Here is a 57,671-nt window from a genome sequence, read left to right on the forward strand (position 1 = left end):
ATTTTTTTACAACCTACTCGTTGGTTGTGGCAAACCGATATTAACCAGGTCTACCTCGCTAACACCACTGGTTTTCGCATTTATCGTGAAACGCTTTCGCGTTTTTCGTGCGCCGCTTCATTTTACGTATCTATAAATCTTCTATGCAAAATAAAGTAATTACAATTGGCGAAATACTCTGGGATGTTTTCCCGGAGGGAAAAAAAGCTGGCGGCTCAAGCATGAACGTAGCACTCAACTTACACAAACAAAGTATAGAAAGTCAGTTTTATCAGTGCTATTGGAAACGAAGAAAATGGTAGAGAACTGTTTAATTTTTTAGCCAACAACCACTTTGCAACCGATTTAATCCAGGTAAATGCGGAACTGCCAACCAGTACGGTTGTGGTGCAGCTGGATGAAAACCATCAGGCTACCTATACCATTAAACAGCCGGTGGCCTGGGATGATATTAAATTAACAGATGAAAATATTGCAGCAGTTAAAGCGGCGGATGCTTTGGTATATTGCAGCTTAACCTGTAGGGAAGAAAAATCAAGAAAGACCATTCTTGCACTTTTAGATGATGCAAAAATTAAAATATTCGATATTAACCTTCGGGCGCCCTTTTATACTAAAGATTTAATAGCAAAACTTTTAGCAAAAGCTGATATATTAAAAATAAACGAGGATGAAATTTTATGGGTTAAAGAATCGTTCGGTTTAACTGGCAATACCGACGAACAGCTTTTAAAACAACTTTCTACTCAATTTAATATCGAAACCATTTGCCTTACACTTGGTGATAAAGGTGCTTGTGTGTTAAAAGATGGCAAATTGTTTAAACACAAGGGCTATAAAGTACAAGTGGCCGATACGGTTGGTGCCGGTGATGCTTTTTTAGCCACGTTTATAGCCTGTTATTTGCAAGGTTACCCAATGGAAACCACTTTAGATAATGCCTGCAAAGTTGGCGCTTTTGTAGCCTCACAAGCTGGTGCCAACCCTGATTATAACAAAAAGATCTACCATATGGCGCTTGGGTAAGCTTTTGCCTTTTTGCCACGGATGGACGGATTAACACGGAAAGTTTAACCTAATAGGCAGCAGTTAAAACGGTGGGGTTTGCGTTAGGGATTGGAAGGGTTCAGTACCGATCCTTCATCGGTACCGGAGCGAAGCGCAGCCCTGAAAAGCCCGACCCTTGCGCAGCTTGGGAAACGCCCGGATCAGTTTGACAGCTTTTAGTTGACAGTTTATAGTTTCAATTTAACCATGCTTTGGTCTTTCGGCTTTTACCTTTCTGCTTGGCACCAAATATGACACCGCGCTTAAATTAATGCAAATCGAAACTTTTATCTTCGATAAATCGTTAATACAAGCACATGAGAGGTTTTCGTTTTTCTGATTATAAGCCTGGCGATACGCCAAAAGGTGGGTTTGATGAGTTGCTTAAATTATTTAGCGAATTGCTAAATTATACAGCTGGAGATGCAGCAGAGGCTTTAAGCTGGCTGAAACGAACTCGACAAACAATATAAATTAACCAATAATGATTACGGAATCGGTAATTTTATTGATGACCTGAAAGATAAGGGCTACCTTACGGAAGACAACCAATCGGGAGAATTTAAAATTACCGCTAAAACGGAACAAACGATCCGTAAATCGGCATTGGATGAAATTTTCGGGAAACTGAAAAAATCTGGTCGCGGGAACCACAACAGTAACCAATCGGGCATTGGTGAAGAAAAAATGCCGACAGGCGGGAGTATAGTTTTGGTGATAGTTTAGACCAGATCGATATGACTGCTTCGATTCAAAATGCACAAATTAACCATGGTATTGGTGATTTTACGTTAACCGACCGAGATTTGGAAGTGGAGGAAAAAGATTTTAAAACCTTAACCTCTACTGTGCTGATGATTGATATTTCGCACTCGATGATTTTGTACGGTGAAGACCGGATTACACCTGCAAAAAAAGTGGCAATGGCTTTAGCTGAGCTGATTAAAACGAAATATCCTAAAGATACACTGGATATTGTGGTATTTGGAAATGATGCCTGGCCGATCAGCGTTAAAGACCTGCCTTATTTACAGGTTGGCCCTTACCACACCAATACTTATGCTGGGCTGGAATTGGCTGCCGATTTATTGCGCCGCCGTAAAACGCATAACAAACAGATTTTCATGATAACAGACGGTAAACCAACCTGTTTGAAGGAAAATGGCAAATATTATAAAAATAGTATGGGGCTTGATAGAAAGGTAATTAACAAAACCTTAAATATGGCGGCACAATGTAAACGGTTAAAAATTCCGATTACTACATTTATGATTGCCAAAGACCCTTACCTGCAACAATTTGTAAGGCAATTTACCGAAATAAATGGCGGAAGGGCTTTCTACAGCTCATTAAATGGTTTGGGCGAATATATTTTTGAAGATTATATTAAAAACAGACGTAAAACGGTGAAATAGTTGGGAGCCGGCATTCGGAGTATAGCGTAGGTTTATATGAAGTATTAATTAACATGGCAAAACGCACAAATAGATATAAGTTAACATTGGAAGAAATATCTTTAGCAAAAGAGGAGGATGCAAAAAATGCCCCTTTAACGCTTGAATTTGATAACCATGATAATATATTCAACATTATCAATACCATTAAAAACAAAAATATTTTTGAGGATGAAAATCAGAGTATTGAGTTTGCCATTGGTTTAAAAATGTTTACTGAAGTAATTTTAAAAAATAGAGGGCAAGAACTTTTCAAAGAACTACAACCTGCAATTGGTGAGTTTATGAAAAAACTGAAAAGTAAATAACGAATCGTACAGATTATATATATGCAAAACACAACATTAGGCCAGTTAAAGGCTACAAATTATACATCAAGAAGCGTTAAGGAAGAACTTAGAGAGAACCTTATTAAAGTGCTCCGTGATAAAAAAACTGAATTTGAAGGGATTATCGGCTATGATGAAACTGTAATTCCTGAATTGCAAACTGCTATTTTATCGCGCCATAACATTCTGCTTTTGGGTTTACGCGGGCAGGCAAAAACGCGGATTGCCCGTTTAATGGTAAACCTGCTTGATGAGTATGTGCCTTATGTGGCCGGAAGTGAAATTTTCGACGATCCGCTGAACCCGATTTCGTGGTACGCCAAAAATGAAATTGCTACAAAAGGTGATGATACCGAAATTGCATGGTTACACCGCAGCGAAAGGTATACTGAAAAACTAGCCACTCCTGATGTTACCGTTGCAGATTTAATTGGCGATGTTGACCCGATAAAGGCAGCTACGCTTAAATTAACTTACAACGATGAGCGTGTAATTCATTTTGGCTTAATACCCCGTGCCCACCGCAGTATATTTGTAATTAATGAGCTTCCAGACTTGCAGGCGCGGATCCAGGTGGCATTGTTTAACATGTTACAGGAAAAAGATATTCAGATTCGTGGTTTTAAATTGCGTTTGCCTTTAGATATTCAATTTGTATTTACGGCAAATCCTGAAGATTATACCAATCGTGGTAGCATTGTTACGCCATTAAAAGATAGGATTGAAAGTCAGATTTTAACCCACTATCCTAAAACTGTCGAAATTTCGCGTAAAATTACTTTTCAGGAAGCAAAACTTACGGCCGATCAAAAAGCAAACATTGAAGCTGATGGTTTGGTAAAAGATTTAATTGAGCAGATTGCTTTCGAAGCGCGTAAAAGTGAATATATCGATCAAAAATCTGGTGTTTCGGCCAGGTTAACCATATCTGCGTACGAAAATCTAATCAGCACTGCCGAAAGAAGAATGCTGATTGCTGGCGAAAAAAACACCTTCGTCCGCTTATCTGATTTAGCTGGAATTATTCCTGCAATTACAGGTAAAATTGAGCTGGTTTACGAAGGAGAGCTTGAAGGCCCGGCCCATGTGGCAACAACTTTAATTGGTAAAGCGGTAAAAACGCTGTTTGCAAAATATTTTCCCGATCCTGAAAAAGCAAAAAAAACCAAAACAGCCAACCCCTATACTGAAGTAACCGAATGGTTTACAGATGGCAATAATGTAGATGTTACCGATGGTTTAACTAATGCGCAGTATAAAAAAGCGTTAATGCTCGTACCAGGCTTGTACGATATTGTTAAAAAATTCCACCCGAAACTGAGTGAAAATCAAACTTTACTTTTAATGGAATTTGTATTACATGGTTTGGCCGAATACTCGCAACTAAGCAAAAACTTTTTAAATGGAGGCTTCGGTTTTTCTGATATGTTTGGCAGTTTATTTAATGCCGAATTTGATGAGGAAGAGGATGAAGATGATTTTAGATAACCATATTTGATGGAGTTTAACGGATATCTTTTATCGATAAGGCTTACTCAAGAACGCCTTCCTGATGGATATCCGTTTAACATTCCATGTTTAAAATCTTTTAAAGAACTCTCTTTCCATCCCAATGTTACATTTTTTACAGGTGAAAATGGAATGGGAAAATCTACCTTGATTGAAGCCATTGCCGTTCATCTCGGTTTCAATGCAGAGGGCGGAGGTAAAAATTTCAACTTCAAAACCTCAGAAACGCATTCTGTTCTGCATCATTATCTAACCATAACCAAAAGTTTTAGGAAGCCAAAAGATGGTTATTTTTTGCGCGGAGAAAGTTTTTATAATGTGGCCAGCGAAATAGATAAATTAGATGAGGAACCGGGCGGACCAAAAATTATAGATTCTTATGGTGGCATATCCTTGCACGAGCAATCGCATGGCCAATCGTTTTGGTCGCTATTTATGAACCGTTTTGGGGGAAGTGGTGTTTACATACTTGATGAGCCCGAATCTGCACTCTCTGCTACGAAGCAAATCGCAATGCTTTCTAAAATGAATAGCCTGGTAAATAAAAATGCTCAATTTGTTATTGCTACGCATTCTCCAATTTTATTATCCTACCCGAATGCTACCATATATGAAATGACGGCAAACCAGATTGAGAAAGTAAAATATGAGGAATCGGAAGTTTACAGGGTTTATAAATCCTTTTTAGATCACCCTAAACGGATTTTAGATAATTTATTCAATTCTGATCATTAAACTGAAAAATGAAACAAATATTTATTTGTGACAGAAATAATTGTGACAAAAAATTCTGTCACATAAAATTTGGTCACAAACGTGTGAGCAAATTTTAAATCATATAAAAAGTTGTCACAAAATTATTGGCAAAACAGCTATTTATTAACAGCTGCAAAATTATTATTGAATATAAATTAAACAGTTTGTTAATTTAGACACATTAAACCTACCTTATTTAATATTTAAATCGAATAACCCGACCATATGGGAAGATTACCTTTTATTATTGCTGCCTGCATTTTCATAATTGCATTTGATATTTATTGCTTTAAAGCCATTGTTGCCGTTTTTAAAAAGTGGAAACCCAATACCCGGAAGGTATTTTCTATTTTATACTGGAGTTATAGTCTGCTTTTAATTTTTGGTGTTTTCTGCGGAATTTACCTTAACCTTTTCCTCACTTTAAGGGCCATAATTTTAGTGGCTTTCTTTTTAACGGTAGCTTGTAAACTTGCCATGCTGCCATTTCTGGTACTGGATGATTTACGCCGGTTATTTATTAAAATTTTTAGAAAAAGTAAAAAAGCAGAAGTTCAAAACAGTACAGATACTGTAGAAGAACCTATATCCCGTTCTCAGTTTTTGGTTAAAGCTGGCCTGGTAGCGGCGGCTGTTCCTTTAACCTCATTAAGTTGGGGAATTATTTCAGGCGCATATGATTATCAGGTGCGACGGGTAAATTTAATTCTTCCTAACCTGCCAAAGGCTTTTGATGGCATAACAATGGGTCAAATTTCAGACATTCACTCGGGAAGCTTTTACAACAAAACCGCTGTAAAAGGTGGCGTGGAAATGCTATTGGGCGAAAAACCAGATTTTATCTTTTTTACAGGCGATTTGGTGAACAACCTCACCAATGAAGTAAGAGATTACCAGGATATTTTTGCTAAAGTGAAGGCTCCATTAGGCGTATTTTCATCACTTGGTAACCATGATTATGGTGATTATTATTTTGGAAAAGAATCATCGCCTGCTAAGGTAAAAAACCTGAAGGATATGGTTGATGTGCATAAAATAATGGGTTATGATTTGTTAATGAACGAAAACCGCAGGTTAAAAGTTGATGGCGAAGAGATTGGTATTTTAGGAATTGAAAACTGGGGCATGGGCCGTTTTCCTAAATATGGAAAGATGGAGCTGGCGGTTAAAGATACCGATGATTTACCTGTTAAACTTTTGCTAAGTCATGATCCTTCGCATTGGCGTGGAGAAGTTTTGCAAAAATATCCTCAGATAGATGCCATGTTCAGCGGGCACACGCACGGAATGCAGTTTGGAGTTCGCTTAAAAGAATTTCAATGGAGCCCAGTGCAATATATTTATAAAGAATGGGCGGGTTTGTATCAAGAGCAGAAACAACAGCTTTATGTTAATGTGGGCTATGGCTTTTTAGGTTATCCGGGCAGGGTTGGTATTTTACCTGAAATCACAATTTTCACATTGAAAAGGGCATAATTGTAAATACCTTAAGTAAATGTCACATTGAGCCTGTCGAAATGCTTTAATGGTTCTTCAACAGGCTACCATTTACAGGCTTCAGTAAAGCTATCGCCATTGATGCGAGTACGAAGCAATCCTAAAGCACATGCTAGTAGCGATTGTTGTAAGATTGCTTCGTCGGCTCAAAACGCCTGTACCATTTGATGGCACATTGTAATTATCCCGCGTTAAAACGGTACCCTACGCCCCTAACAGTTTGCAACAACTGTGGATTATCCGGATTCAACTCTATCTTCTTACGTAAGCGCACAATATGCATATCGAGCGTTCTGGTGTTTACATCAGAGTTATAGCCCCAAACAACCAGCATCAGTTCATCACGGTTAATTACTTTACCCGGATTACGTAAGAAATAAAGCAGGATACGGTTTTCCAGTATCGTTAATTCGATTTTCTTTCCATCTCTAAATAAGGTATGGATATTTGGATGGTGTTCCATGTTGCCAAAACGGTGAATTTCGGCAGTATCTTTATTTACAATAAATTTCACCTTACTCTCTAACATGGCCACTAAAACATCCATGTTAAATGGTTTGGTGATGTAATCAGATGCACCAAAATTATAAGCATCAATTTTATCTACATCCTGTGCCTTGGCAGTCATCATAATGATCAGGTTTTCGAAACCCTGTTTGCGCACATTTTCACAAACTTCGGCACCCTGTTTACCTGGCATCATCCAATCCAATAAAACAATATCAGGCTGATCGGCAACAATCATTCTTTCACCAGCTTCGCCATCATTTGCTTCAAGCACGATATATCCTTCTGCTTTTAAACGGTGAGCTACAAGAAAGCGAAGATTTTCATCATCTTCTACAATTAATATTTTTACTTCTTTAGACATTTGTATGTGTGTTATATGCAGGTTGTAATGTTGGAAATTTAACTTACCGTATTAAAACCTTTCAATTTTTTATATTTTTCAACTGTTATACGGCAATACAATTTTAAATTCAGTGCCACTTCCTACTTTGCTTTTTACCGAGATTTCTCCCTCCATAAAGTTAACCAGTTCTTTGCAGAATGCCAAACCTAAGCCCACGCTTCCCATTTGATTATATTCATTCTGAATTCTGAAAAACTTCTTAAATATATTGTTTAATTCTGACGCTGCGATACCTATTCCCTTATCCGTAAAACGGAAAACGAGTACACCTTTAATCAGTTTTGCACTAATGTGCAGCTTCTTCTGTTCAGGCTTGGAATATTTGTAAGCATTCTCTGCCAGGTTATCAAACAAACTTCCCATTAACACCGGATCGGTAATAAAGGTTTTAAAACCCACCACCTCATAAGTCATCTTAAAATCGGGATGTTTAAGCGTATGCGATTCAATGGTGCTTTCTATAAAATCAACAATATTAACTTCTTCCTGATTAAGCTTAATTGCCTTATTTTCAATTTGTGTAAAAGCCAGCAACTTATTCATCAAACCATTCAGCTTGTCGGCTTCTTCATCCAGTATTTTACCATAAAGCTGTTGCTCTTTCTGGCTTAATGCGGTAGCACTTTTAATGTTGTTCCCTGCAATTTTAATTACGCTAACAGGTGTTTTAAACTCATGGGTAAGGTTATTCACAAAATCGTACTGCAACTTAAACATTTTACTATTGATGTTCAGGTTCCGGTAAATTAAAAAAGCCACCAGTAAAAGCACGCCATACACTAAAAGAAGCACCAGGGCAATTGGCATGAAGTAAATAAAAATTTCCTTTTTGATGTAAGATTTCGAGGATATAAGGTACAGCTTAAAATCAGAAAATGCACCTGGCAGCGCAATTTCGGTGTTTATATTTTCGTCGGAGGTATCAATCGGATCGTAAGTTAATGGCTCTATCCTGATGGTTTGATACAATAAAGGCCTGGTATTTATAATTTTAATTTTATATGCATCAAGATTAAATACCATTACATCCTGCTGATAAACAGGGCTTGGATTTAATTTATGCCTGATCATATCTTTATATACCCTTAAATCTTCACGACTGGGAATATTGAGGTAGGTAATTTTATTTTCATTGGAATTAACGATTGAAAAATTTGTAAATAATTTTTCCTGTGTGGGTACTGATGCGGTATCTAAATCCTCAACAAATGTTGCGAGTTTGATGGCGATTGCGTTAAAATCACTCCCTACATTAAAAGATCGGGTATCATCTTCTGAGTAAAGTTTTACAGAATCGGGCTTTACCCCTTTTCCAAACTGGAAAATTGATTTCGGGCCAATACCCAGGTGGTTTGCATTTATCCCATCTTTAACGGGCATATTTTTCACTTCTGTATCGTAAAAAGTAACCTTTGAGATAAACGGATATTTTAACATTACTGTATCTACAAACTTCGATGCTGTGGAAGAATCGAGGTAGCCACTATAGTAAGAAATTTCAGGCATTTTATTCTGAAAAAAGTCGTTATAGGGCTTTATACTTTGCTCCAGTACATTTACTTTTTCGGATACAAAATCATTCTCAATCGATTTTTTACTGTAGTTGAAGGCCAGGAAAAGCGAAAGGATAAAAAGGATGGAAATGAGTACAATAAAGGTTACACCAAGAGAGAAATTTTTGCGGTAACCACTTTTTTTATCTAAGGCCATACCCTATTTCTTACCTAGGTTTTCTTGTAAAAATTCTTCTAAAGCTTTGTACAAAGCAGTTCGCCCTTGTTGACGCATTACCGGGTTGGGTCCTTCTTCTTTTTCGATATAAGTAACCTGAACATTACGTTTTTTTAACTCTTTAATAAACTGAACGCCTTCTGCTACATTTACACGGGGATCTTTTGGGTTTTGTGCAATAAAAACAGGAGATTTAAACCGATCGGCATGAAAAACGGGTGATGCAAAACGCATATAATCGGTATCAGTTACCGGGTTGCCCACAATTTCGTAATACATCTGCAAATTCGCCTTTAAAAACGGAGGAATGGTTTTAAGGTAACTAAACAGGTTAATTACACCAGAATTTGATCCACCGCATTTATAAAGATCGGGATTTTTATACAAACAATTTAATGCAATGTAACCGCCAAAACCATTACCATAAATGGCAATTTTTTTAGGGTTTGCAATTTTTTGCGCAATTAACCATTTTACACCATCATTAACGTCATCTTGTATTTTATCACTCCATTGTTTAAAGCCAGCGGCGTAAAAAGATTTTCCATAACCGGTAGAACCCCGGTAATTTACTTGTAAAACGGCATAACCACGGTTAGCTAAAAATTGTACCTCGGCATTGTAACCCCAGCTATTTCTTCCGCCGGGCCCGTTATGTGGCAATACCACAACAGGTAAATTGACTGATTTTCTATTTTTTGGCAGCGTTAAATAACCATTAATATTTATACTATCGCGGCTTTTGAAAGAAATGGGTTTCATGCTGCTCATGTCTTCCTGATTAATGGAAGGACTAATATCAGTAAGCTTTTTTAATTTGTTTTCGCTGGCGGTATATAAATAATAAGATCCCGGATTTTTATCGGTAAATGTTCTTACCACAAAAAACTTATCCATCTTATCCTTATCCATAATTTTCCATTCTGTGCCGGGCAGAAGCTGATTTATTTTAGAATAAGTAAGCCTGGTACTGTCATCCAGGTAATACTTTTCTTTTTTCCAGGTTTCGCAGGTTACAAAAAGCATTTTCCTTTGTGGACGGGAATATTTAGCATCAACTACATTTAGGGTATCATTGGCAAAAAGAACCTGTTTTTCCATCCCGGTTTTTAAATCGAGTGCAACCAGTGCATTCTTATCGCGGTTAACATTGGAAATGGCATAAAGTATATTCGGTTGATCCTCTGAAAACGCGATGGGCTGTAAAGTGGTTTCAAAATTATTGGTAATAACGGGCGCAAAGGGCTGGTTTTCGTTTTCGCGGTACATCAGCGTTTCATTTACACCATCGCTTGCAACAGCAATTTTTAACACTCCCCTGTTATCCGTCATCCATTCGGTAATATTTCCTGGATTTTTTGCTGCAATATCCATCTTACCATTCCGCACGTTGAGGCGATAAACATCAAAAACGGTCGAATCACGTTTATTAGAGGCCACAATAATGTATTTATCATCAATAAGCTGATCTTCAATAACCCTTAAACGGCTTTTTTCATTAGCACTTAACTGCACCTGTTTGCTTCCATCTTTATTGATCACAAAAATATCCGACTTACGTTCTTTAGATTCATCTTCGGTATAATAAATGAGTTCGTTATTGCTTGTCCAGAAATGAAAACTGATACTTTTTCCGTTTAAATGAGTAAGCTGCACACTGTTTCCGGTTGCCAGGTCTTCAACAAAAAGATCGAGTTTTTTATCCTGAAGTTTTAAGTAAGAAAGGCTTTTGCCATCTGGCGAGATGCGGTAATAGGCTTTATCCTGCGTTTTAAAAAAATCATCTACAGGAATAATCTCATTGTTGGAACCTTTACAAGCCCAGATCAATGCAACCATTAACAATAGAAAAACTCTTTTAAGCATAAATAAATCCTTTACGGGACGACAAAAATAAGTATCATAACAACTTAACTGCGATTTACACCAACAATGTTACTTATGCATACAATAATAAGTTGTGGGTCAATTTAGTATTTATAAAATAGCTACAAAATAAAATACAGGTAACATTTAAAATACGTTTAATATCAATTGGTGCTTTAGCTAAAGATGTATTAAAATGTTACATTTAAAACTTATAATTTAGGGTTTATGAACCGTTTGCTTTTCATCCTATTCTTATTGTTAACACTTGGGGCAAATGCACAGATTTTCCGTCCCAACCAACAGGTTGCACCCGATGAAAGTACCTTAGCCATTCAATACTATCAGGATGGAGATTATGAAAAAGCGGTTGTTTTACTCGAAAAATTATATGCCATTCCAAATAATGAAGCTTATTTTGATATTTATTTCAATACCCTAGTAAAATTGAAGCGTTATGACGTGGCCGAAAAACTCGTAAAAAAAGAGATTAAAAAAAATCAGCAGAGTGAACTTTATCCCATAGCATTGGGCAAGCTTTACCAGGAAAAGGGAGATGTACAGGCGGCAAATAAAATTTTTACCGAAGTAATTGGCAAGCTTACCAAAGATGAGTTTAAGATCAGGAATTTAGCCAATAGCTTTTACCGTTTTGAAAATTATGATTTTGCCATCCAAACCTTTAAACAGGGCAGAAAACTGATGGGAAATGATCAGCTTTTTACTTTTGAGCTGCTGAATATTTATCGTTTCAAAAAGGATAAGCCCATGCTCATGCAGGAATATCTTGATGCATTGAGCACCATGCCGCAGCTTTTACCACAGGCAGAAGCTGTTCTTTCTTCTATTTTTGAAGATAAAAACGATTATCAGACTTTCCAGTCGGCGATTTTAAAAAAAATCCAGAAAGAGCCGGATGCCGAAATTTATATTCAGCTCCTTACCTGGAATTATATTCAGCAACAGGAATTTGATATGGCACTTCGCCAGTTGATTGCTTTTGATAAACGCACCAAAGCCGACGGTGGTACATTATTTAATGCCATTTATACTTTTGTTGATAATGGTGCTTATGAAACAGCCATTAAAGCTTACGATTACCTGTTAACGAAAGGAAAGGATAGCCAATATTATCTGCCATCGAAAATTGAAATGCTGAATACCAGGTACAACCTGCGCACAAATGGGAAATATACCGTGGCCGAGCTTGACCTGCTTGCAAAAGATTACCAGGCTTTATTGGATGAGAATGGGAAGAACAGGAACACACTTTTTGCGATTAAAAAACTGGCCAACCTGCAAGCATATTATTTAAACCAACCCGGCAAGGCAGAGAAAGAACTGGAAGAAGCAATAAAAATGCCCGGGATAAATGATCAGGAACTTGGCCAGTTGAAGTTGGATCTTGGCGACATTTACATTTTAACCAACCAGCCCTGGGAAGCCTTTTTGGTGTACGAACAAGTAAGTAAACAGTTTGAAGGACAAACGGTAGGCAACGAAGCACGTTTTAGAAGTGCAAAGCTTTCTTTTTATCAAGGTAATTTTGAATACAGCAATGGCCAATGCCTGGTTTTAAAAGCCGCTACCTCGCAACTGATTGCAAATGATGCCCTGAACCTGAGTTTATTGATTAACGATAACATTCAAACACCTGCGGATAGCAATGCACTAAAAATGTACGCCGATGCAGAAATGCTTTTATTTAGGAACCTGCCTGTAGCGGGCGGTAAAAAAAATGGACAGCATAGCAATTGCCTATCCTCAGAACAGTTTGGCTGATGCCATTTTAATGAGCAAAGCAAGGATTTTTATTAAGGCAAATGATTTTCAAAAAGCAGCCGACATCCTAAAAAAAGTTACTGAAGATTTTAAAGACGGCATTTGGACGGATGATGCACTTTTTACGCTGGGCGATATTTACGAAAAGAAACTTAACGATGTTGCTCAGGCAAAAATCTATTTTCAGAAACTGATCACTGATTATCCGGGAAGCATGTTTAGCGCAGAAGCCAGAAAAAGATTTAGAAATTTACGCGGTGATGGGGTATAGTGCCTTGGTTCATTAGCCACTAGTTGATTGGTGGTTTTTATGCGGCTAATTGTTTATAACAAATTAAATTACGCCATACGCCCACCGCAAAACCAATTACTTCCTCCAATCCCAAACTACAACATTCCATTCTACTTCGCTATTATCGGTATAGGTATGAATTACTTTAAAGCCGATGCGTTTGTGGGCATTCATCGATCGTAAATTTATGCTGGCAATTTCAGTTATCGCAAAATCGTATTTTGGCTTAAAATAATCTTTGTAAGCATTATAACATTGATCAAACAATCCCTTTCCCCGGTAGGCCTGCCCTACACAAACCTGGCCAACTACGATATATTGATATGCTGCTACGGATTTTTCCTCATATAAAATATGATCAAAGCTTTCGTACATTTCAACCAGTCTTGGGATATCGTTTTTTGATTGTTCCGTCATTCCAAGTACATAAGCAGCAACCAAATCTCCATCTTTTGCAATGATATTAGGCTCGTATTTATGCATTTTCTCCAGATCATCAATTGAATGCGAAACGGTAACAAAACCTTGTTCCTTTATTTGATCAGCGGTTAAATCTTGTTTTAGATTTTGTTTTTGAAGTTTAAGAATTCCTTCAAGGTCATTTATTGTGGATGATGTGGTAATGGTTATCATTTAGATACAAATGTTAACTATGCATCTAATGCGATAATAGTTAGTGTTAACAACAAAATGAAGCAGATTCCGGCCAAAATCAATATCCTGGCACCATGTTGCCGATCGGATAGCGAATAAGAGAAAACTTTTTCTCTGGTACTTACCGTCCTTTTCTTTTTCATCAGATCCCAGCCAATAACAAGGCCAAGAATCCCACCAAAAATTGCCGTTAGGTAACCTGTGTAAATGTAATTTCGCGTCGAATTATCAATTTTTTGAGAGTCGTTACTTCGTATCATGCTTCAACAATTGGGCCTGCAAATTTAGTTGATTATTAGCACTTAAAAGAATAAAAACAACTAACATTGATTTTTAAACGGTTATTTATTAATTATCTTTGCATATGTTTTTATATAATGTTACGCTGATACTTGATGAAGCAGCTGCTGAAGATTGGTTACAATGGATGCAGGATATTCATATCCCGAAGGTTATGGCTACAGAATTGTTTGTTTCTCACCGTTTATTAAAGGTGGTAGATTCACCAAACGAAGGGGTAACTTATTGTGCACAATACGTTGCAGAAACACTTGATAATTACAACCAATACCAGGAAATATTTGCTCCGGCTTTGCAGGCAGAGTTAAACGAAAGATACAAAAACCGCTTTGTAGCTTATCGTACCTTAATGGAATTTGTGCCTCCAACCTCCTAAAAAGGGCCTCAACCACAAAAATATAAAGTCACCTTAGGTAATTTAGGGGTTTATCTTCTTGTTATTCTTATGCCGGTCAGCATCGCGGATACTTTTTTTCTCTAAATTTTTTTCCAGCGCATCCGTTAAGTTGATACCGGTTTGGTTGGCCAAACAGATTAGAACAAACATTACATCGGCCATTTCATCGGCAAGGTTCACTTCTTCATCACTTTTCTTAAAAGATTGTTCGCCATATTTCCGGGCCATAATGCGGGCTACTTCCCCTACTTCTTCCATAAGGATTGCGGTATTAGTAAGTTCGTTAAAATAACGGATTCCTGTGGTTTTAATCCAACGGTCTACTGTTTCCTGTGCTTCGTTAATGGTCATTTTTTTCTTCTTCTATTTCTGCTTTTATTCTGCTGTTAATATCAATATTGGCATCTTCGAGTAAAAAAACGCTTGCGCCTTTTTCTCTGGCATAGGGTGTACTTACCTCTCCAATTTTGGTAATCTTACCAAAAAAGGGCTGCTCTTTTTTACGTTGCGGGTCCTCTTCATTTGGTTCTCTGATTAAAATCAAATATTTAACCGGTTTTTCCATTTTAAACCAGTACAGGTAATCGGCATTATAGGCAACAGCATTGATGTTTTTAAACTTCGAATAATAATTAATGGCTCCGGCCTCTCCGTAATTATCTGCACGAACCAACACAGCCGATTTATCTTTAACCCTTGCATAAGCAATATCGGTTAGGGCAGCCATTTCTTTCCAGCCTTGCATATCGGCAAAATCCTGAGGCAGATCGTGCTGTAAACCATCTTCCCAACGCAGCATGCCGATTTTGGCAAATTTATCATGTTGGGCTATAATCTGTTGTGGGCTTAATACCGGATAAGCAAATTTCATGGTGAGGCTAAACAGTATAATGGGTAAAACGACAATTAATGCTTTAAGATATTTTTTCCAGCCATTGTTAAAAATAAAGCCGAAACAAGTACAGCCAGCCGCAATAATTACAGGATACAATCCCGCAGCATAATACCCTTTTGCCCTAAACCAGGTAAACAAGAAAATTGAAATTATAAAGCTAAAAATTAGCCAACGGTAAGCAGCAAAAGGTTTATAAAACAATAGCGCAATTATTCCGCTCAAAACAATAAAAATAACATTGAAATAGTAGAGTAGCTGCTCTTTCAAAAAATCAATCCGGTTAATTTTATCCAATTGGGTTGCCGCCAATTCTTTCATGTGTCCCACAACCGGAAAATGATGTGAATATTGCCAAATAAGATTGGGTAGCATTATTAGTAAAGCCAGCACAGTAGCCAAATAGAGGTTTTTATTGCTGAAAACCTGCCTTTGTTTCGAAATTAACAAAGTGGGAATTAAACCTGCAACTAAAAATAGAATACTATATTTATTTAAAAAGCCAAGCCCAAGTGCAATGCCTGTAAAATAGAGGAATTTGTTTTCTTTTGTATTAAAAAACCTGATTAAAAAGTAATAAACAGCCGTCCAGCTTAAAATATCGAAAGCATTTGGTTGAAAAAGTAAATCTAACCGTCCAATTGCACTGCATATTAAAGCAATTGCAAGCAACACTTTCGCATATAAATTACCGTTTAGCGCATCTACAATTTTCCAGCTGAATACCAGGGTTGCCGCTCCGATACTGGCAGAAACCAAACGGACGGCCACCTCGCTCCCACCCAAAAATTTAATAATCAACGCAAATATGGAGGTTACCGGAGGTACACTCTGAAAACCCCAAGCCAAATGCTTTGCCTGATCTAAATGCAAAAACTCATCGCGATGCAAACTGTACGCCGCATTAACAAGGAGAAAGGGTAAAACCAGTTTTAAAATAACAAAGAACACAAGTACACCTAAATCCAAAGCGTTGGATTTTAACTTTCCAAAATTCATATTATTTTTCATAACTGTATTATCTACAAGCAATTGGGTTGTTAAAATAAATAATGCGCTACTCTTTGTTTTTCGTATCAATGATAATTGTAACCGGGCCATCATTTAGTAACGCAATTTTCATATCTGCACCAAAAACACCTGTTTTAATTTGCTTGCCCAACAAATCAGAAAGTTTTGCGATCATTTTTTCATAAAGTGGAATGGCCACGTCTGGTTTGGCCGCCTTTGTAAAACCTGGTCGGTTTCCTTTTTTGGTTGCGGCGAATAATGTAAACTGAGAGATGAGTAAAATATCACCACCTACATCGGCAAGGGCCTTGTTCATTAATCCGTTTTCATCGCCAAAAACACGCATACCGATAATTTTCTGTGCCAGCCAATCCAGATCTTCTAAGGTATCGGCATCTTCAATACCCAACAATACCAAAAACCCGGTTCCAATTGCCCCTGTTATCTGGTCGTCAACCGTGCAACTTGCATGTGTAACTCTTTGTAAAACTGCTCGCATTTTATACTACTTTTGCCTCAATAAAATTGATATGCGCAAGATAAGTATTTTAGTGATTTCTGTATTTTTCATCTTTGGATGTAAGCAAAAATCAACAGTGCACCCTACATTTTATTATTGGAAAACAGATTATCATAACAGAAAAGCAGAAACCGCCTATCTCGATCATTTTAAAGCACAATCTTTATATGTGCGGATTATGGATGTAGATTTTAATCCTGATTTACAATTGCCGGTACCCGTTTCGCCAATTAAATTTTCTGATCCGCTACCCAAAACGGTTAATATTATACCTGTTGTTTTTATTGTTAACAACGTTTTTAATAAGATTGATACGATACAAACTGCTGTAATGGCCGATCGGATTGCAAAATTTGTAGCTGTTAAAGTAAATCAGGCAGGTAAACAAAACTACCAGGAACTGCAGATTGATTGCGACTGGACAAAAGGCACAAGAAACCGGTATTTTAAATTTCTTGAGCAGTTAAAGGCCAATGCGCTGCTAAAAGATAAAAACATTTCGGTTACCCTTCGCTTGCATCAGGTTAAAAATTTGGTATCAAGTGGCGTACCTCCAGTAGAAAAAGCCATTTTAATGTGCTACAACATGGGTAATCTACGTAAGTATGGCGAACAAAATTCGATATTGGATCAGCATGAAATGGATCTTTACCTAAAAGATTTTCTTGAGCATTATCCTTTGCCGCTTGATGTTGCCCTACCGGTTTTTGAGTGGGCAGTAGTATTTAGGAAAGAGCAGTACGCTGGTATCTCCAAAAGGATAGGCAAAACACAAATTGAAGATAAAGAACTTTTTAAGCAAAGAGGAAATTCCATTCTTTATGATTTATTGGTTGATTATCCAACAGCCGGATTAAAACAGGGAGATGTAGTAAGATGGGAACAAATTTCTGCGGAAGATTTACTTGTTACCTCCAAATTTTTATCCCGATATTTAAGCCCTAAAGACTGGAATCTTGTTTTCTACCATTTAGACACCGACCTATTAAAACATTTTACCAATGAAAACCTTCAAAAAATTATCGCTAATTTTTAGTATCTTCCTGCTTGCATTTTTCGGCGAAATTGCCGTAAATCTTGCCTGTGGTGGCGAGATAGATCCTTATGATTATTACATTACTTACTTTCACAATAATGTTGAAGGTGATGAATATGCTCCATTTGCTTATAACCAAATGGTTTACCTGAACAGTGAAACGGATGTAGAAAGTGAGTCAGATATTAACAGCCGCGAATGGGCCAGATACCTGAGTGTAAAAAAAGATGATGTGCTAAAAGTTATGTATAAAACAGATAGCGCAACCAATGTAAAATTGATCAGCTTTAATGGTAATGTTTCGCAACTACCAGATAGTTTACAACAAAACAGTTTTATCCAGGCCCTAGGCAAACGTAAAGAATCTTTAAAGTATTACCTGTTTGCCAAAAGCTGTGAGCCTTTGGCCGATGTTGAATTTAGCCTTTGGGATGCTAAACCACGTGATACCATTACAATGGAATCGAAGGCTAAAGAAGGACTAAAATTGACAGAAGATGAAAAAGACGATTTCCTGAAATTACGTTATGCCTACCAGGCTGAGCGAATGTTTCATTTTGCTGGTTATCATACTGAAAGTAAATCTACATACGATAAATACATTAAAACCAGTAAGGTTAATAGTGCGGTTAAAGGCTGGGCACTGGCACTTTACGCAGGATCTACCCGAAGATTGGGAAATCCTGAAGAATCTGCATTTTTATTCTCAAAGGTTTTTGCAAGCAATCCGGAACGCACAGGGTACAGGCTTATAAAAATTATTATTATACCAGTTCGCCAGTTAATGGTGCATTAAAATATGCCAAAACCAATAATGAAAAAGCCAATATTTGGGCCATAAACGGATTTGGTAATACCGATTCGGGTTTGGAAAGTTTAAATAAGGTTTATCAGTACGAACCAAAAAGTATATTAAACGGCACTTTGCTGGTACGCGAGGTAAATAAACTGGAGCAAGATTTAATTGAGGCGAACGATATTGCCAAGGTTGGTTACAACTATTATTTTTCGGATAATGGCAATCCTAAATATAAAGACAGTTTAAAAACGGTAAACTTAAAGCGGCTGAATGAAATCAGAAACTTTGCAGTAAAACTGGCCACCGAAAAAAAATATCCGCAACCAGAACTGGGTACATTAACTGCAGCATATTTATCATGGATGGAGAATAAAGATTTTATGGCTTCAAATTATCTTGCCATTTTAAAACCGGATAAATTACCAGAAAGATTACGCGATCAATACCGCATTACAGATTTACTGATTAAGGCTAAAAACATCAAAAAAGGAAATCCCTTTAACGAGAATGATTTATTGCCAACATTGAAATGGCTTGATGAAAAGCGTTTTGCAGAAAACAATACCCAGCCTAAAGGCCAGTACGATTATGATACCGATGAGGCAGAAAAGCGTTTTAGCAGAACAACCAGAAATTTTTACCAACAAATACTAGCACCAGCCTATTTAAACATGGGCGATACGGCTAAAGCGGCCCTGGCTATGGTTAAAGGTGATTTAGTATATAAAACATTGAAAGAGAATTCGCTTTTTCAGAATATGAGTTACCAAAGCATAGCTTTCTGGCAGAAAAACTTAAGTCCGAAAAGTATGCAGGGATTGGCCGTGTATAAAACCAAATCAGCCGGAAATGATGTAACGGCTTTATTGGCCTCGGCCTTAAACCAGCTTAAAAATGACGATTTTTACGAATTATTTGGCACTACATATCTGCGTACACACCAATATGACAAGGCCGTTCAAATGTTTGCAAAAGTTTCGCCAGCCTACAAATATTTCAGCCCTGAGAATTGGTATGGATCTGAATCAAATTCAAAATTGTATGCCAATCCTTTTATCGAAACGATAAACGATTACCCTAAAAAATACGTAACCGCCAAGGCTTCTGTTAGCAAAAAGACTTTTGCTGCAGAAATGCTCCGTTTACAGAAATTAGCCGTTAGCGACAAAAAAAATGCTGCGCTTTATTATTATAAAATGGCCAATGCTGTATATCAAACAGGATATTTCGGCAACAGTTGGTTTTTAATCAGTTATGATTGGTCATCTTACGACAATGGTAACCCGGCCAGGTATGTATATGACGGAGATTATAAAAAAGCTCAAACTGCAAAAGCCTGGTATTTAAAAGCGAGGGCTTTAAGCACAAATGCCGATTTTAAAGCAAAATGCACGTTTATGTTGGCCAAATGTTTGCAAAAACAGATTATTATGAATGCTAATCCACTATCATTTTACTATTACGATAAAAAAGATGTGAAATGGAGAAATTTTATTAAGGCGAATTATAATAATCCTTACCTAAAAGAGCTAAGGTTTAATTATGCCAAAACCCCTTACTATGCTGTTGCAGCAGGAGAGTGCAGTTACCTGGCTGATTTTATTAAGCCAAAAACGCAAAACTAGGGGCTTCCAATACGCTCAAGTAAACAAACATCAGAATAGAATATGTCGTCATTTCCGCGCAGGCGGGAATGACGATTTCTTGCAGCCCATCAATTCTTAAGAACCTTTAACACGAAAAGTTTACACAATAAATGATCGAAATCACGAATCGATATTAATTCTCAACTTCGTGGTACTTCGCCCTAAATAACGAACCTATGGTTACCACCTAATTAATGCACTGGCCCAGGTAAAGCCCGAACCAAAAGCAGCTAGACAAACCAAATCGCCATCTTTAATTTTTCCTGCTTCCCAAGCCTCGCATAAAGCAATTGGAACAGATGCCGCTGTGGTATTGCCGTATTTTTGAATATTATTAAATACCTGATCATCATTTAAGCCCAACAACTGCTGTACATACTGGCTAATACGCAAATTTGCCTGATGCGGCACAAGCAAATCTATATCTTTTTCTGTTAAATTGTTAGCCGCTAAGGCCTCTTTAATTACTTCAGGAAATTTTACAACTGCTTTTTTAAAAACTGATGGCCCATCCATATAAGGTAAAGCGGCGCCACTTTCTAAAATCTCTTGTGTCATAAATAATCCACCCAATTCTTGCTCCGGATAAGCTGGTTTATCTTTGAGCCATTTATTGGCATGAGAACCTGGGTAATACATGGCCAAAATTTCGGCATCAGCACCATCGCTATGGAGATGTGTACTTAAAATTCCTTTTCCAGCTTCATTAGTAGGTTGTAGCACCACAGCCCCGGCACCATCACCAAAAATTACTGATACATTCCGGCTTCTTGTTTCAAAATCCATTGCAAACGAATGTTTCTCGCTCCCCACTACCAAAACATTCTTGTACATACCCGTTTTAACAAACTGATCGGCTACCGAAAGTGCATAAACAAAGCCCGAACATTGGTTTCTGATATCCAAAGCACCAATCTCACCCATCCCCATTTCGCGTTGCAACAATACCCCACATCCAGGAAAATAATAATCAGGACTTAAGGTAGCAAAAACTATAAAATCGACATCTTTTGCGGTAATTCCAGCCCTTTCAATGGCAATTTTAGCAGCCTCGATGCCCATTGTTGTGGTGGTTTCTTCATTGCGGTCGGCAAAACGACGTTCTTTTATACCGGTACGCTCCTGGATCCACGCATCGTTGGTATCCATAAAACGGCTTAAATCATCATTGGTATATACATTTTTCGGAACATAGTAACCTATTCCGGCAATTTTAGACTGGTGCATGTTGAGTATTTATATTTTGGTTAAACAAAGTTAGTTAATTAAAAAAGATATGAGCGGCGAGATTTGAGAGATGAGATCCAATATAATATCCTAAAATCTAATATCCAATAGGTCAAATCTTATAAATTATTGTTTATTTTTGCACCATGTCTACAGAAACCAAAGAAGAGACCTTTACGCTCGAAGAAATTTTAACTTCCCTAAAAACTGTACATCGCCTTATTTTGTGGAATGATGATATCAATACTTTCGATCATGTGATTTATTGTATGATGAAATATTTGGATTATAACGAATCAGCAGGCCGAAAAAATTGCATGGAAAGTGCATAATGATGGGAAATGCCCCGTTTTAGAAGGATCATTTACAGAAATGGAAGTTTACCGCAAAATTTTACAGCAAGAAGGATTAACTGTTTCTGTTGATTAAACATGAATTTTTGTTGAAATAAATCGCTATCTTTAGATAAGTAATTAAAGCTATGCAAGTTACATTAGAAATAAAAGATGATAATGCTTTTTCAATTTTGGAAACATTGAAGAACATTAAGGGAATTAAAATTAAGAACATTGAGCAATCAAATGATGAATACCTCAATGATTTAGCAAATGCTTATAAAGAAACAGAATTAGCTGAACAAGGAAAGATTAAATTAAAAAGGTTTGAGGATTTAATAAATGAAATTTGATGTATTTACATCATCCCTGTTCAATAAAGAATTCAAGAAACTCTGTAAAAAACATAAGTCGGCCAAAAGTGATGTCATTGCTTTTGTAGAAAGTCTAAAGTTAAACCCAATACAGGGCAGTCCTATCGGTAGCGATTGTTATAAAATTAGAATAGCCATTTCCAGTAAAGGAAAAGGCAAATCCGGTGGCGCTAGGTTAATCACTAAAATACGTATCGTTAATAAAAGAATTTATCTTTTATCTATTTATGATAAATCAGACCAGGATTCTATCTCAGAGAAAGAACTTGAAGCTGTTTTAAAATCAATTGAAGATTAATTAAATCTCAAGCCCTTTTAAAAGCTCGTTTACTGCGGTTTGTGTAGTTTGCGTTTTATCTTTTGCATACCAGCCATGAAGTTTTTCTGCCAAAATAGGCATATCAGTACTTTCTTTTCTCCACTCTTTTAAAAGCTCCTGCAAAATTTGTGGCCGTGGACCCCAAGTTGCCAAAACTTGATCTGCCGATTCATTTAATACAATTAAAACCGGAATAGCCCTTCCTCCATTTGTTAAATGCGCATCAATTAATGGAAGGTTTTTATCGCGTAAAACAAATTTCAAATCTATTTTACCCAATGATGCAGTAGCAATTTTATTAAAAATTGGAATAATCTGCGCAGCATCGCCGCACCAACCCTCTGTAATCACTAAAAATTTATATTTTTCTTTAAGCTGATTAACTGTTGATGTTAGTTCATCATTTAAGCTAATCGTTTTATCCACGCGGCTCATCCTTTGCACATTCATTTTAGTGTAGTGCAAATCGTAACTTACTTCTCCAGTTGCCTTTCCTTCCAACAAAAGTTGATCGACCAATGCACGATAGGTTTGATAATCCATTCCCTGCTCGCTGAAAATTTCGCTGTAATTAACCATGACGTTTAAAATATGTCGCAAAGGAAGGTAGAAATTCAATGAAAATAATCACGGATTTGCAAGAAAACACGGGCGAGAAAATTGGTTGTAATTCCCCCTAAAATGGAACTTTAAGTTTATTGTATTACGAATCCATTGAGTTGGAAGTAACGATTTGCCCAAACCTGTTATACTAACTTATTTGTTTTTTTAACCTATTTCTGAGGATGACGATTACAATATTATACAGCCATCAACTTACTCACATGCTGCGACAAGGCTACAAAATCAGCCACGGTTAATTGCTCAGCACGTTTCTCGAAGTAAATATGATCGTCCATTTTGTCTTTTGGCATCACTGCCGAAACCGCATTTCGCAAAGTTTTTCTTCGTTGGTTAAAACCTGCCTTAACCACACGCCAGAATAATTTTTCATCGCAATCTAAAGTCTCCACTTCATTTCTGGTTAAACGGATTACGGCCGAATGTACCTTTGGTGGTGGATTAAATGTACCCGGTTTAACCGTAAAAAGATATTCGATTTTATAATAAGCCTGGAGAAATACGCTCAAAATGCCATACTCTTTATTGCCCGCAGGTGCCGCGCAACGTTGTGCAACCTCTTTTTGAAACATCCCAACCATTTCTACCACCTTGTTGCGGTTATCTAAAATCTTAAATAGAATTTGAGAAGATATGTTGTATGGAAAATTACCTATAATGGCAAACTGACCAGGGAATATAGCATCAAAATCGAACTTTAAAAAATCACCGTTAATCAGGCGATCGCCCAACTGAGGATATTTTTCATTCAGAAAATGGAAAGATTCTGTATCAATATCGATTAAATAAGTTTCTAAATCTTTACGTTGCAGCAAAAAATCAGATAGGATTCCCATACCAGGGCCAACTTCTAAAACCTGGTTATATTTATCCGAGTTCACCAGAGCCTCTACAATACGGTTGGCAATGCCTTTATCGGTTAAAAAATGTTGACCTAAATGTTTTTTCGCTTTAACTAAACTCATCTTTACGCTTTATTTTGCCACTGAGGCACAGAAAAAATGCAATGAAAGATAGGATAACCCTATTTTCTTTACGTGTAAACGGTGTTTCCGTGGCTACTCTATTTTATACAAAATAACTAATTTTTATCCGGTAAGCACCTGTTTAATCGAAAATCAGTAATTTGCGCTAAAATTTTCCAGTAATTATGAGCGATAAACTTAAAATTGGCATTAGTATAGGCGATGTGAACGGCATTGGTTTAGAAGTAATCATTAAAACATTATCCAACCCTGCTATTTTAAATTATTGCACACCAATTGTTTATGGCCACACCAAGGTTTCATCTTTCCATAGAAAAGCAAACAATCTGGGCGATTTTACTTTTAATGTAATCAATCAGGCCAACCAGGCGCAGCCTAAAAAAGCCAATATGATAAATTGTTGGGAAGAAGATGTTAAAATTGAGTTGGGGCAGATTACGCCAACAGGAGGTAAATATGCACTGTTATCGTTAGAGCGTGCAACTGCCGATCTGGTAAACGGAGATATTGATGCCCTGGTTACCGCTCCTATTAATAAACATAACATTCAATCAGATACTTTTGCTTTTCCGGGCCACACCGAATATTTACAGGAAAAAAGTGGCAGTAAAGATGTGCTGATGTTCCTCATTAGTGAAAATTTAAGAGTTGGTGTAGTTACCGGACATATCCCTGTAAAAGATGTTCCAACAGCCATTACAAAAGATAAAATCATCAGTAAATTAAAGCTGATAAATGAAAGTTTGAAAAAAGATTTCTGGATTGAAAAACCAAAAATTGCTGTACTGGGTTTAAATCCTCATGCCAGCGATAACGGATTATTAGGCACAGAAGAAGCTGAAATTATAACTCCCGCCATACAGGAGGCTTACGATAAAGGGATTGTATGTTTCGGGCCATACCCTGCTGATGGATTTTTTGGCAATGGCAGCTACAAACAATTCGATGCGGTTTTGGCCATGTACCACGATCAGGGATTAATTCCTTTTAAAACTTTGGCTTTTCATAATGGTGTAAATTATACTGCAGGCCTAAACTTTGTGCGTACCTCTCCCGATCATGGAACAGGTTACGATATTGCAGGTAAAGACCTCGCTGATTCAACTTCATTTACAGAGGCGTTATTTGCTGCCATCCACATTGTAAAAAACCGTAGAGAGCAGGAAGAAATGTTGGCCAATCAGTTGCGTTCGGGCGGTAAGGTTGTAGAAACTCAGTTCGATATTAAAGATGATGCTTCTTAAGGTAGAAGGTTTGTAAAGAGTAGAAAGATTAGGCTGAAAGACCAAAGGAGATGGACGATAGGATGCAATAACCACGTCCGACTTCATACACCCCACCACAGCCCCAATAAACTAAAGGATTTAGGTGGGTGAACTCTTTTTTTGTAAAGCAAGTTTTTGTGTTCCATCGGTTCTGAAAGTCCTCCTATCGTTTCAGTCTTTTTATGCTGGGCATGTTAAAGCACCATATCAAAAAGTATTTCCACTACTATCAGTTTTATTTTAGTTAAAATTGTGCATCAAATCAAAATGAGCAGCACTAAAAAAAACAACCACATTCTCCCAACAATAGTTATCGCGCAGTTTCTGTGTACATCTTTGTGGTTTGCTGGAAATGCAGTACTACCCGATATCATTAAAAATTTTCCTGCAGAAACTAACCTGTTGGCCAATCTTACCAGCATGGTACAATTTGGCTTTATTAGTGGAACCTTAGTTTTTGCAATTTTTGCCATATCCGATCAGTTTTCACCCTCAAAAGTGTTCTTCATCTGTGGAATTGCAGCAGCATTGTTTAACCTGGGTATCTGTTTTGAATTAGCAGATGTACGCTTACTATTGCTTTTCCGATTTTTAACAGGATTTATGCTTGCAGGCATTTACCCGGTTGGGATGAAAATTGCTTCAGATTATTATAAAGACGGATTAGGAAAATCACTAGGCTTTTTAGTTGGCGCCTTAGTTTTCGGAACCGCTTTTCCACACCTGCTGAAAACTTTTACCGCAAGTTTCCCTTGGCACTATGTTATTTTTGCTACTTCAGCCCTATCAGTAACCGGTGCATTAGCGATATTCATTTTGGTTCCTAATGGCCCTTTCAGAACGGTTGGACAAAAATTTAATTTCCGCTCCTGCTTTGATGGTTTCAAAAATCAAGGTTTCCGCTCGGCAGCTTTTGGTTATTTTGGGCACATGTGGGAACTGTATACCTTTTGGGCTTTTTTACCAGGTATGTTGTTACTTTTTAATAGCAAACACCCAAATACTACACTAAATATTCCGCTTTTTTCATTTTTGGTTATTGCTTCAGGCGGTTTATCATGCATGATTGGCGGCTTACTATCCCAAAAATTCGGCGCTAAACGCATCGCCACCATTGCTTTGGCAATATCCGGATTATGCTGCCTGCTTACGCCTGTTTTACTTTTCAGCAGCACTTTATACCCTTTCATTATTTTTTTATTTTGCTGGGGCTTAGCGGGCACAGCAGATTCTCCTTTGTTTTCTTCGTTGATTGCGAAACATGCACCGGCAAGTTTAAGAGGAACTTCATTAACATTGGTAAACTGTATCGGTTTTGCCATCACGATTATTAGCATCCAGGTAATTAATCTTTTGGCAAAAGAAATGAATCCGCATTATCTTTATATGGTTTTGGCTGTTGGACCAGTTTTGGGGCTATGGGCACTATTAAGAGATGTTAAAAGGAATTGATAACCTTCAATTATTAGCTAGCTGTACTTTATTTAACCTTAACTTCAAATTTATTTATCTTTGATTTAAAGATTCAAGAATGAAATTATCACCTATCATAAAACCAGAAGAATTAACCTGGTTAAATCAAGACGATGAAATCGTGATTATAGATGCAAGCGCAGGCTCTAAAATGAGATATGACCAACAACATTTGGCGGGTGCACTTTTTGCCGATGTAAATGAAGATTTAGCAAATATTGGTGATTATGCTTCTGGTGGCAGACACCCTTTACCAACTTTCGAGCAATTTTCTACTGTTTTACAGCAGCTGGGTATTACGAAAGGCAGTCGTGTAATTGTTTACGACGATAAAAATGGTGGCAATGCAGCTGCAAGGCTCTGGTGGATGCTAAAATCTATTGGTCATGAAAAAGTGCAGGTAATTGACGGAGGCTTCCAGGCGGCTGTTAAAGCTGGTTTTCCGACTACAGATAAAGTGGAAATTCCAAAATCTGTCGATAAATATGAAATCACATCCTGGAACTTACCATTATCAGATATAGAAGAAGTTGAAAGAGTGGCTAAAACCGACGATTACATTGTAATTGATGTGCGCGATGCAAACCGTTTTGCAGGGCTTACAGAGCCTATCGATATAATTGCAGGGCATATCCCAGGCGCAGCTAACATTCCTTACACCGAAAATTTAGATGCTAATGGCGCTTTCCTTGAGCCTGAAATTTTGAAAGAGAAATACACTGAGGCTTTGGCTCTGGTTAAACCAGAAAATGTAATTGTACATTGTGGCTACAGGCATTACAGCCTGCCATACGCTATTGGCTATGGATTACGCAGGCTTACCAATTCCTAAGCTTTATGTTGGCTCATGGAGCGAATGGAGCAGAAATAACAAGGAAATGGTATTGGCTGATCAATAATTTTTGTTGGTTGGGTTTACAATTTCGCTTCAATAAACTGTTGATTTTACATTCCACTAAATGAATAAAATTTTTTATTCTGAGTCGGGGATTACAAATCATGACTAAGAAGATTACCAATAAATGTATTGAAACTCATTTTCAAAAAATTACCAATTCAATTAACATTCTGAAAACCTGTCCGATTAACGCGAACAATTTTTAAAAAACATTTTTAATCTAATTATTTTATCCCTACATTTGCAGGCTAAAATTTTACAGTACTTTGAACCCACTAAAACAATTTTCATTACCGTTTACCGGATTAAAATTGGGAACTCATCAGTTTGATTATGAGCTTGATGATACCTTTTTTAATGCATTTGAGTATTCGTTAATCAAAAGCGGAAATTTGAAGGTAGACCTGGAACTTGAGAAACAAGAGACCATGTTACTGCTAAAATTCAAAGTTATTGGTACAGTTAATTTGGATTGCGATAAATGTTTATCTGAGTTTTCTTTACCTATAAATCTTTACGAACGTCAGATTGTAAAGTTTGCTGAAGATGAACTGGAAAGTGATGATGAAGAAATTATCTCGCTTAGCCGCAAAGATACCGAGATTGATATATCGGGCCCTTTATACGAAATGATTAACGTAGCGGTACCTTATATCAAAAACTGCGAGCAGGCAGATCAGGATTGCGATCAGGAAATGATTGATCGTTTAAACCAATTATCGATCGAGAAGCAGGCAGAAGAAAATGAACAAACAAGCGACCCACGTTGGGAAGCCCTTAATAAGTTAAAAAAATAATTAGATTATACACCAATGGCACATCCAAAACGGAAAATCTCGAAACAGAGAAAAAATAAAAGAAGAACACACTATAAAGCTGTTACTCCTTCTTTAGCAACATGCTCGGCAACAGGTGCTATCCACGTACCTCACCGTGCTTACAACGTTGATGGTAACTTATACTACAACGGCAAACTGGTTATCGAAAATACTCAGATTGGGTAATTTTCTTAAAAAATTGTTTGTGTTTTCAGCGGCTTTAGTCATACCTTAGTCAACTGAAAAATTCAGGATTACACCTGACTTAACACAAACAGATTTTTTCTATGAAAATAGGCCTCGACATAATGGGCGGAGACTATGCTCCCAAAGCAATTGTTTTGGGAGCAATAGCTGCTCATCAATCGCTTAACGCTGGAGAGCATTTAGTTCTTATTGGCGATACCGAACAGATTAAACCCATTCTTGCAGAAGAGGGCTTTAATCCAGATCACTTTGAATACGTTCATACTGATGAAGTAATTGGTATGGGCGAACATCCCACCAAAGCAATCGTTCAGAAACCGAATTCGAGCATAGCAGTTGGATTTAACCTTTTAAAAGAAGGGAAACTCGATTCATTTGCAAGTGCAGGTAACTCTGGAGCAATGTTGGTTGGCGCTGTTTTTAGCGTTAAAACCATTCCGGGCATTATCCGCCCTTGTTTATGTACAATTCTTCCAAAAATTAAAGGCGGCACTGGCTTATTATTAGATGTAGGTGCAAATGCCGATTGCAAACCCGATATTTTATTACAATTTGGCGTTTTGGGCAGTTTATATGCAGAAAATTTATTGCAGATAAACGAGCCAAAAGTTGCGCTGATGAATATTGGCGAAGAAGATGAAAAAGGTAATATGCTTAGCATGGCTACTTTCCCGTTGATGAAAGATACCAACCTATTTAACTTTGTAGGCAATGTTGAAGGAAGAGATTTGTTCAATGATAAGGCTGATGTGATTGTTTGCGATGGTTTTACCGGAAATGTAATGCTAAAACTAGCAGAATCATTTTATGTGCTTACCATCAAAAAAGGACTTAAAGATGAGTTCTTCGATCGTTTTAATTACGAACAGTACGGTGGAAGTCCGGTTTTAGGCGTTAACGCTCCTGTTGTTATCGGACATGGAATTTCAAGTCCTTTAGCGGTTAAAAATATGGTTCTACAATCAAGAGAAATGATTACCACTGGATTGGTAGAAAAAATTAGAATTGCATTTAAATAATTTATTAAAATTCTTAAAATGAGTAAAATTCACGCTGCTATTACAGCAGTAAATGGTTACGTTCCCGATTATGTGCTTACAAACGCAGAATTAGAAACCATTGTTGACACTTCGGATGAATGGATAACCAGCAGAACGGGAATTAAAGAACGCAGAATTTTAAAAGGAGAAGGTTTAGGCACATCTGATATGGCTGTACATGCTGTAAATGGTTTGCTTAAAAAAAGAGGTATTGATGCAAAAGAAATTGAATTGATTATCTTTTGCACCACTACACCAGATTTTACTTTCCCCGCAACTGCAAACGTTTTAGCAGATAAAATTGGTGCTACAAATGCTTGGGGTTATGATTTACAGGCCGCTTGTTCTGGCTTTATATTCGGCCTTTCAACTGGTGCATCATTTGTAGAATCAGGAAGGCACAAAAAAGTTTTAGTAGTTGGTGGCGATAAAATGTCATCGATCATTAATTATGAAGACCGCACCACTTGTATTATTTTTGGTGACGGCTGTGGCTGTGCTTTGTTAGAGCCAAACGAAGAAGGTTTAGGAATACAGGATTCTATTTTAAGAACAGATGGTTCTGGAAGAGATTTCTTAGGCATGAAAGCAGGTGGATCGGTTATGCCGGCAACCCACGAAACCATTGATGCAAGGTTACATTTCGCGCATCAGGAAGGCCCTACAGTGTTTAAATTTGCGGTAACCAATATGGCTGATGTAGCTGCTGAAATTATGGAACGTAACAGCTTAACTGCTGATGATGTTGCGTGGTTAGTGCCTCACCAAGCCAATAAACGCATTATTGATGCTACTGCAAACCGCATGGGCGTTACTACAGACAAGGTAATGATCAACATTGAACGTTTCGGAAATACAACCAACGGAACCATACCTTTATGTTTATGGGAATGGGAAAGCAGATTAAAAAAAGGCGATAACATCGTTTTAGCTGCATTCGGCGGTGGTTTTACCTGGGGTTCGATTTACCTTAAATGGGCTTACGATACCAAGTAATGAGTTGAGAGCTTGGAGTTTGGAGTTAATTAGCTGCTTGATAAAGCATCATAGCCATTAACTATCAACTATTAAACCGTCAACCTTAAGTGGTTGCAGATAAAAATAAAACAAAAAAAGTATAACTTAGTTAATTCAATAAACACTATTTTTTACATAACTAGCCTAAAAAATGGATATCAAACAAATACAGGAACTGATTAAATTTGTTTCTCGTTCTGGAGTAAATGAAGTTGCTATTGAGCAGGAAAACTTCAAAATCACGATCAAAACAAACCAAGCACCAACAGTTGTGCATGCTACCGTACCACAGGCTCCGCTTGTACAGGCTGCTGCCCCTGTTGCCACAGCTCCTACTGCTCCAGTTGCAGCAACACCTGCTGTACCAGCTGCAGAAGACACTTCAAAATACTTAACAATTAAATCGCCAATGATCGGTACTTTTTACCGTTCAGCTAGCCCGGAAAAACCAATGTTTGTAAATGTTGGTGACGAAGTTAGCACAGGTAAAGTAGTTTGTATTATTGAGGCAATGAAACTTTTCAACGAAATTGAAAGTGAAGTTTCTGGCCGTATCGTTAAAATTTTGGTTGATAATGCATCACCAGTAGAATACGATCAACCGTTATTTTTAGTAGAACCTATTTAGAAGCTGATTTCACAGATTAATTTGTTTTCATAGCTTGATGATAGTGCCAAAATAGTCGGTATAATCATAATATCTGTGTAATCATCAATTAAAAAATTATGTTTAAAAAAATACTAATTGCCAACAGGGGTGAAATCGCTTTGCGTATTATCCGTACCTGTAAGGAAATGGGCATCAAAACGGTTGCTGTTTACTCTACCGCAGATCGCGAAAGTTTACACGTACGTTTTGCTGATGAGGCTGTTTGTATTGGCCCCCCACCTAGTAAAGATTCTTATTTAAATATTCCAAATATTATTTCGGCTGCAGAATTAACTAATGCCGATGCCATACACCCAGGTTATGGTTTCTTATCAGAAAATGCTAAGTTTTCTAACATTTGCCGCGAGTACAACATCAAATTTATTGGTGCAACTCCAGAGCAGATTAACGGCATGGGCGATAAAGCCTCTGCAAAAGAAACCATGAAAATTGCTGGTGTACCTACCATTCCAGGATCGGAAGGTTTGCTTACCAGCGTTAAAGAAGGTATTGCAATTGCTAACGAAATGGGTTACCCGGTTATACTAAAAGCAACTGCCGGTGGTGGTGGCCGTGGTATGCGTGTTGTTTGGAAAGATGAAGATTTCGAAAATGCATGGGATAGTGCCCGCCAGGAATCAGGTGCAGCATTTGGTAACGATGGTTTATATTTAGAGAAATACATTGAAGATCCACGCCACATTGAAATCCAGATAATCGGCGATCAGTTTGGCAAAGCCTGTCACTTATCAGAACGCGATTGTTCTATCCAACGCCGTCACCAAAAGTTGGTTGAAGAATCTCCTTCTCCATTTATGACCGACGAACTCCGCGTAAGAATGGGCGAGGCTGCAATTAAAGGAGCAATGGCTGTTAGTTACGAAGGTGCCGGTACAATCGAATTTTTGGTTGATAAACACCGTAACTTTTACTTCATGGAAATGAATACCCGTATCCAGGTAGAGCACCCGGTTACCGAAGAAGTAATCAATTTCGACTTAATTAAAGAACAGATTAAAGTTGCTGCCGGAATTCCGATTTCCGGTAAAAACTACTTCCCTGACATGCATGCCATTGAGTGCCGTATCAATGCAGAAGATCCAGCGAACAATTTTCGTCCTTCACCAGGTAAAATCACCAATTTCCACTCTCCAGGCGGTCATGGTGTTCGTGTAGATACGCACGTTTACGCTGGATATTCTATTCCTTCTAACTACGATTCAATGATTGCCAAATTAATCTGTGTTGCACAAACACGTGAAGAAGCAATCTGTACAATGGAGCGTGCTCTAGGCGAATTTGTAATTGAAGGAGTGAAAACAACAATCCCTTTCCATCTGCAGTTAATGAAAGATCCTAACTTTAGAGCAGGAAATTTCACCACAAAGTTTATGGAAACGTTTGAATTTTCAGAATAATATAAACTATTATAAATTTAGATCCCATTTTGATAAAACAGAATGGGATTTTTCTTTATTAAAACTTTAGAATTATTTCATTAAATTTGAATATGGAAACATTAATTGTACACCCAGAAAATAAGGCTCAATTAAATGCAGTAAAACAGGTGTTGAAAGCAATGAAAATTTCTTTTGAAAAAAGAGAAAAACCCTATAATCCAGAATTTGTAGAAAAAATCTTAGATGGGGATAAAGATTTTAAAGAAGGAAAATTCACCAAAATTGATTTGGAAAATCTATGGAAATAGTTTTTCTTCCAAACGCTAATAATGATTTAGATTTTTGGAAGAAATCAAGAAATACAACTATACAAAAGAAGATTCATAGCCTTTTAAGTTCTATTAGGGACACTCCTTTCGCAGGAATAGGGAAACCCGAGGCATTAAAGTATAACCTTACAGGTAAATGGTCCAGAAGGATAAATTCAGAACATCGAATTATTTACGAAGTTTTAGAAATAGATCAAATGATCAAAGTTCATTCATTAAGAGGCCACTACAATTAATTAAGTGATAATTTCATTAATATATTAAAGCATTTCTCAGAATAATATAAACTATTTCTATATTTAACACGTAAATACCATTCTATTCAAATAGAATGGTATTTTTGTTTTCAACATGAGCGACACTAAAAAAAATCTACTTACAAAAGCTATCGGGCAAAAGAGCACCACATTAGAGGCAGAAATGTCTTTTTTCGATCACCTGGATGTTCTCCGTAAACATTTAATCAGAGCCGTAATTGCCATTGCCGTTTTTACGGGTATCGCTTTTTACTTCAATGAAGAAATCCTGGATAAAATCATTTTCGGGCCAAAAAAACCAGATTTCTGGACCTATCGCATGATGTGTAAACTGGTTGAACACTTCCCTTCTTTAGGAAAGGATATGTGTATCACTAAAATCAATGGGGAAATTATAAATACAGAAATGGCTGGTCAGTTTAATTTACAACTGAACGTTTGTGTGATGTGTGGTATTATACTTGGCTTCCCTTACTTATTGTGGGAAATATGGCGCTTTGTTAAGCCGGCATTACATGAAAAAGAACGTAAATCGGCCAGCGGTTTTGTTTTCTTTGCATCGTTACTTTTTATCATCGGGATCATATTTGGGTATTTCATTATTTGTGCACTATCTATTAATTTTTTAACAGGTTATACAGTAAGTTCTGAAATCAAAAACACCTTTACAATTGATTCATATGTATCTTCCATAGCTACGTTAACCTTAGGAACAGGTATTATTTTTGAACTTCCGATCATTATTTTTATCCTATCAAAACTGGGGTTAATGACTCCAAAACTGATGAGATCGAGCAGAAGATACGCAACTGTAATCATTTTGATTATTGCTGCAATTGTTACACCAACACCCGATATATTAACTATGTTGACTGTAGCAGCTCCTTTATTTTTATTGTATGAGGCAAGTATCTTTGTTTCGGCTTACATTGAAAAAAAGAAGAAAAAAGCAGAAGCAGCTTTCTATGCTAACTAACAAAAACATTACGAACGGATTTCATAATTCTCTATAAATTTGATCATGTCTGATACAAAAATTAAAATTGCTATTGGAGCGGATCACGCGGGCTTTGAGTACAAAGAGTTACTAAAAGATTTTTTACAGCATTACGAAATAAAAGATTTTGGTACTTATTCTGAAAATTCTGTGGATTATCCAGATTTCGCTCATCCAGTTGCTGCTGCTGTTGAAAATGGAGATTTTACCTACGGAATTTTACTTTGCGGATCGGCAAATGGTGTGGCTATAACTGCAAACAAACATCAGCACATTAGGGCTGGTTTATGCTGGGAAAATGAAGTTGCTTCTTTAGTACGTAAACACAATAATGCAAATGTTTTATGTATTCCGGCAAGATTTGTTTCGGAAGAACTGGCAAAAGAAATAGCGACAACTTTTTTAACCACTGAATTTGAAGGCGGTCGCCACCAAAACAGGGTTGAAAAAATTTCGTGTTAACAAGAACTCAACTAACTATTATCATAATGAACAAAAAGTTTTTAACTCTTGGCTTGGCCTCGCTGGTTTCGGCGAGTTGCTTTAGTCAAATTAAGCCACTTGCGCCTAATCAGGATGCAATAAAATTTAGCAAGGCAATCAATCCCGAAAATGCATTTAAACACCTTTCTGTTTTAGCATCTGATGAATATGAAGGTCGCGAAACAGGCACAAAAGGAGCTTGGATGGCTGCTGATTATATCCGCGATTATTTTAAATCTTTAGGTTTAAAAGCCCCTGTAAATGGCAGTTATTTTCAGAAAATCGACCTTGTTAACGTAACGCTTAAAGAAAGTCATGTTACCGTAAACGGACAGCCAAAAGAATACCAAAAAGATTACCTGGTTTCGCCAAGTTTAATCAGCGACAAAGGTTTTACATTTTCAGCCAATGAACTTGTATTTATCGGTTATGGTATAAAAAAAGATACTTATAACGATTTCTCCGGTACCGATATTAAAGGTAAAGTAGTAATCATGTTCAATGGCGGCGACCCAACTTTGAAACCAGGGACAAGAATTGACAGAGCTGCTTATCGTGCTACCCTTGAGGCTAGAGCAAAATATTTTGCAGAAAACAATGTGAAAGCGATTATTCTGATCGATCCAGCTGTTGACAGAATAACTGAAAATACAAAACAAACGCTTAAAAATGGCAGAGTAATGGTTAAAACCAATGCTGCTATGGAGGCTCAAAAACAGAATGATATCCCTCGTGTATCTATTTCAGTTGCGTTGGCCAATGAATTGTTTAAGGCATTTAATACTACTGTTGCAGATTTACAAAAGAAAATTGTAGATAGCCAGGCCCCAGCGTCGCAAGTATTAAATGTACCATTTTCAGCCAGCGCAGCAAAAACCGAAACTCCGGTAAGATGTGAAAACGTACTTGGTTATTTAGAAGGAACAGATCCGGTACTTAAAAAAGAAGTATTAATTCTTACAGGTCATTATGACCATATTGGACTTGAAACTGATCCAAATGCAAAAGATAAAGTGAATAATGGAGCTGATGATGATGGATCTGGAACTACTGGCGTTTTATTAATGGCAAAAGCATTTACAGATGCTAAAAAGGCTGGTAAAGGTTCTAAACGCAGTATTTTATTTATGACCGTTGTTGGTGAGGAAAAAGGATTATGGGGTTCTGAATGGTACTCGGAGCATCCGGTTTTTCCTGTCGAAAACACAATTGCTGATTTAAATACAGATATGATTGGCCGTACTGGTGAGGAATATTTGGGTAAACCAGATTCTGCAAACTACATTTACTCTGTAGGATCGAACATGTTAAGCAGCGATTTAGGTAAATTAAGCGAGCAGGTTAATGCAACTTATACCAAAATGAAACTGGATTATAAATACGATGATCCAAAAGATCCTGAACAAATTTACTACCGTTCTGATCACTATAACTTTGCTAAATTAGGTATTCCGATTATTTTCTATTATGATGGGATGTTACAGCAAGACTACCATAAACCGGGTGATGAAGTAAGCAAAATAAATTTCCCGCTTTTGGCAAAAAGAGCAAAACTAACCTACTTTACCGCATGGGAATTGGCCAACAGAGCTAAAAGACCGGCAGTAGATATGGACGGAAAAGGGAATCCAAAAAAATAAAATATTAAGCCTCGATAAAATGTCGGGGCTTTTTTATGCCTAAAGGCGTATCTTTTTATTTTCAAGATTAAAATGGTATTTTTGATAAAAGTAAGTATATGAATCAGTTGCATATTTTAGAAAAAATTAACATGATGCCTATTGCCTATCAGCAAGAGGTGGAAGACTTTATCGATTTTATTTTGCAAAAAAAAGTAAATAAAAAAAATGAAGAAAAGCAACAAAGAAAACTTGGCCTACTTAAAGGAAAAATGAAAATGAGCGAGGATTTTAACGCTCCACTGGATGATTTTAGAGATTACATGTAGTGAAAAAATATCTGCTTGATACCCATGTTCTACTTTGGATGCAAGATGATAATATTGCACTATCTGAAACAGCAAGAAAAATTTTAGAAGATTCTACTACTCAAATCTATCTAAGCATTGTGAGTTTATGGGAGATTACCATAAAGCAATCGCTAGGCAAGTTACAATTAGAATATTCATTAGACGAACTCATAGATTCCTGCAACAGCATCAACATTACCATACTTCCAATAGATTACGGAACGCTGAAAATACTTAAAGTGCTACCGTTTTTACATCGAGATCCTTTTGACAGAATCATTATAGCAACAAGTATGGAATTAGATTTAAATCTCATTTCGAATGATGAAATAGTGAAAAAATACATGACTAAAGTTACCTGGTAATATTCTCCCAAAATCACAACTACTTCTTTGTATTAATTTCTAAAAATAAACTCAACAGGGTTTCCTATCTTTGATGTTGTAACGAAAAACTAAAATCAGTTAATATTCGTTAACCTATTACAAAATAACTATTGATGAATATTGCTGAAGAATTTTTAGAAAAGTCTGACGAGAAAGCTTTCGATTTACCGCATCGTAAAACCATAAATTATAATATTGGAAAATACAATGCAGCTGTTGAGCGCGGCTTGTCAAAATTCGAAAATTTAGAGGCGTCCAAAAAGAAAGCACACGTAATCAAGTGGCGTGTAATGGAAAATCTTGATAAATTTTTACCTGAGTTCGAATCAAATTTCCAACGGCGAGGCGGCAAAGTAATTTGGGCTAACGATGCGGAAGAAGCCCAGCAGGAAATCCTCAATATCATTAAAAGAAACAATGGCAAAACGGTTATCAAATCAAAATCGATGACCACAGAGGAAATCCACATAAACGATTTCCTGGAAAAAAACAATATAGAATCGTTAGAAAGCGATTTGGGCGAATACATTGTTCAATTGCTTGGTCAGGCCCCTTACCATATTGTTACGCCTGCTATGCACCTCAGTGCAACAGATATTGCACAGCTATTTCACGATAAATTTGGCACACCTATCGATGCCACTCCTCCTCAACTGGTACAAAAAGCAAGAGAATTACTTCGCGATAAATACCTGAAAGCCGATATTGGCATCAGTGGTGGAAATTTTTTAATCGCCGATACAGGAAGTATTGCCCTAACAGAAAATGAAGGTAATGCACGTTTAAGCACTACTTTTCCTAAAATCCACATTGCTATTGTAGGCATCGAAAAGGTAATTCCTTCTATGGCAGATTTGGATCTGTTTTGGCCGCTACTTGCCTCGCATGGAACCGGACAAAATTTAACGGTTTACAATACTATTTTAAGTGGCCCCCGCCAACCAAATGAAACAGATGGTCCTGAGGAAATGTATGTAATCCTTCTGGATAATGGACGCACCAATTTATTGGCACAAAAAGACCAGAGACAGGGTTTGTACTGCATCCGTTGTGGTGCATGTTTAAATGCATGTCCTGTTTATAAAAATATTGGTGGACACACCTATAATACAACCTATAGTGGTCCGATTGGCTCTGTAATTACTCCTCATTTAAAGGGCATGGAGGAGTTTAAACATTTAAGCTATGCATCAAGTCTTTGCGGAAAATGCTCTGAAGTATGCCCAGTTAAAATAGATATCCACAAAATGCTTCTACTTAACCGAAGAGATGCCGCAGCAGGACATGAAAATGGAAAGAAAGAGGAAATTGGCTGGAGTATGTTTAGCAAAATGATGCTAAAACGCAAATGGATGGATTTTTTTGGTGGAAATTTTAAAAACTTCATGCTCAAAAGATTTTTCAAAAGGAGTTGGGGTAAATATCGTGAAATGCCAAAAGTTGCCGATAAATCTTTTGCCAAACAATGGGAAGAGCTGAAAAAAAGTAAGGAGTCTTAATAAGAGGTAATCAGTTAAATAACCCATATGCATTTCAATCGAGGCGATAAAGACAACAAATTCTTGCTGAATTTATATAAAAGATTGCTTTATCCCCGAATGGTTGAAGAGAAAATGCTCAAACTTCTACGCCAGGGGAGAATTGGAAAATGGTTTTCAGGAATCGGTCAGGAAGCCATTGCAGTAGGCAGTACTTTAGCGATGCATGGCAATGAATACATTTTACCGATGCACCGTAATTTGGGTGTCTTCACTTCGCGCAATATTCCTTTAAAGAAATTAATGGCTCAATGGCAGGGCAAAATTACCGGGTTTACTAAAGGTCGTGATCGATCCTTTCATTTCGGCACACAAGATTATAAAATCATTGGGATGATATCGCATCTTGGCCCACAAATGGCCTTGGCAGATGGTATTGCATTGGCAGATTTGCTAGCCAATAGGCAACATGCAACCCTTGTTTATACAGGAGAAGGTGCCACCAGCGAAGGTGATTTTCATGAAGCATTAAACGTTGCCGCAGTTTGGGGGCTTCCTGTTATTTTTCTCATCGAAAATAATGGATATGGCCTTTCCACTCCAAAATCAGAACAATTTAGGTGCAAAAACCTGGTTGATAAGGCAATTGGTTATGGGATAGAAGGTGTTCAGATAGATGGAAATAATGTGCTAGAAGTTTATGATACCATTAATCAGCTGGCCAATGAAATTAGAAAAGATCCCAGACCTGTTTTGGTAGAATGCATGACTTTCAGAATGCGGGGCCATGAAGAAGCATCAGGCACTAAATATGTTCCGCAAGAAATGTTTGATGCGTGGGAAAAGAAAGATCCGTTAAACAATTACGAAGCCTACTTAGTTGAACAGGGTATTTTATCACCCGATGGCATTATTGACATCAAAATCCAGGTAAAAAGAGCTATAGAATTGGAAGTTGAAGAAGCTTTTAATGAAGAAGAACCTATTGCAGATGCTGCTTCTGGAAGAAAACGATATGTATTTTCCTTATGAGCAACAAGTAACGCTGCCTGTTGAAGCCTCTACAGAAAAAAGATATTTAGATGCCATAACCGATGGATTGGATCTGGCCATGCAAAAATACCCTAACCTGGTTTTAATGGGGCAGGATATTGCTGATTATGGCGGTGCTTTTAAAATCACAGATGGTTTTACCACCAAATATGGCAAGAGCAGAGTTCGCAATACTCCAATTTGCGAATCGGCCATTGTGGGTGCAGGGTTAGGCTTATCTATAAATGGCTTTAAAGCTGTGGTAGAAATGCAGTTTGCCGATTTTGTAACGGTAGGGTTTAATCAGATTGTGAATAACCTGGCCAAAACGCATTACCGTTGGGGCGAAAAGGCTGATGTGGTGGTACGCATGCCTACAGGTGCAGGAACCGGTGCAGGTCCGTTCCACTCACAAAGTAATGAAGCCTGGTTTACTAAAACACCAGGTTTAAAAATCGTGTATCCAGCTTTTCCTGAAGATGCAAAAGGCCTGTTATTGGCCGCAATTGAAGACCCTAATCCAGTGTTATATTTTGAGCACAAATATCTCTACAGAAGTTTAATCGGTTCAGTACCCCAAGGGTATTATACAACTGAAATTGGCAAAGCAGTTACACTTTCAAAAGGAAGTAAATTTTCGATCATTACTTATGGATTGGGCGTACATTGGGCTTTGGATTACCTGAAAGAATATCCCGAATGCGGGGCTACATTAATTGATTTGCGCACACTACAGCCTTGGGATAAAGAAATTGTTAAAACAGCCGTTAAGGCAACCGGCAGAGTGTTAATTTTGCACGAAGATACCTTAACAAATGGTTTTGGTGCTGAATTATCTGCATGGATTGGAGAACACTGCTTCTCTGACCTCGATGCGCCGGTAATGCGTTGTGCGAGTTTAGATACTGCAATTCCAATGAGTAAAATATTAGAAGACGATTTTTTAGCTAAAGCAAGGTTAGCAGAAACAATTGATAAATTATTGAAATATTAAATGGTTGTCACAGAGACGCAGAAAATCACGGAGAAAATTAATCATTTAATTCCGTTGCAATCCTAGTTTCCGTGGCTAATTTATATAAACAGCATGAGCACTTTTAAAGTTGAAGGAAATATAATTAACATCAGAGAGCGAAATATTTTCTTTGGCGAAGTTGAAGTTGAGGATGGAAAAATAAAATCAATCAATAAAATTTCTGAACAGAAAGAGGGGGCGCATTATATTTCGCCTGGGTTTATTGATAGTCATGTACACATTGAAAGCAGCATGTTGATTCCAAGTGAATTTGCACGTTTGGCAGTTATTCATGGTACAGTTGCTACCATTAGCGATCCACATGAAATTGCTAACGTATGTGGAATGGAAGGTGTAGAATTTATGATTGAAAATGGCAATACTGTCCCTTTTAAATTCAATTTTGGTGCGCCAAGCTGTGTTCCGGCTACTATTTTTGAAACTGCCGGTGCTGAATTAAATCATGATGATGTAAAGTCGCTTTTAGAACGCCCGGAAATAAAATACCTGAGTGAAATGATGAATTTCCCTGGGGTGCTAAATAAAGATGAAGAAGTTTTAAAAAAGATTTCAGCTGCGCACCATTTAGGCAAACCAGTAGATGGCCATGCACCGGGTTTGCGGGGAGAGGCTGTTCAACAATACATTAACGCCGGAATTTCTACCGATCATGAATGTTTTACTGCTGATGAAGCATTGGATAAGTTACGGCGTGGCATGAAAATCCTCATCCGCGAAGGAAGTGCTGCTAAAAATTTCGACGCATTAATTGATCTGCTGAACGATTGGCCTGAAATGATGATGTTTTGCAGCGATGATAAACATCCCGATAGTTTAGTAGAAAACCATATTAACGAGCTTTGTGCAAGAGCGATAGAAAAAGGAATTGATCTATTTAATATACTTCAAGCTGCCTGCATAAATCCTATTCTTCACTATAAATTAGATGTAGGCTCACTCCGGATCAATGATGATGCAGATTTTATTGTACTCGATGATTTAAAAAACTTCAAGGTTAAACAAACCTATATTGATGGATTACTACTTGCCGAAAACGGTAAAACAGGGGGCAATTGGGTAATACATTTGGAAGATCGCGAATCGGTAAATCATTTCAATTGCAGCCTAAAAAAGGAAGCGGATTTTATTTATCCCTTTAACGGACAAAAAGAAATTCTTGTTATTGAAGCTTTGGATGGACAATTGATCACCAACAGATTATTAGCTATACCAAAAGTTTTAAATAGTAATATCGTAAGTGATACTGAAAACGATATTTTAAAAATGGTTGTGGTAAACCGTTACCATGATGCGCCTGTTGCAATATCTTTTGTAAAGAATTTTGGACTGAAAGAAGGTGCTATTGCATCAAGCGTTGCGCACGACAGTCATAATATTATCGCAGTTGGCGTGGATGATAAAAGTATATGCGAAGCGGTAAATCTCGTAATTAAAGAAACCGGTGGCGTGGTTGCAATGGGTAATGGAAAAGAAGAAGTTTTAGCTTTACCTGTAGCAGGATTAATGAGTAATCAAAATGGCTATAAAGTAGCAGAAAGTTATACCTCAATTGATCGATTTGCGAAAGATTTAGGTGCTACGCTTCTAGCTCCATTTATGACACTTTCTTTCATGGCTTTATTGGTAATACCGCATTTAAAATTGAGCGATAAAGGTTTGTTTGATGGAAATGAGTTTAAATTTTTATAGCTTATTTTACACCTTCAATCCGATCCGAAAAGACATTAATCAATTTGAAATCCTTATTAAGTTCAATCACTTGTGGCCATAACCGATTTAAAACTTCATGAAATCGATTCATTTTCATGTTGCCAATCTTAATGTGTATAATTTTGGGAGGTGGATTATGGAGTAAAATTCGGGAAGAAAAATCACTATCTTTAGTTATGATAGTCAAATTTTCTGATTGGGCATACGTCCAGATTTCAGTATCTGACCATTCATCACCAAGTTCATATTGATGTATATATTCATCAAAATTCCACAAAGAAAAAAAACGTGGTAAATTCACATCAATAAGAAAAACCTTTTGCATTAAGCTACTGCCTGCTTAATTACAAAACTATGATTCATTAATTCAGTTGCATAAAGCATACAAGCTGTAATATCTTCAGTCTCCAAGGATGGATATTGCTTTAAAATTTCCTCTTGAGTTTCTCCAGCAGCCAAAAATTCCATTATGGTTTGCACGGTAATTCTTTTACCTCTTATTATGGGCTTGCCGCCGCAAATATTTGCGTCAATATAAATACGGTCAAAAATTTTTTCCATAACCTAAAGTTAATCAATTAGTTTTATTTCAACAATCCTATTCTATCACAAAAACCTCTGCCAAAGGATTAAACAAATATAACCTTTTATCATCTAAGCAAACACATCGATACCGTTTCCTGATTCTTTCGCCCTTGGTAAAACGCCTGCCATCCTTAATTTTAAAGGTGGTATTAATCGGCAATTGCTCTAAATGTAAAGTTTCGGTTTTATTGCTATCGTATTTTTTTAAAGCACGCGATAAATGTAAATCAGAACAGCTGGATGCCGCCGGGTTAGACATGTAATTATCAATCGCTTTATGAATGTCATCAGGGAAAATATTCAATTCAAAAAACGGCACCATCATCCGCTGAAAGTTTTTCTTCCATTCCGAACCGTGTGGCTTCACTTTATTCTTAAAATCGTTCCAGGTAAGTAAATGGGCAAATTCATGCACGGTGGTAACCAGAAAAGCGAAATGATTGAGATTAAAGTTTACTGAAATGCGATGACCTTTACCTTGATAAGGATGACGGTAATCGCCCAGTTTTGTAGAACGGGTTTTGGCAATCTTAAATTCGCACTGAAAATAATCTATCCATTTTGCAATTAGCGGTGCCGCTTGTTCGGGCATGTACTGCGCTAAAACTTTAACCTTTTCCATTTAACCGCAAAGTTCGCAAAGTTTTCCGCAAAGAAACAAAGAAATTATAAGCCATTCACTACACGTTTTAATCCATCCTTCAACCTAATTACGTTAAAATTCATCAAAAGACCTAATTTGTAATTACCTAACTTCATATAGGTTAATGTTTGTGCTAAATGAATCTCATTAAATGCTTCTATACTTTTTAATTCTAATACTAATTTGCGCTCAACTAAAATATCAATTCGATATCCACAGTCTAGTTTTACCTCTTCGAAAATTAAAGGCATTATCTTTTCCTTTTCTACAAATAATCCTGCTTTAAGGATTTTATAATATAGACATTCCTTATAGGCACTTTCTAACAAACCAGGACCTAAAGCACTATGAACTTGTATTGCCAACCCGATAACAACTCTTGATAATTCATTTTCATCCATATCCCTGAAATTGCTTTTGTGCCCTTTGCGTTTTTTTCCTTAGTTTTCTCTGTGGTTAAACTTTTCTATTCTTCCGATGGAAACAACGATGCCAGCACCAACTTAATCTCTCCAAATGAATAATCTTTACCTAAAAACTCTCTTATTGTAGCCATCGATTTTGTTTTCTGACTTTCTATCGCATCACTTATATTTTTGATTTTATTGGCTTTTACCAATTTGGTTACATCAAGTTGCTGAGTAGAAACATAATAAGCGAGATGCCCTTCGATGGTTCCAGAAGAAAAACCACGCTCTTTTGCAATTTCTTCAATGGTTTTACCCTGCTCGTAAAGCTCAAAACTTACCAGCTTTGTATCAACTTTTGGTTCTTTTTTCTTTTTGTCGGCAGCCGATTTTACCTTAAGCGTTTCGCCCTTTAATTGAATTGCTTTTTGAAGTTGATTATTTCTTTCTACCGTATTTAATAGCGCATCGGTATCGGTTTTGCTAAATTCTTTTCCAGCAATAAGTGCCTGAAGCAACGCTTTACTTTTATGCATCTTTTTTAATTGCTCATACACTAAAATTTCAAGTTCGAGCAGCTCGGTTACATACGTTTTAATTTGTTTTTCTTCTTTTATGGTTTCAATTTGGGCAAGAAAACGGTCGGAAATTTCCTTAACCAGAGGATTGAAATATTTTAACGCAGCCTCTACCCTTTTCGATACATTGAATAAAGTATGCTCGGTTTGCTGTGCGAACAAATTTTTCAATTGATTAACAAAAGTATCGGCTGTAGCAGTGATTTTTTGGAAATCTGTATAAACTGTATCCGTCCAGTCTTCATATCGCTGTTTAGTTGATTTTTCACTTTTGTCGAAAGTCTGGCGGTGTTCTTTCAAATAGTAACGGATCAGGTTAAGGTCGAATGCAGCAATCAGGTAACTTCGAATAAAGCTATAACTCTCCAGACTGATCTGTTCGTTCAAAATCTCAGATGGTTGTTTCGTTTTAGAAAAATAATGCACATTCTGGTCCTGTTGCAAACCACTATCACGAAGATGAGAAGTTAGCACCAATCCTTTTAGCGAGCGTAAGCGCGACAATGCCACATAGGCCTGGCCGGGAGCAAAAGCATCGCCAACATCAATAATCGCTTTATCGAAGGTTAAACCCTGACTTTTATGTACCGTAATGGCCCAGGCAAGTTTTATAGGATATTGAATAAATGAACCCGCAACGTTTTCTTTAATCTCGTTTGTTGCTTCATCCAGTTTATACTTAACGTTTTCCCAAGTATAGGGTGAAATCTGAATCACTACTTTATCTTCGGGTAGCTCAATCTCAATCAGATCTTTTTCAATATGATGCACAACACCAATTTTCCCGTTGTAATATCGCTTTTCAGCAGTCATATCATTTTTGATAAACATGACCTGTGCCCCAACTTTTAGTTCCAAACTTTTATCATTCGGGTAAGCATACTCATTAAACTCTCCCTGAACCTTTGCTTCAAAAAAATAAGATTTGGTTTTCAGCTGGGTTAATCTTTCGCGGTTAATGCTATCGGCTTTATTGTTATGCGTGGTTAAGGTAATATAATTTTCATCGGCAGAGGGCTTAAAATCCTGTTTATAATGCTGTTTAAGTAAGGTAGTATCCTCGGCCGTGATTTTATTGTTGCGTAAATTGTTCAGCAGATCAATAAAAACAGCATCATCCTGGCGGTAAATTTTATCAAGTTCGATATATATTGGGGGATTATCATGCAGTGCCAAGGCATCAAAAAAATAAATGCTTTTATAAAATTTGGCCATAATGCGCCACTCATCATTTTTCACTACCGGAGGCAATTGATGCAGATCGCCAATAAATAATAGTTGTACCCCTCCAAACGGAAGATTTCTATTTCTCCGCACATAACGTAGCGCAAAATCAATCGCATCAAGCATATCAGCCCGTAACATACTCACTTCATCGATTACGAGCAACTCCAGTTCCTGCAACATACGCCGTTTATTGCCCTGCATATTCAGGTGTTTTACTAACGTTTTAGGCGTATTGAAATTGAAGTTAATATTTTCATTGATCAACCCTCCTGCAACATCCGGAAAAAAAGCTCCAAAAGGCATCTGAAACAGCGAATGGATAGTAACTCCGGATGCATTTATCGCAGCAATGCCTGTTGGGGCTACAATCAGTGCTTTTTTATGTGTAAGTTTAATCAGTTTTCTTAAAAATGTTGTTTTACCTGTTCCTGCTTTTCCTGTTAAGAAAACATGTTTTGAGGTATAATTAACAAATTTAGCCGCAATTTCTGCGGGCATAGAAGTTTCTTCTAAAGTGGGCATCGGCAGTAAAATTATAGTTTACAATAAACGGAGGGATGAATAAAGCTAAACATTTTAGCACAAAACTAAACAATGATTGATGAGAAAATTTATTTTTCAATGATAATTTTCAGCAATTACACATTCTTTTTTCTACAAAGCACCTTCTTGCAATAAAGATCTTTCGAAGCAAATGCAAAGGGCAGCTTCCTCCGCAATTTCACACCGGAATTAAATCGGAGCCATAGTATATGGCATAACTATAATTTCGAAAGTACCAGGGTATTAATTTCCGATTATTGCTAATATTAAATCTATTGCACACAAACTAAAACAATACAACAACCTAACAATTAATGATAAAGCTTTTTCTTATCTTTGCGGCCAGATGAAACAACAATATTCAAATCTTATAGCTGTTAAATTCCTTTAACAAGGTTTCATCTCTCTTTATACCCAAAATTTTATTATGCTTAACCCCGAAATAGAAAAACGTAAAACCTTTGCCATTATTAGTCACCCCGATGCGGGCAAAACCACACTGACAGAAAAATTTCTGCTTTTTGGTGGTGCCATTAATACTGCAGGAGCGGTAAAAAGGAACAAAGCGAACCAAAGTAACACCTCCGATTTTATGGAGATTGAGAAACAACGTGGTATCTCGGTGGCAACTTCGGTTATGGGTTTCGAGTACAGTGGTAAACGCATTAATATTTTAGATACACCTGGTCACAAAGATTTTGCCGAAGATACTTACAGAACTTTATCGGCTGTAGATAGTGTTATTTTGGTTGTAGATTGTGTAAAAGGTGTGGAGGAACAAACGGAAAAACTAATGTCGGTTTGCCGCATGCGTAATACGCCTGTAATTATCTTTATTAACAAAATGGACCGTGAAGGTAAAGAAGCTTATGATTTACTGGATGAAATTGAAGAAAAACTGAACATCAGCCTTTGCCCACTTTCTTGGCCAATTGGCCAGGGGCATACATTTAAGGGTGTTTACAGCATTTATAACAAACATTTAAATTTATTTAATTCAGATAAAACCAAAGTAACCGATTCGGTGGTTGCGGCCAGCGATTTAAACGATCCATCGCTACTAAATTATCTTAAAGAAAACGAGATCAATGCATTAAAAGATGACGTTGAGCTGGTTGATGGAATTTATGGCAAAATTGATAAAGATTTATATACCGATGGTTTGGTTGCTCCTGTGTTTTTTGGGAGTGCGATAAATAATTTTGGAATAAAAGAGCTTTTAGATACGTTTATTGATATCGCTCCGAGTCCACGGCATCGTGAAGCGGAAGAACGTGATGTATTGGTAGAAGAAAAGAATTTTAGTGGTTTTGTTTTTAAAATTCATGCCAATTTAGATCCAAAACACCGTGATAGGATTGCCTTTTTAAGGATTTGCTCTGGCAAATTTGAGCGCAACAAATTCTATTACCATACCCGTCAGGATAAAAAATTAAAATTCTCTAACCCAATGGATTTTATGGCGAATGAGAAAAGTATTGTTGAAGAGGCATGGCCGGGCGATGTGGTAGGTTTATACGACAGTGGCAACTTTAAAATTGGCGATACGCTTACCGAAGGCGAAAAACTGCAATTTAAAGGCATTCCGAGTTTCTCTCCTTCGATTTTTAAAGAAGTAGAAAATATGGATCCAATGCGTACCAAACAATTGGAAAAAGGAATTGAGCAGTTAACCGATGAAGGTGTAGCGCAGTTATTTGTAATGCAGCCAGGAAACAGGAAAGTGATTGGCGCAGTTGGCGAACTTCAGTTTGAGGTAATCAACTTCAGGTTGGAGCATGAGTATGGCGCTAAATGCCGCTTCCGTACTTTGAGTTATACCCAGCTTTAGCTGGGTAACTTCTACTGATCGGAAAAAATTGGATGAATTTGTTAAGCGAAAACAACAACATATTGGCTTTGATAAAGAAGCCAACCCGGTTTATCTTGCCGATAGTGAGTACATGATTAACTTAACAAAACAAGATTATCCTGATATTGAATTCCATAAAACAAGCGAATTTAAAAGCTAAGCCGAATTCTGAATAAAACTTTTAAATAAGATTAACCTTATAGACTTTAAAATCTGTGAGGTTTTTTTTATGTATAACATTTAATAAAATAATTCTTTTCATAGGTTTAAGCTTAAGAAACCAGGGCGTTAAACGTCATTGAGTTAAAGCTATCGACAAACAAATTTTGATAGGGTGTAAATCATTCAAATAAGGGGTCAAAATCACTCAAATAAGCATGGCCTATTTTATATATAATTGTTTAAGTTATATTAAATAAAATACCATTATGAGTATGTATACTAAATAATTCAAGTTATAAGAATAAAAAATACTTTATATGATAGTGATCTAGACAATATAATTCTCAACTCATACTTCCACCAAATATGACCCTATTTCAGATTAAAGCAAGATGTTAGTGCATTAACTATTTAGACAAAGATTAAGAACTAACCCAAATATTGTTTTTATTTACTAGCAGATAGTACTTTCTTCGTAGACTATAACTGACCCAATGTGAAACAACACAACTGAAGCATTTAATTAAAATCCTTTTTGTGTAAAATTTAACTTACAATACATAGTTAGTAGAGATACATCCTATCAGGACTAGTTTTTCGTGTAAAATAATTCTTTTGGGGCATATTGATACCAAGTGTTCGTTTACATTTGTTAACCCAGCCCGCTCAGCAGGCAATCGTCTACCTAACCTAAAACCTATGAAAAGAAACATCAAAAACATTTCCATCGTTGCGATGGGATCAATTGCAATTAGGCCTTTCAAGAAAATAATGAAGCCTTTAGCCTGGCAGAAAGCGTTCAAAAGCCAATACAGTTTTAAAGTATGTTCAATACCTTATTGTTCGGGCAGTTAATCGTATTACTAAATAACAGATTTTTTAAATTAAAACCTAAAAGCAGTTTACTTACCTAATCAAATTTAGTTTGCTGTAAATTATCTACCATCATGAAAAGAATTCTATTTATAGCAGTGTTAGCACTGCTTTTCAGTTGTAAAAAAACAACCCCTCCTACAGTTCTGGTTCAACCAAAAGTTTATAGTTTTGACACCAGCCAAAATTCATCACTAATGTTCCAAGATGGCGAAAGCTTGGATGTATTTACTTCACAAACGCGCCGTTTAAAAATTTCCAGCGTATTAAGCATCAAAGCAGCTACAGAAAAATCAATAGAAATCTCAAATTTTGCACCTGTAGATCTTGAAGATGCTATTGTATTAATTACCATAAAAGGACGCGAAAAACCTATTCAGTTACTAAAAATTAAAAAAATAAGGGCGCATGGTACCCAAATCATCAATTACCCTTTTGTGGATGGAGAAAGCAATTTTATCGACATAAACGGGAACGTAGTTGATCTTTCGGAATACAAAACAACCGGGATACCAGTTACAGATGTTCAATTTGATTTTTCAGGAGAAAATACGCTTATAAAAAAACTGAAAAAGCTATCAGTTTTAAAATGGGATGTAAGATTTTTAGATTTTGACCCTGAAAATAATCCAAATAACAGTTGGAAGGATGATCTTACACCGGCAGATGTTAGACTTTTTACAGGCCTTTTAATCAATTACGCTTACCTTATGCAGGATGAGGGTACAAAAAAAGAATTTTTGGCTGAGCCGATAAGTATTAATGAAGATGCTGAGTTTTTAACCTTGGAAGAAAAACAATCCACTTATCAGAATATTCTGAATATCAACAGAATTAATGCAGGAGTAGTGGTTGGCGTTAATGGCTTAGGGGGTGGAAGTACCTTTGGAATGGCCGAATGGGTTTTGAGAACTTATCTAAAAGAAGATATTTCTGCCGTTGCAGTACACGAACTTGGGCATGTAATAGGTTATGCACATTCTTCATCAATGACCTATCCTAGAAATGGTCATGGATTTACGGTTGCCTGCTCAAGAAACTATGAGAAAATAGCCAATGCCAATGAATTTCCTATTACCAAAGATAATTATTATAAACCAGCAGATTTCGCTGAATAACTTCGGATAAAGAGCTTACTCGAGATCAAAATATACCTGTATAAAGGATTAGACGAGGCAGCTTTAGCCTTTTAATATTCAAAAGCAATGTTCAGCAAGTAAATTGAGATGATATTAATATCATCAAATTATCTTGTATTAGCACTAAAATAATGCCCCCAAAAGTTTTATATTAGACTTAGGGGGTTTTATTCTTTTAGAAATAAAAAGTTAAAAAAACATAGGCTCTTGTCTGTTATCCCAAAAGAAAAGTATTTCTATCCGATCGGGCTTAACTTCATAAAAGAAAGAAGAAATCTTTTTGATCAATCCCTGTCGGATATTAGGATCAAAATCAGTTTCCTTATAAAGGAATGGCGAATCGCCGATCATTGATAGTGTTTTAATTGTGTTCTTTTTAAAATCACTTACGGCTTTCGCTCCTAATCTGTCGTTTATCTGAGCACAAATAGATTCAAAAGTTAAATATGCTGTTTCAGATATAACTACAGGCAGGCTCATTAGAGATTCGAAATTTTCTTTTTGAATTCCTCTAAAGAAAAACTTTTACCGGCTTTGATGTCCTCTTGTCCTTTTTTTATGCCAGATAAAACATGGGCTGGTAAAGAATTTTCTTTCCTTATTTCATACGGCACTTCCAATGCTTTAAGAAATGCCTTCAAGGCCTTTTCTTGTATTTTATCAGGATGAACAAGATAAGTTTCCATATTGTTTGATTTATATCTAATATACAAATTTACTATTATTAAATAATAACCTTTGCAAATTAGCATTGTTCTAACATTTGATAAAACCTCCTCTATACTAATTGAAGAGGTTTTATCAATATCACAAGCTTATTTCAGCTTGCTTAAAGCTGCTTTAATCCTCGGTAACATTTCTTTTATATCCTGCAAGGTACAGGCTCCAACTGATGCTCTGAACCAAGGCATACTATCTTCATTTCCGAAAGCAGAAAATGGAACCAATGCCGCTCCTGCTTCTTTAATAAGATAGAAATTTACATCAGCACTATCTTTTAAAATCTGTCCATCTTCTGTGGTCTTTCCAATGTAATCGATTTTTATTGTTAAATAAATAGCACCCATTGGTTCTACCGCATCAACATTAAAACCATCAGTTTTTAAATCGTTAAAGCCGTTATAAAGTGCGTTTAAACTGTCTTGAATTTTATCCTTAAAGCTGTCTAAAAATGCATCAACCTGTACTTTATCATTAAAATAGTTAGACATAGCCACCTGTTCCGCTTTTGGTGCCCAGGCACCCATATGACCAACAAGGGCTTTCATCCTATTGATAATATCTTCCGGACCAAAACCCCAACCCACACGCACACCTGTTGCAGCCAAACATTTAGAACTACCATCTACAAATACTGTGAATGGCCTCATTTCCGGACGTAAAGAAACTGGATTTACATGCTCTTTTCCAAAAGTTAAAAGTGAATAAATCTGATCATACATCATATATAATGGTTTCTCATCAGCTCCACGTGAAGCATTTTCTTCCAAAACTGCATCACATATTTCAGCCAAAGAATCGGCATCGAACATCGTTCCGGTAGGGTTTAAAGGCGAACATAAGGCCAATAAAGTTGCACCTTTTAAATGAGGTTTTAACTGAGCAGCTGTTGGCATAAAATTATGCGCTGCATCGGTTTCTACTGCAATGGTTTTTGCCGAAGTTAAGTGCGAGTAATGGTTGTTATTCCATGATGGTGCAGGGAAAACCACGGTATCTCCAGGATCGATCAAAGCCAGGTATGTGGCATAAATTAACGGACGGGAACCTCCAGATACTAAAATACTATTGGTATTGTATTCCAATCCAAACCTATCCTTTAACAATTCCGAAACTGTTTCTCTTAGGGGTAAAACACCATCAGCAGGTGGATAATTGGTTTGATTGGCGTTATAAGCCTCCACAATTCCAGCCTTTAACTCAGTTGGTATCGGGTAAATATTTGAATCAAAATCACCTATGGTTAAGTTAGCGATTGAAGCACCCTTGCGTTTCATTTCGTTAACCTCGTTACCAATTTTTATAATTTCTGAACCAATTAATGAACTGGCTAATACTGAAACTTTCATCTGTTTATATTTTCGTTATGTTGATCCGCCATCATGATTTGATAGTAATTCCATTATGGAACATCATTAAGAAGTGATCCTGTATGTTGAATGCTGATGTTAGCAGCTTTATAATGCTTTTATTATTATTTGAAGTTCCTTTTTATCAATACTACTTCCTTCCGATTTATCGTAGAGTGTTAACATATAAATAATTGTACCATCAGCACTGTTAGAAACTAAGTAAGTTATTATTCTAAATCCGCCGCTTTTACCTTTTCCTTTGCTTTTTATAGCAAGCCTAATTTTATATAAACCTGCGCCCAGATCATTGCCTTGGTGTGGATTTTCAAGAAGTTGTTCTTCAAGCCGATAAAGATCTTCTACCAGGGAAAGGTATTTCTTTTTATAGATTTTAGCTTTCTTGATAAATACAGCTGAATAAATAACCTCATTAGCCATTAAATGTCTTTTAAACTTAAAGACTTCCGTTTACCTTGCTGTATCTCTTTAATTTCTTTTAAAGCCTGGGCAATTTCAGAAGTTATCTGGTTAGTTGGTTCTGATTTAACTTTTGCACCAATTTTGCTAAGGAATTCTTTTACAAAACCTGCATCTTTATCCTTAATTTCTATTGTTAAAGTCGTCATAGCTACAAATTTAGCAAATTATTTAACCAAATCTTCTATTGCTTTATTCACTTTCCCGAAACCAAATTGAGCCAATACATTCTGCATGGCTGTAACGATTTGCTCGTTGCACCAGGTTGCCGATGCTGCCTTCATGTGTGTGATGTATTTGGCCGGATGGTGCAAAACTACCATTTTCTATCTGCTCGCCAACAATTTTGTAAGCTTCTCTAAATGGAACGCCTTGCAAAGCAAGATCATTCACCACTTCAACACTAAATAGGTAGTCGTATTTTTTATCTTTTAAAATATCATCTTTTATAGTAATGTTCTGAAACATAAAAGTGGCGATCTCCAAACATTCGTTTAATGAGGTAATGGCTGGAAATAGATTTTCTTTTAACAATTGTAAATCGCGGTGATAACCAGAAGGCAAGTTGGTAATCATCATGGCTATTTCATTCGGCAAAGCCTGGATTTTATTGCAACGCGAGCGGATCAACTCAAAAACATCAGGATTTTTTTTGTGTGGCATAATGCTTGAACCTGTGGTAAGCTCTGCCGGAAAACTGATGAACCCAAAATTTTGATTGATAAATAAACACACATCCATAGCCATTTTAGCCAATGTTGCCGCAACAGCAGACATGGCCTGACCTAGAATTCTTTCTGTTTTACCACGCCCCATCTGAGCATAAACCACATTATAGTTTAAGCTTTCAAAGCCCAGCAAATTTGTTGTTAAAGTTCTGTTTAAAGGGAATGAAGAACCATAACCGGCGGCAGAACCGAGAGGGTTTTTATTGCATATTTTCCACGCAGCCAACATCAATTCCATATCATCAGCAAGGCTCTCTGCATATGCACCAAACCACAAACCAAATGAAGATGGCATGGCAATCTGCAAATGCGTATATCCCGGCATCAATTTATCTTTGTGCGTATTGCTTAACTCAATTAACTGATTAAATAATGTTGATGTTTGCCCAACCATATCTTCTATACAAGCCCTGAAAAACAACTTTAAATCAACCAAAACCTGATCATTACGTGATCTGCCACTATGAATTTTTTTGCCAGCTTCTCCAATGCGTTGTGTTAGCAGCCATTCTACCTGAGAGTGTACATCCTCTACACTGTCTTCGATGGTGAAGTTTCCGGCTTCAATTTCTGCATAAATATTTTTCAGTTCTTGCTGAACTGTTTTCAATTCTTCGGCAGTTAGCAAGTTAATGGTTTCTAACATTTGAGTATGCGCCAGAGAACCCAATACATCAAACTTTGCCATTTGCAAATCCAGTTCACGGTCTTTTCCAACGGTAAAGCTTTCTACAAACTGATTTACATCTATATTTTTTTGCCAGATTTTCATTCTATCTTATTTTAAAAGATAATGAAGTCCGCTAAGCAGATTCATTATAATTTTATTTAACTATGGAACTATAAAGTTTTACGGATTTTGCAAATATTTTGAACATTGTTCAGGATTTATTGCAGTTCCAGGCAAGAAAACTCATCTTGTGCTATAAAACCATATATAAATTCTTTTTTCTCTAATAAAGTGTTTGCTATACGTACCTCCCAATGACCGTTTTATTGTATAACCGGTTTTAGCATATTTACATATCCTTCAACACCCTCTGCCACCTCGTTAACATACAAAAACTCATCGGCCATGTGTGAACGACCTGAAAAACCTGGGCCGCATTTTACGGATGGAATATCCAGCAAGGCCTGATCTGATGTGGTGGGTGAACCATAAGTAGTTCTTCCAAGCGAAACACCAGCCTGCACAACGGGATGGTTTTTATCAATTGAAGATGGCTTTAAACGGATAGAACGCGGCGTTACGTCACAATCCACATTTGAACGGATAATTTCTAAAACTTCCTCATTTGTATATGCATCAGTAACCCGAACATCCACAGTAAACGTACAATTAGCAGGAACAACGTTATGTTGAGAACCTGCATTAATAATGGTAACCGTCATTTTTAAAGGACCAAAAACTTCTGATACCTTGGGAAACTGATAATTCCTAAACCATTCGATATCTTTTAATGCTTTGTAAATGGCATTCTCTCCTTCTTCGCGGGCAGCATGACCTGCTTTTCCGTGCGCTACACAATCCAACACCAATAAACCCCGTTCGGCAATTGCTAAATTCATTTCTGTTGGTTCGCCAACTATACCAAATTCCAATTCACCTAAATCTGGCAAAACCAATTCTAAACCATTATTACCAGAAATTTCTTCCTCAGCAGTTGCGGCCAGACAGATGTTGTATTTTAAATTTTCTTGATCGTAATAATATAAAAAGGCCCCTATTAACGAAACTAAACAACCTCCAGCATCGTTACTGCCCAAACCAAATAACTTATCGCCTTCAATTGCAGCATCATAAGGATCGCGGGTATAACCTGAATTTGGCTTAACCGTATCGTGATGTGAATTTAAAAGTAATGTGGGCTTTTTTGCATCAAAATGCTTGTTGTAAGCCCAAATGTTATTCATTTTACGCTGAGTTTTAACCCCTCGCTCTTCCAAAAATTGAGCGATTAAATTCGCTGTCCGGTCTTCTTCTTTACTGAAAGATTGGATGCGGATTAACTGTCGCAATAAATCCAGACTTTCTTTTTGTATATTTTCTAATGACATATTATTATCAAGTAGTTGGCATCCGTTATCAAGACTGGGTCTTTAAACCTTTTACCTTTATTATCTTTCAGTTTCAATTTTAAGATTGGTAATAAAAACCAAACCCTACATTACCTAACTTTCTTTAGTATATAAATTCCCTGCTTTTAAAGCCGAAAGCTTAATACCTTTAATTAATGAAGAACTAAAACCATTGTGTTCCATTTCGTTTAATCCGGCAATGGTACAGCCTTTCGGCGAAGTTACTTTATCTATCTCTGATTCTGGGTGTGTTCCGTGCAATAAAAGCAAATCTGCTGCTCCTTTTGCCGTTTGAACTGCCATTTTTAAAGCTTCATCGGCATGGAAACCAATTTCTACCCCACCTTGCGATGCAGCCCTGATGGCCCTTAAAAAAAACGCAATTCCACAGGCACAAAGCGCTGTAGCAGAAGTCATTAAATCCTCATTTATCTTCACAACCGAACCTACAGTTTCGAACATTCTGGTCACATCTTCAATATTTTCCGATGAAGCATTATCGCTTGCCATACATGTCATGGATTGTCCGATGGCAATTGCCGTATTTGGCATTACACGGATTACCTCTACCTCCTCACCCAGTTTCTCTCTAACCGCAGCGCAGCTTACCCTGAGATAACCGAAATAACCAAATGTTTTGCGGCATCTATCGAAGTGTTAATTTCATCTAAAACGGTATTTAATTGTTGGGGCAGAACAGCCAAAATTACAACATCAGCATCAACCACAGCCTGTTTATTGTTATTGCTAACGTTAAAACCAGCTTCGGCAAAAGATTTTAAATGATCGGTATTTCTACGGGTAAGCGTAATATCGGCAGCTTCGAGCAAAGTTGGCCTTTACTAAGCCTTTTGCTAAAGATAAACCGATGTTTCCACTACCAATTATGGCTATTTTTTTCATGTGGTTCGTTTTTATATTGTTTCAGTTGGTTACTGATTAATTTTCTTCGGAAAAGTAATTGTAGTAATGCTATTGATATTTAGTCCTGCTATCCGTTACAAGCCCGATGAAAAATCGGGCCTTTTCACTACTATCAGGTTTATTTTGCAAAAGCAGCAGTAATCGGTTTCTTTTCCCAGCTAGCCCATTATTTTTACACGATTAAGAACATCAAATTAAAAATTCTTTGCAAGCTTCGTGCTTTAGTGGTCAAAAAGCTTAAAAAAATATTCCTAGGCACATCGCTAATACTTTTACCTTCAACCTTTTTACCTTCAACCTTATTTAAGCATCTTAGTTCCAAAAGTTTCTGCTGCAAGTTCAGCAAGCTCATCGGCTTTTCCTATATATACTGCCGAAACCCCTTTTTTAATTGCTTCAAAGGCATTGTGTAATTTTGGTATCATACCACCTTGTACGGTTCCATCGGCTTTTAAACCTTCAAATTCATCAGCCTTGATTTCTCTTACTACAGAACTGTCATCATTTACATCTTTGAGTACACCCTTTTTCTCAAAGCAATATACCAAACGTGTTTCGTATAATGATGACATTGCCACTGCAACGGAAGATGCAATGGTATCGGCATTGGTGTTTAAAAGCTGAGTATCCCCATCGTGTGTTATG

At 36.9% G+C, this 57,671-nt stretch carries 58 protein-coding genes and 5 pseudogenes (1 of these 63 running past the window's edge); 38 read left to right on the forward strand and 25 right to left on the reverse strand.

Annotation, left to right across the window (positions count from 1 at the left end):
- The first annotated feature begins 143 nt into the window (after positions 1-143).
- The 7 genes and pseudogenes from AC0IWE_RS26315 to AC0IWE_RS26345 all read left to right on the forward strand — a co-directional run bounded on the left by AC0IWE_RS26315 (position 144) and on the right by AC0IWE_RS26345 (position 6,571).
- Entirely contained in the window at positions 144-302 is a 159-nt protein-coding gene (locus AC0IWE_RS26315; RefSeq protein ID WP_471795370.1) for a hypothetical protein, read from the forward strand.
- Positions 303-306: 4 nt separating this feature from the next.
- The gene (locus tag AC0IWE_RS26320; protein ID WP_471795444.1) at positions 307-1,026 is read left to right on the forward strand and encodes a carbohydrate kinase family protein; all 720 of its coding nucleotides are present in this window, start codon (positions 307-309) and stop codon (positions 1,024-1,026) included.
- 338 nt (positions 1,027-1,364) lie between these two features.
- Positions 1,365-2,462: pseudogene (locus AC0IWE_RS26325) on the forward strand (vWA domain-containing protein).
- A 53-nt stretch (positions 2,463-2,515) separates the two neighbouring features.
- Positions 2,516-2,809 (forward strand): DUF3861 domain-containing protein, encoded by a 294-nt coding sequence (locus tag AC0IWE_RS26330; protein WP_471795371.1) that lies wholly within the window; start codon positions 2,516-2,518, stop codon positions 2,807-2,809.
- Positions 2,810-2,830: 21 nt separating this feature from the next.
- Positions 2,831-4,318 carry a P-loop NTPase family protein gene (locus tag AC0IWE_RS26335; RefSeq protein ID WP_471795372.1) on the forward strand — a complete coding sequence of 496 codons (1,488 nt, stop codon included), beginning with the start codon at positions 2,831-2,833 and terminating at the stop codon, positions 4,316-4,318.
- Positions 4,319-4,327: 9 nt separating this feature from the next.
- Positions 4,328-5,074 carry an AAA family ATPase gene (locus AC0IWE_RS26340; protein ID WP_055912975.1) on the forward strand — a complete coding sequence of 249 codons (747 nt, stop codon included), beginning with the start codon at positions 4,328-4,330 and terminating at the stop codon, positions 5,072-5,074.
- Positions 5,075-5,320: 246 nt separating this feature from the next.
- Entirely contained in the window at positions 5,321-6,571 is a 1,251-nt protein-coding gene (locus tag AC0IWE_RS26345) for a metallophosphoesterase (protein WP_471795373.1), read from the forward strand.
- A gap of 202 nt (positions 6,572-6,773) precedes the next feature.
- Here AC0IWE_RS26345 and AC0IWE_RS26350 read toward each other — a convergent pair whose 3' ends face one another.
- The 3 genes from AC0IWE_RS26350 to AC0IWE_RS26360 all read right to left on the reverse strand — a co-directional run bounded on the left by AC0IWE_RS26350 (position 6,774) and on the right by AC0IWE_RS26360 (position 11,102).
- The gene (locus tag AC0IWE_RS26350) at positions 6,774-7,463 is read right to left on the reverse strand and encodes a response regulator transcription factor (protein WP_055912981.1); all 690 of its coding nucleotides are present in this window, start codon (positions 7,461-7,463) and stop codon (positions 6,774-6,776) included.
- A 78-nt stretch (positions 7,464-7,541) separates the two neighbouring features.
- On the reverse strand, positions 7,542-9,215 hold the full coding sequence (locus AC0IWE_RS26355) for a sensor histidine kinase (protein ID WP_055912983.1): 1,674 nt from the start codon (positions 9,213-9,215) through the stop codon (positions 7,542-7,544).
- A 3-nt stretch (positions 9,216-9,218) separates the two neighbouring features.
- Entirely contained in the window at positions 9,219-11,102 is a 1,884-nt protein-coding gene (locus AC0IWE_RS26360; protein WP_471795374.1) for a S9 family peptidase, read from the reverse strand.
- Between the two features lie 228 nt (positions 11,103-11,330).
- Between AC0IWE_RS26360 and AC0IWE_RS26365 the strand changes: the two genes are divergently transcribed.
- Both AC0IWE_RS26365 and AC0IWE_RS26370 read left to right on the forward strand, forming a co-directional pair.
- The gene (locus tag AC0IWE_RS26365) at positions 11,331-12,884 is read left to right on the forward strand and encodes a tetratricopeptide repeat protein (protein ID WP_471795375.1); all 1,554 of its coding nucleotides are present in this window, start codon (positions 11,331-11,333) and stop codon (positions 12,882-12,884) included.
- On the forward strand, positions 12,841-13,155 hold the full coding sequence (locus AC0IWE_RS26370) for a tetratricopeptide repeat protein (protein WP_471795376.1): 315 nt from the start codon (positions 12,841-12,843) through the stop codon (positions 13,153-13,155). The genes AC0IWE_RS26365 and AC0IWE_RS26370 overlap by 44 nt, the downstream gene beginning before the upstream one ends.
- 96 nt (positions 13,156-13,251) lie before the next feature.
- On the opposite strand, the gene AC0IWE_RS26375 is transcribed toward AC0IWE_RS26370, so the two are convergent.
- A complete protein-coding gene (locus AC0IWE_RS26375; RefSeq protein ID WP_471795377.1) occupies positions 13,252-13,809 on the reverse strand; it encodes a GNAT family N-acetyltransferase in 558 nt (185 codons plus the stop codon).
- A gap of 17 nt (positions 13,810-13,826) precedes the next feature.
- Positions 13,827-14,090, reverse strand: a complete 264-nt coding sequence (locus tag AC0IWE_RS26380) for a hypothetical protein (RefSeq protein ID WP_471795378.1) — start codon at positions 14,088-14,090, stop codon at positions 13,827-13,829.
- Positions 14,091-14,194: 104 nt separating this feature from the next.
- Between AC0IWE_RS26380 and AC0IWE_RS26385 the strand changes: the two genes are divergently transcribed.
- A complete protein-coding gene (locus AC0IWE_RS26385; protein WP_471795379.1) occupies positions 14,195-14,506 on the forward strand; it encodes a DUF4286 family protein in 312 nt (103 codons plus the stop codon).
- A gap of 42 nt (positions 14,507-14,548) precedes the next feature.
- On the opposite strand, the gene AC0IWE_RS26390 is transcribed toward AC0IWE_RS26385, so the two are convergent.
- Genes AC0IWE_RS26390 through dtd form a run of 3 tightly spaced genes read right to left on the reverse strand, consistent with a single transcriptional unit; the run spans position 14,549 to position 16,929 of the window.
- Positions 14,549-14,878 (reverse strand): nucleotide pyrophosphohydrolase, encoded by a 330-nt coding sequence (locus AC0IWE_RS26390; RefSeq protein WP_055912997.1) that lies wholly within the window; start codon positions 14,876-14,878, stop codon positions 14,549-14,551.
- Positions 14,868-16,430 (reverse strand): glycosyltransferase family 39 protein, encoded by a 1,563-nt coding sequence (locus AC0IWE_RS26395; RefSeq protein WP_471795380.1) that lies wholly within the window; start codon positions 16,428-16,430, stop codon positions 14,868-14,870. Before AC0IWE_RS26395 ends, AC0IWE_RS26390 begins: the two co-directional genes overlap by 11 nt.
- 46 nt (positions 16,431-16,476) lie before the next feature.
- Complete coding sequence (gene dtd / locus AC0IWE_RS26400) at positions 16,477-16,929, reverse strand: D-aminoacyl-tRNA deacylase (RefSeq protein ID WP_471795381.1); 453 nt, start codon at positions 16,927-16,929, stop codon at positions 16,477-16,479.
- A gap of 31 nt (positions 16,930-16,960) precedes the next feature.
- On the opposite strand from dtd, the gene AC0IWE_RS26405 reads away from it, so the two are divergent.
- The 3 genes from AC0IWE_RS26405 to AC0IWE_RS26415 all read left to right on the forward strand — a co-directional run bounded on the left by AC0IWE_RS26405 (position 16,961) and on the right by AC0IWE_RS26415 (position 20,410).
- Positions 16,961-17,986 carry a hypothetical protein gene (locus tag AC0IWE_RS26405; RefSeq protein ID WP_471795382.1) on the forward strand — a complete coding sequence of 342 codons (1,026 nt, stop codon included), beginning with the start codon at positions 16,961-16,963 and terminating at the stop codon, positions 17,984-17,986.
- Entirely contained in the window at positions 17,952-18,782 is an 831-nt protein-coding gene (locus tag AC0IWE_RS26410; RefSeq protein WP_471795383.1) for a hypothetical protein, read from the forward strand. The genes AC0IWE_RS26405 and AC0IWE_RS26410 overlap by 35 nt, the downstream gene beginning before the upstream one ends.
- 71 nt (positions 18,783-18,853) lie before the next feature.
- Complete coding sequence (locus tag AC0IWE_RS26415) at positions 18,854-20,410, forward strand: hypothetical protein (protein ID WP_471795384.1); 1,557 nt, start codon at positions 18,854-18,856, stop codon at positions 20,408-20,410.
- Between the two features lie 201 nt (positions 20,411-20,611).
- Here the strand turns inward: AC0IWE_RS26415 and AC0IWE_RS26420 are convergent, their stop codons facing one another.
- Positions 20,612-21,658, reverse strand: coding sequence for a 3-oxoacyl-ACP synthase III family protein (locus tag AC0IWE_RS26420; protein WP_471795385.1), 1,047 nt, complete (start codon positions 21,656-21,658; stop codon positions 20,612-20,614).
- 146 nt (positions 21,659-21,804) lie between these two features.
- Between AC0IWE_RS26420 and AC0IWE_RS26425 the strand changes: the two are divergent.
- From AC0IWE_RS26425 to AC0IWE_RS26435, 3 genes and pseudogenes are all read left to right on the forward strand, one after another.
- A pseudogene (locus AC0IWE_RS26425) lies at positions 21,805-22,087 on the forward strand (ATP-dependent Clp protease adaptor ClpS).
- Between the two features lie 52 nt (positions 22,088-22,139).
- The gene (locus AC0IWE_RS26430) at positions 22,140-22,346 is read left to right on the forward strand and encodes a hypothetical protein (protein ID WP_055913015.1); all 207 of its coding nucleotides are present in this window, start codon (positions 22,140-22,142) and stop codon (positions 22,344-22,346) included.
- A complete protein-coding gene (locus AC0IWE_RS26435) occupies positions 22,336-22,665 on the forward strand; it encodes a type II toxin-antitoxin system RelE/ParE family toxin (protein WP_471795386.1) in 330 nt (109 codons plus the stop codon). Before AC0IWE_RS26430 ends, AC0IWE_RS26435 begins: the two co-directional genes overlap by 11 nt.
- Here AC0IWE_RS26435 and AC0IWE_RS26440 read toward each other — a convergent pair whose 3' ends face one another.
- Both AC0IWE_RS26440 and rsmA read right to left on the reverse strand, forming a co-directional pair.
- A complete protein-coding gene (locus AC0IWE_RS26440; RefSeq protein WP_471795387.1) occupies positions 22,666-23,265 on the reverse strand; it encodes a thioredoxin family protein in 600 nt (199 codons plus the stop codon).
- 221 nt (positions 23,266-23,486) lie between these two features.
- Entirely contained in the window at positions 23,487-24,272 is a 786-nt protein-coding gene (gene rsmA / locus AC0IWE_RS26445; RefSeq protein ID WP_471795388.1) for a 16S rRNA (adenine(1518)-N(6)/adenine(1519)-N(6))-dimethyltransferase RsmA, read from the reverse strand.
- Between the two features lie 185 nt (positions 24,273-24,457).
- On the opposite strand from rsmA, the gene pdxA reads away from it, so the two are divergent.
- From pdxA to ade, 20 genes are all read left to right on the forward strand, one after another.
- Positions 24,458-25,537, forward strand: coding sequence for a 4-hydroxythreonine-4-phosphate dehydrogenase PdxA (pdxA, locus tag AC0IWE_RS26450; RefSeq protein WP_471795389.1), 1,080 nt, complete (start codon positions 24,458-24,460; stop codon positions 25,535-25,537).
- 288 nt (positions 25,538-25,825) lie between these two features.
- A complete protein-coding gene (locus AC0IWE_RS26455; RefSeq protein WP_471795390.1) occupies positions 25,826-27,010 on the forward strand; it encodes an MFS transporter in 1,185 nt (394 codons plus the stop codon).
- Positions 27,011-27,089: 79 nt separating this feature from the next.
- Complete coding sequence (locus tag AC0IWE_RS26460) at positions 27,090-27,863, forward strand: sulfurtransferase (protein WP_471795391.1); 774 nt, start codon at positions 27,090-27,092, stop codon at positions 27,861-27,863.
- 332 nt (positions 27,864-28,195) lie between these two features.
- The gene (locus AC0IWE_RS26465) at positions 28,196-28,726 is read left to right on the forward strand and encodes a YceD family protein (RefSeq protein ID WP_055913032.1); all 531 of its coding nucleotides are present in this window, start codon (positions 28,196-28,198) and stop codon (positions 28,724-28,726) included.
- A gap of 15 nt (positions 28,727-28,741) precedes the next feature.
- Entirely contained in the window at positions 28,742-28,933 is a 192-nt protein-coding gene (gene rpmF, locus AC0IWE_RS26470; protein ID WP_025143959.1) for a 50S ribosomal protein L32, read from the forward strand.
- Between the two features lie 101 nt (positions 28,934-29,034).
- On the forward strand, positions 29,035-29,973 hold the full coding sequence (gene plsX, locus AC0IWE_RS26475) for a phosphate acyltransferase PlsX (protein ID WP_055913035.1): 939 nt from the start codon (positions 29,035-29,037) through the stop codon (positions 29,971-29,973).
- A gap of 18 nt (positions 29,974-29,991) precedes the next feature.
- Positions 29,992-30,990 (forward strand): beta-ketoacyl-ACP synthase III, encoded by a 999-nt coding sequence (locus tag AC0IWE_RS26480; RefSeq protein WP_055913038.1) that lies wholly within the window; start codon positions 29,992-29,994, stop codon positions 30,988-30,990.
- A gap of 172 nt (positions 30,991-31,162) precedes the next feature.
- Positions 31,163-31,639 (forward strand): acetyl-CoA carboxylase biotin carboxyl carrier protein, encoded by a 477-nt coding sequence (gene accB / locus AC0IWE_RS26485; RefSeq protein ID WP_055913040.1) that lies wholly within the window; start codon positions 31,163-31,165, stop codon positions 31,637-31,639.
- Between the two features lie 98 nt (positions 31,640-31,737).
- Positions 31,738-33,078, forward strand: coding sequence for an acetyl-CoA carboxylase biotin carboxylase subunit (gene accC, locus AC0IWE_RS26490; protein ID WP_055913043.1), 1,341 nt, complete (start codon positions 31,738-31,740; stop codon positions 33,076-33,078).
- A 92-nt stretch (positions 33,079-33,170) separates the two neighbouring features.
- Positions 33,171-33,368: a DUF2683 family protein gene (locus AC0IWE_RS26495; protein WP_463497503.1), complete on the forward strand. Its 198-nt coding sequence runs from the start codon at positions 33,171-33,173 to the stop codon at positions 33,366-33,368.
- On the forward strand, positions 33,359-33,625 hold the full coding sequence (locus tag AC0IWE_RS26500) for a Txe/YoeB family addiction module toxin (RefSeq protein ID WP_471795392.1): 267 nt from the start codon (positions 33,359-33,361) through the stop codon (positions 33,623-33,625). Before AC0IWE_RS26495 ends, AC0IWE_RS26500 begins: the two co-directional genes overlap by 10 nt.
- 115 nt (positions 33,626-33,740) lie before the next feature.
- Entirely contained in the window at positions 33,741-34,622 is an 882-nt protein-coding gene (gene tatC, locus AC0IWE_RS26505; RefSeq protein WP_055913052.1) for a twin-arginine translocase subunit TatC, read from the forward strand.
- 45 nt (positions 34,623-34,667) lie between these two features.
- Positions 34,668-35,105: a ribose 5-phosphate isomerase B gene (gene rpiB / locus AC0IWE_RS26510; RefSeq protein ID WP_055913055.1), complete on the forward strand. Its 438-nt coding sequence runs from the start codon at positions 34,668-34,670 to the stop codon at positions 35,103-35,105.
- 26 nt (positions 35,106-35,131) lie between these two features.
- A complete protein-coding gene (locus AC0IWE_RS26515; protein WP_471795393.1) occupies positions 35,132-36,766 on the forward strand; it encodes a M28 family peptidase in 1,635 nt (544 codons plus the stop codon).
- Between the two features lie 98 nt (positions 36,767-36,864).
- On the forward strand, positions 36,865-37,074 hold the full coding sequence (vapB, locus tag AC0IWE_RS26520; protein ID WP_055913060.1) for a type II toxin-antitoxin system VapB family antitoxin: 210 nt from the start codon (positions 36,865-36,867) through the stop codon (positions 37,072-37,074).
- Complete coding sequence (locus tag AC0IWE_RS26525; protein ID WP_471795394.1) at positions 37,074-37,460, forward strand: type II toxin-antitoxin system VapC family toxin; 387 nt, start codon at positions 37,074-37,076, stop codon at positions 37,458-37,460. The genes vapB and AC0IWE_RS26525 overlap by 1 nt, the downstream gene beginning before the upstream one ends.
- 134 nt (positions 37,461-37,594) lie before the next feature.
- A complete protein-coding gene (locus tag AC0IWE_RS26530; RefSeq protein WP_463497516.1) occupies positions 37,595-38,980 on the forward strand; it encodes a LutB/LldF family L-lactate oxidation iron-sulfur protein in 1,386 nt (461 codons plus the stop codon).
- Between the two features lie 27 nt (positions 38,981-39,007).
- Positions 39,008-39,991: a thiamine pyrophosphate-dependent dehydrogenase E1 component subunit alpha gene (locus tag AC0IWE_RS26535; RefSeq protein ID WP_471795395.1), complete on the forward strand. Its 984-nt coding sequence runs from the start codon at positions 39,008-39,010 to the stop codon at positions 39,989-39,991.
- The gene (locus AC0IWE_RS26540; RefSeq protein ID WP_471795396.1) at positions 39,930-40,985 is read left to right on the forward strand and encodes an alpha-ketoacid dehydrogenase subunit beta; all 1,056 of its coding nucleotides are present in this window, start codon (positions 39,930-39,932) and stop codon (positions 40,983-40,985) included. Before AC0IWE_RS26535 ends, AC0IWE_RS26540 begins: the two co-directional genes overlap by 62 nt.
- A gap of 93 nt (positions 40,986-41,078) precedes the next feature.
- A complete protein-coding gene (gene ade, locus AC0IWE_RS26545) occupies positions 41,079-42,716 on the forward strand; it encodes an adenine deaminase (protein ID WP_471795397.1) in 1,638 nt (545 codons plus the stop codon).
- 1 nt (position 42,717) lies between these two features.
- Here ade and AC0IWE_RS26550 read toward each other — a convergent pair whose 3' ends face one another.
- The 5 genes from AC0IWE_RS26550 to AC0IWE_RS26570 form a co-directional block, all read right to left on the reverse strand.
- Positions 42,718-43,062 carry a DUF5615 family PIN-like protein gene (locus tag AC0IWE_RS26550; RefSeq protein WP_471795398.1) on the reverse strand — a complete coding sequence of 115 codons (345 nt, stop codon included), beginning with the start codon at positions 43,060-43,062 and terminating at the stop codon, positions 42,718-42,720.
- Positions 43,062-43,298 carry a DUF433 domain-containing protein gene (locus AC0IWE_RS26555; protein ID WP_471795399.1) on the reverse strand — a complete coding sequence of 79 codons (237 nt, stop codon included), beginning with the start codon at positions 43,296-43,298 and terminating at the stop codon, positions 43,062-43,064. The genes AC0IWE_RS26550 and AC0IWE_RS26555 overlap by 1 nt, the downstream gene beginning before the upstream one ends.
- A gap of 37 nt (positions 43,299-43,335) precedes the next feature.
- Positions 43,336-43,944, reverse strand: coding sequence for a SprT-like domain-containing protein (locus AC0IWE_RS26560; protein WP_463497525.1), 609 nt, complete (start codon positions 43,942-43,944; stop codon positions 43,336-43,338).
- Positions 43,945-43,988: 44 nt separating this feature from the next.
- Positions 43,989-44,366 (reverse strand): GxxExxY protein, encoded by a 378-nt coding sequence (locus AC0IWE_RS26565; RefSeq protein ID WP_471795400.1) that lies wholly within the window; start codon positions 44,364-44,366, stop codon positions 43,989-43,991.
- A gap of 65 nt (positions 44,367-44,431) precedes the next feature.
- Complete coding sequence (locus AC0IWE_RS26570) at positions 44,432-46,699, reverse strand: helix-turn-helix domain-containing protein (protein ID WP_471795401.1); 2,268 nt, start codon at positions 46,697-46,699, stop codon at positions 44,432-44,434.
- 448 nt (positions 46,700-47,147) lie between these two features.
- Between AC0IWE_RS26570 and AC0IWE_RS26575 the strand changes: the two are divergent.
- Together AC0IWE_RS26575 and AC0IWE_RS26580 are read left to right on the forward strand one after the other, a co-directional pair.
- Positions 47,148-48,732 (forward strand): annotated as a pseudogene (locus AC0IWE_RS26575) (peptide chain release factor 3).
- A gap of 949 nt (positions 48,733-49,681) precedes the next feature.
- Positions 49,682-50,725 (forward strand): hypothetical protein, encoded by a 1,044-nt coding sequence (locus tag AC0IWE_RS26580; RefSeq protein ID WP_471795402.1) that lies wholly within the window; start codon positions 49,682-49,684, stop codon positions 50,723-50,725.
- A gap of 210 nt (positions 50,726-50,935) precedes the next feature.
- On the opposite strand, the gene AC0IWE_RS26585 is transcribed toward AC0IWE_RS26580, so the two are convergent.
- From AC0IWE_RS26585 to argB, 9 genes and pseudogenes are all read right to left on the reverse strand, one after another.
- Positions 50,936-51,226: a type II toxin-antitoxin system RelE/ParE family toxin gene (locus tag AC0IWE_RS26585; RefSeq protein WP_471795403.1), complete on the reverse strand. Its 291-nt coding sequence runs from the start codon at positions 51,224-51,226 to the stop codon at positions 50,936-50,938.
- Positions 51,226-51,432 carry a DUF2683 family protein gene (locus AC0IWE_RS26590; protein WP_055913082.1) on the reverse strand — a complete coding sequence of 69 codons (207 nt, stop codon included), beginning with the start codon at positions 51,430-51,432 and terminating at the stop codon, positions 51,226-51,228. Before AC0IWE_RS26590 ends, AC0IWE_RS26585 begins: the two co-directional genes overlap by 1 nt.
- A 129-nt stretch (positions 51,433-51,561) precedes the next feature.
- On the reverse strand, positions 51,562-52,815 hold the full coding sequence (locus AC0IWE_RS26595) for a pyridoxal phosphate-dependent aminotransferase (RefSeq protein WP_471795404.1): 1,254 nt from the start codon (positions 52,813-52,815) through the stop codon (positions 51,562-51,564).
- 108 nt (positions 52,816-52,923) lie between these two features.
- Positions 52,924-53,256: a type II toxin-antitoxin system RelE/ParE family toxin gene (locus AC0IWE_RS26600; RefSeq protein WP_471795405.1), complete on the reverse strand. Its 333-nt coding sequence runs from the start codon at positions 53,254-53,256 to the stop codon at positions 52,924-52,926.
- A complete protein-coding gene (locus tag AC0IWE_RS26605) occupies positions 53,256-53,444 on the reverse strand; it encodes a hypothetical protein (RefSeq protein ID WP_055913091.1) in 189 nt (62 codons plus the stop codon). Before AC0IWE_RS26605 ends, AC0IWE_RS26600 begins: the two co-directional genes overlap by 1 nt.
- A gap of 18 nt (positions 53,445-53,462) precedes the next feature.
- Positions 53,463-54,795 (reverse strand): annotated as a pseudogene (gene argH / locus AC0IWE_RS26610) (argininosuccinate lyase).
- A gap of 221 nt (positions 54,796-55,016) precedes the next feature.
- Positions 55,017-56,081: a M20 family metallo-hydrolase gene (locus AC0IWE_RS26615; RefSeq protein WP_471795406.1), complete on the reverse strand. Its 1,065-nt coding sequence runs from the start codon at positions 56,079-56,081 to the stop codon at positions 55,017-55,019.
- 114 nt (positions 56,082-56,195) lie between these two features.
- Positions 56,196-57,005, reverse strand: a pseudogene (proC, locus tag AC0IWE_RS26620) (pyrroline-5-carboxylate reductase).
- 320 nt (positions 57,006-57,325) lie between these two features.
- Positions 57,326-57,671, reverse strand: the 3' end of a protein-coding gene (argB, locus tag AC0IWE_RS26625; RefSeq protein ID WP_471795407.1) for an acetylglutamate kinase. 443 nt of this gene lie beyond the right edge of the window; the window shows 346 of its 789 coding nt (coding positions 444-789); its start codon lies off the right edge, out of view; its stop codon occupies positions 57,326-57,328.

It is taken from the genome of Pedobacter sp. AC402, from assembly GCF_979252805.1.

Bases quoted from the DNA above. Each gene is read 5' to 3' on its own strand.
- AC0IWE_RS26315 (WP_471795370.1), top strand. From the start codon at position 144: ATGCAAAATAAAGTAATTACAATTGGCGAAATACTCTGGGATGTTTTC.
- AC0IWE_RS26330 (WP_471795371.1), top strand. From the start codon at position 2,516: ATGGCAAAACGCACAAATAGATATAAGTTAACATTGGAAGAAATATCT.
- AC0IWE_RS26335 (WP_471795372.1), top strand. From the start codon at position 2,831: ATGCAAAACACAACATTAGGCCAGTTAAAGGCTACAAATTATACATCA.
- AC0IWE_RS26340 (WP_055912975.1), top strand. From the start codon at position 4,328: ATGGAGTTTAACGGATATCTTTTATCGATAAGGCTTACTCAAGAACGC.
- AC0IWE_RS26345 (WP_471795373.1), top strand. From the start codon at position 5,321: ATGGGAAGATTACCTTTTATTATTGCTGCCTGCATTTTCATAATTGCA.
- AC0IWE_RS26350 (WP_055912981.1), bottom strand. From the start codon at position 7,463: ATGTCTAAAGAAGTAAAAATATTAATTGTAGAAGATGATGAAAATCTT.
- AC0IWE_RS26355 (WP_055912983.1), bottom strand. From the start codon at position 9,215: ATGGCCTTAGATAAAAAAAGTGGTTACCGCAAAAATTTCTCTCTTGGT.
- AC0IWE_RS26360 (WP_471795374.1), bottom strand. From the start codon at position 11,102: ATGCTTAAAAGAGTTTTTCTATTGTTAATGGTTGCATTGATCTGGGCT.
- AC0IWE_RS26365 (WP_471795375.1), top strand. From the start codon at position 11,331: ATGAACCGTTTGCTTTTCATCCTATTCTTATTGTTAACACTTGGGGCA.
- AC0IWE_RS26370 (WP_471795376.1), top strand. From the start codon at position 12,841: ATGGACAGCATAGCAATTGCCTATCCTCAGAACAGTTTGGCTGATGCC.
- AC0IWE_RS26375 (WP_471795377.1), bottom strand. From the start codon at position 13,809: ATGATAACCATTACCACATCATCCACAATAAATGACCTTGAAGGAATT.
- AC0IWE_RS26380 (WP_471795378.1), bottom strand. From the start codon at position 14,090: ATGATACGAAGTAACGACTCTCAAAAAATTGATAATTCGACGCGAAAT.
- AC0IWE_RS26385 (WP_471795379.1), top strand. From the start codon at position 14,195: ATGTTTTTATATAATGTTACGCTGATACTTGATGAAGCAGCTGCTGAA.
- AC0IWE_RS26390 (WP_055912997.1), bottom strand. From the start codon at position 14,878: ATGACCATTAACGAAGCACAGGAAACAGTAGACCGTTGGATTAAAACC.
- AC0IWE_RS26395 (WP_471795380.1), bottom strand. From the start codon at position 16,430: ATGAAAAATAATATGAATTTTGGAAAGTTAAAATCCAACGCTTTGGAT.
- dtd (WP_471795381.1), bottom strand. From the start codon at position 16,929: ATGCGAGCAGTTTTACAAAGAGTTACACATGCAAGTTGCACGGTTGAC.
- AC0IWE_RS26405 (WP_471795382.1), top strand. From the start codon at position 16,961: ATGCGCAAGATAAGTATTTTAGTGATTTCTGTATTTTTCATCTTTGGA.
- AC0IWE_RS26410 (WP_471795383.1), top strand. From the start codon at position 17,952: ATGAAAACCTTCAAAAAATTATCGCTAATTTTTAGTATCTTCCTGCTT.
- AC0IWE_RS26420 (WP_471795385.1), bottom strand. From the start codon at position 21,658: ATGCACCAGTCTAAAATTGCCGGAATAGGTTACTATGTTCCGAAAAAT.
- AC0IWE_RS26430 (WP_055913015.1), top strand. From the start codon at position 22,140: ATGCAAGTTACATTAGAAATAAAAGATGATAATGCTTTTTCAATTTTG.
- AC0IWE_RS26435 (WP_471795386.1), top strand. From the start codon at position 22,336: ATGAAATTTGATGTATTTACATCATCCCTGTTCAATAAAGAATTCAAG.
- AC0IWE_RS26440 (WP_471795387.1), bottom strand. From the start codon at position 23,265: ATGGTTAATTACAGCGAAATTTTCAGCGAGCAGGGAATGGATTATCAA.
- rsmA (WP_471795388.1), bottom strand. From the start codon at position 24,272: ATGAGTTTAGTTAAAGCGAAAAAACATTTAGGTCAACATTTTTTAACC.
- pdxA (WP_471795389.1), top strand. From the start codon at position 24,458: ATGAGCGATAAACTTAAAATTGGCATTAGTATAGGCGATGTGAACGGC.
- AC0IWE_RS26455 (WP_471795390.1), top strand. From the start codon at position 25,826: ATGAGCAGCACTAAAAAAAACAACCACATTCTCCCAACAATAGTTATC.
- AC0IWE_RS26460 (WP_471795391.1), top strand. From the start codon at position 27,090: ATGAAATTATCACCTATCATAAAACCAGAAGAATTAACCTGGTTAAAT.
- rpmF (WP_025143959.1), top strand. From the start codon at position 28,742: ATGGCACATCCAAAACGGAAAATCTCGAAACAGAGAAAAAATAAAAGA.
- plsX (WP_055913035.1), top strand. From the start codon at position 29,035: ATGAAAATAGGCCTCGACATAATGGGCGGAGACTATGCTCCCAAAGCA.
- AC0IWE_RS26480 (WP_055913038.1), top strand. From the start codon at position 29,992: ATGAGTAAAATTCACGCTGCTATTACAGCAGTAAATGGTTACGTTCCC.
- accB (WP_055913040.1), top strand. From the start codon at position 31,163: ATGGATATCAAACAAATACAGGAACTGATTAAATTTGTTTCTCGTTCT.
- accC (WP_055913043.1), top strand. From the start codon at position 31,738: ATGTTTAAAAAAATACTAATTGCCAACAGGGGTGAAATCGCTTTGCGT.
- AC0IWE_RS26495 (WP_463497503.1), top strand. From the start codon at position 33,171: ATGGAAACATTAATTGTACACCCAGAAAATAAGGCTCAATTAAATGCA.
- AC0IWE_RS26500 (WP_471795392.1), top strand. From the start codon at position 33,359: ATGGAAATAGTTTTTCTTCCAAACGCTAATAATGATTTAGATTTTTGG.
- tatC (WP_055913052.1), top strand. From the start codon at position 33,741: ATGAGCGACACTAAAAAAAATCTACTTACAAAAGCTATCGGGCAAAAG.
- rpiB (WP_055913055.1), top strand. From the start codon at position 34,668: ATGTCTGATACAAAAATTAAAATTGCTATTGGAGCGGATCACGCGGGC.
- AC0IWE_RS26515 (WP_471795393.1), top strand. From the start codon at position 35,132: ATGAACAAAAAGTTTTTAACTCTTGGCTTGGCCTCGCTGGTTTCGGCG.
- vapB (WP_055913060.1), top strand. From the start codon at position 36,865: ATGAATCAGTTGCATATTTTAGAAAAAATTAACATGATGCCTATTGCC.
- AC0IWE_RS26530 (WP_463497516.1), top strand. From the start codon at position 37,595: ATGAATATTGCTGAAGAATTTTTAGAAAAGTCTGACGAGAAAGCTTTC.
- AC0IWE_RS26535 (WP_471795395.1), top strand. From the start codon at position 39,008: ATGCATTTCAATCGAGGCGATAAAGACAACAAATTCTTGCTGAATTTA.
- AC0IWE_RS26540 (WP_471795396.1), top strand. From the start codon at position 39,930: ATGAAGAAGAACCTATTGCAGATGCTGCTTCTGGAAGAAAACGATATG.
- ade (WP_471795397.1), top strand. From the start codon at position 41,079: ATGAGCACTTTTAAAGTTGAAGGAAATATAATTAACATCAGAGAGCGA.
- AC0IWE_RS26550 (WP_471795398.1), bottom strand. From the start codon at position 43,062: ATGCAAAAGGTTTTTCTTATTGATGTGAATTTACCACGTTTTTTTTCT.
- AC0IWE_RS26555 (WP_471795399.1), bottom strand. From the start codon at position 43,298: ATGGAAAAAATTTTTGACCGTATTTATATTGACGCAAATATTTGCGGC.
- AC0IWE_RS26560 (WP_463497525.1), bottom strand. From the start codon at position 43,944: ATGGAAAAGGTTAAAGTTTTAGCGCAGTACATGCCCGAACAAGCGGCA.
- AC0IWE_RS26565 (WP_471795400.1), bottom strand. From the start codon at position 44,366: ATGGATGAAAATGAATTATCAAGAGTTGTTATCGGGTTGGCAATACAA.
- AC0IWE_RS26570 (WP_471795401.1), bottom strand. From the start codon at position 46,699: ATGCCCACTTTAGAAGAAACTTCTATGCCCGCAGAAATTGCGGCTAAA.
- AC0IWE_RS26580 (WP_471795402.1), top strand. From the start codon at position 49,682: ATGAAAAGAATTCTATTTATAGCAGTGTTAGCACTGCTTTTCAGTTGT.
- AC0IWE_RS26585 (WP_471795403.1), bottom strand. From the start codon at position 51,226: ATGAGCCTGCCTGTAGTTATATCTGAAACAGCATATTTAACTTTTGAA.
- AC0IWE_RS26590 (WP_055913082.1), bottom strand. From the start codon at position 51,432: ATGGAAACTTATCTTGTTCATCCTGATAAAATACAAGAAAAGGCCTTG.
- AC0IWE_RS26595 (WP_471795404.1), bottom strand. From the start codon at position 52,815: ATGAAAGTTTCAGTATTAGCCAGTTCATTAATTGGTTCAGAAATTATA.
- AC0IWE_RS26600 (WP_471795405.1), bottom strand. From the start codon at position 53,256: ATGGCTAATGAGGTTATTTATTCAGCTGTATTTATCAAGAAAGCTAAA.
- AC0IWE_RS26605 (WP_055913091.1), bottom strand. From the start codon at position 53,444: ATGACGACTTTAACAATAGAAATTAAGGATAAAGATGCAGGTTTTGTA.
- AC0IWE_RS26615 (WP_471795406.1), bottom strand. From the start codon at position 56,081: ATGTCATTAGAAAATATACAAAAAGAAAGTCTGGATTTATTGCGACAG.